The 42820-nt window shown below is 50.4% G+C and carries 37 protein-coding genes; 20 read left to right on the plus strand and 17 right to left on the minus strand.

The features are described 5' to 3' along the window. The first annotated feature begins 162 nt into the window (after nt 1-162). Entirely contained in the window at nt 163-1452 is a 1290-nt protein-coding gene (locus tag EA392_02480; GenBank protein TVR41006.1) for an OmpA family protein, read from the plus strand. 3 nt (nt 1453-1455) lie between these two features. Here EA392_02480 and EA392_02485 read toward each other — a convergent pair whose 3' ends face one another. From EA392_02485 to EA392_02505, 5 genes are read right to left on the minus strand one after another with little or no spacing between them, the layout of a single operon-like run. Further along, nucleotides 1456-2910, minus strand: a complete 1455-nt coding sequence (locus tag EA392_02485) for a TlpA family protein disulfide reductase (protein TVR41007.1) — start codon at nt 2908-2910, stop codon at nt 1456-1458. Continuing rightward, nucleotides 2861-3331: a pantetheine-phosphate adenylyltransferase gene (locus tag EA392_02490; protein TVR41008.1), complete on the minus strand. Its 471-nt coding sequence runs from the start codon at nt 3329-3331 to the stop codon at nt 2861-2863. Before EA392_02490 ends, EA392_02485 begins: the two co-directional genes overlap by 50 nt. Beyond that, nucleotides 3324-3872, minus strand: a complete 549-nt coding sequence (gene rsmD / locus EA392_02495; GenBank protein ID TVR41009.1) for a 16S rRNA (guanine(966)-N(2))-methyltransferase RsmD — start codon at nt 3870-3872, stop codon at nt 3324-3326. Before rsmD ends, EA392_02490 begins: the two co-directional genes overlap by 8 nt. After that, nucleotides 3860-4663, minus strand: a complete 804-nt coding sequence (locus EA392_02500; protein TVR41010.1) for a DUF3822 family protein — start codon at nt 4661-4663, stop codon at nt 3860-3862. The genes rsmD and EA392_02500 overlap by 13 nt, the downstream gene beginning before the upstream one ends. A gap of 21 nt (nt 4664-4684) precedes the next feature. After that, nucleotides 4685-5443 carry a hypothetical protein gene (locus tag EA392_02505; protein TVR41011.1) on the minus strand — a complete coding sequence of 253 codons (759 nt, stop codon included), beginning with the start codon at nt 5441-5443 and terminating at the stop codon, nt 4685-4687. A gap of 115 nt (nt 5444-5558) precedes the next feature. Between EA392_02505 and EA392_02510 the strand changes: the two genes are divergently transcribed. The 6 genes from EA392_02510 to arsB all read left to right on the plus strand — a co-directional run bounded on the left by EA392_02510 (nt 5559) and on the right by arsB (nt 12191). Beyond that, nucleotides 5559-6998: an ATP-dependent endonuclease gene (locus EA392_02510; GenBank protein TVR41012.1), complete on the plus strand. Its 1440-nt coding sequence runs from the start codon at nt 5559-5561 to the stop codon at nt 6996-6998. A 48-nt stretch (nt 6999-7046) separates the two neighbouring features. After that, on the plus strand, nt 7047-8081 hold the full coding sequence (gene hemE / locus EA392_02515) for a uroporphyrinogen decarboxylase (protein TVR41013.1): 1035 nt from the start codon (nt 7047-7049) through the stop codon (nt 8079-8081). Then, nucleotides 8078-9244: an OmpA family protein gene (locus EA392_02520; GenBank protein ID TVR41014.1), complete on the plus strand. Its 1167-nt coding sequence runs from the start codon at nt 8078-8080 to the stop codon at nt 9242-9244. Before hemE ends, EA392_02520 begins: the two co-directional genes overlap by 4 nt. Nucleotides 9245-9287: 43 nt before the next feature. Beyond that, complete coding sequence (locus EA392_02525; GenBank protein TVR41015.1) at nt 9288-10445, plus strand: OmpA family protein; 1158 nt, start codon at nt 9288-9290, stop codon at nt 10443-10445. A gap of 68 nt (nt 10446-10513) precedes the next feature. Continuing rightward, nucleotides 10514-11149 carry a protein-tyrosine-phosphatase gene (locus tag EA392_02530; protein ID TVR41016.1) on the plus strand — a complete coding sequence of 212 codons (636 nt, stop codon included), beginning with the start codon at nt 10514-10516 and terminating at the stop codon, nt 11147-11149. Next, on the plus strand, nt 11139-12191 hold the full coding sequence (arsB, locus tag EA392_02535) for an arsenical-resistance protein (GenBank protein ID TVR41040.1): 1053 nt from the start codon (nt 11139-11141) through the stop codon (nt 12189-12191). The genes EA392_02530 and arsB overlap by 11 nt, the downstream gene beginning before the upstream one ends. 1 nt (nt 12192) lies before the next feature. Here the strand turns inward: arsB and EA392_02540 are convergent, their stop codons facing one another. Continuing rightward, nucleotides 12193-14643, minus strand: a complete 2451-nt coding sequence (locus EA392_02540; protein ID TVR41017.1) for a T9SS C-terminal target domain-containing protein — start codon at nt 14641-14643, stop codon at nt 12193-12195. A 194-nt stretch (nt 14644-14837) separates the two neighbouring features. Here EA392_02540 and EA392_02545 point away from each other — a divergent pair, with 194 nt between their 5' ends. Both EA392_02545 and EA392_02550 read left to right on the plus strand, forming a co-directional pair. Next, nucleotides 14838-16385, plus strand: a complete 1548-nt coding sequence (locus EA392_02545; protein ID TVR41018.1) for a hypothetical protein — start codon at nt 14838-14840, stop codon at nt 16383-16385. Between the two features lie 51 nt (nt 16386-16436). Beyond that, nucleotides 16437-16763 carry a hypothetical protein gene (locus EA392_02550; GenBank protein ID TVR41019.1) on the plus strand — a complete coding sequence of 109 codons (327 nt, stop codon included), beginning with the start codon at nt 16437-16439 and terminating at the stop codon, nt 16761-16763. Here the strand turns inward: EA392_02550 and EA392_02555 are convergent. Both EA392_02555 and EA392_02560 read right to left on the minus strand, forming a co-directional pair. Next, nucleotides 16760-19552 (minus strand): sodium-translocating pyrophosphatase, encoded by a 2793-nt coding sequence (locus tag EA392_02555; GenBank protein TVR41020.1) that lies wholly within the window; start codon nt 19550-19552, stop codon nt 16760-16762. The two genes, EA392_02550 and EA392_02555, sit on opposite strands and share 4 nt — an antisense overlap. A gap of 454 nt (nt 19553-20006) precedes the next feature. Further along, on the minus strand, nt 20007-20984 hold the full coding sequence (locus EA392_02560; protein ID TVR41041.1) for a pyruvate dehydrogenase complex E1 component subunit beta: 978 nt from the start codon (nt 20982-20984) through the stop codon (nt 20007-20009). A gap of 209 nt (nt 20985-21193) precedes the next feature. Here EA392_02560 and EA392_02565 point away from each other — a divergent pair, with 209 nt between their 5' ends. From EA392_02565 to EA392_02580, 4 genes are all read left to right on the plus strand, one after another. Continuing rightward, nucleotides 21194-21934, plus strand: coding sequence for an electron transfer flavoprotein beta subunit/FixA family protein (locus EA392_02565; GenBank protein ID TVR41021.1), 741 nt, complete (start codon nt 21194-21196; stop codon nt 21932-21934). A 22-nt stretch (nt 21935-21956) separates the two neighbouring features. After that, nucleotides 21957-22898, plus strand: a complete 942-nt coding sequence (locus tag EA392_02570) for an electron transfer flavoprotein subunit alpha/FixB family protein (GenBank protein TVR41022.1) — start codon at nt 21957-21959, stop codon at nt 22896-22898. Between the two features lie 52 nt (nt 22899-22950). Then, the gene (locus tag EA392_02575) at nt 22951-23550 is read left to right on the plus strand and encodes a hypothetical protein (protein ID TVR41023.1); all 600 of its coding nucleotides are present in this window, start codon (nt 22951-22953) and stop codon (nt 23548-23550) included. A 134-nt stretch (nt 23551-23684) separates the two neighbouring features. Next, entirely contained in the window at nt 23685-24968 is a 1284-nt protein-coding gene (locus tag EA392_02580) for a Na+ dependent nucleoside transporter (protein ID TVR41024.1), read from the plus strand. Nucleotides 24969-25041: 73 nt separating this feature from the next. On the opposite strand, the gene ssb is transcribed toward EA392_02580, so the two are convergent. Then, nucleotides 25042-25377, minus strand: a complete 336-nt coding sequence (ssb, locus tag EA392_02585; GenBank protein ID TVR41042.1) for a single-stranded DNA-binding protein — start codon at nt 25375-25377, stop codon at nt 25042-25044. Between the two features lie 292 nt (nt 25378-25669). Further along, on the minus strand, nt 25670-28012 hold the full coding sequence (katG, locus tag EA392_02590) for a catalase/peroxidase HPI (protein ID TVR41025.1): 2343 nt from the start codon (nt 28010-28012) through the stop codon (nt 25670-25672). A gap of 119 nt (nt 28013-28131) precedes the next feature. On the opposite strand from katG, the gene EA392_02595 reads away from it, so the two are divergent. Beyond that, a complete protein-coding gene (locus EA392_02595; protein ID TVR41026.1) occupies nt 28132-28995 on the plus strand; it encodes a 5'-nucleotidase, lipoprotein e(P4) family in 864 nt (287 codons plus the stop codon). Between the two features lie 9 nt (nt 28996-29004). On the opposite strand, the gene EA392_02600 is transcribed toward EA392_02595, so the two are convergent. Further along, complete coding sequence (locus tag EA392_02600; protein TVR41027.1) at nt 29005-30483, minus strand: hypothetical protein; 1479 nt, start codon at nt 30481-30483, stop codon at nt 29005-29007. Nucleotides 30484-30862: 379 nt separating this feature from the next. Between EA392_02600 and EA392_02605 the strand changes: the two genes are divergently transcribed. Then, nucleotides 30863-31258, plus strand: coding sequence for a hypothetical protein (locus EA392_02605; GenBank protein TVR41028.1), 396 nt, complete (start codon nt 30863-30865; stop codon nt 31256-31258). Here the strand turns inward: EA392_02605 and EA392_02610 are convergent. Next, nucleotides 31255-33867 carry an alanine--tRNA ligase gene (locus EA392_02610; GenBank protein TVR41029.1) on the minus strand — a complete coding sequence of 871 codons (2613 nt, stop codon included), beginning with the start codon at nt 33865-33867 and terminating at the stop codon, nt 31255-31257. The genes EA392_02605 and EA392_02610 overlap by 4 nt on opposite strands. 125 nt (nt 33868-33992) lie before the next feature. Here EA392_02610 and EA392_02615 point away from each other — a divergent pair, with 125 nt between their 5' ends. Beyond that, entirely contained in the window at nt 33993-34967 is a 975-nt protein-coding gene (locus tag EA392_02615; protein TVR41030.1) for a M23 family metallopeptidase, read from the plus strand. Between the two features lie 3 nt (nt 34968-34970). After that, nucleotides 34971-35321 (plus strand): MerR family transcriptional regulator, encoded by a 351-nt coding sequence (locus tag EA392_02620; protein TVR41031.1) that lies wholly within the window; start codon nt 34971-34973, stop codon nt 35319-35321. Between the two features lie 260 nt (nt 35322-35581). Here EA392_02620 and crtI read toward each other — a convergent pair whose 3' ends face one another. Next, nucleotides 35582-37066, minus strand: coding sequence for a phytoene desaturase (gene crtI, locus EA392_02625; protein TVR41032.1), 1485 nt, complete (start codon nt 37064-37066; stop codon nt 35582-35584). 110 nt (nt 37067-37176) lie between these two features. Between crtI and EA392_02630 the strand changes: the two genes are divergently transcribed. Then, nucleotides 37177-37698, plus strand: coding sequence for a hypothetical protein (locus tag EA392_02630; GenBank protein TVR41033.1), 522 nt, complete (start codon nt 37177-37179; stop codon nt 37696-37698). A 5-nt stretch (nt 37699-37703) separates the two neighbouring features. Here EA392_02630 and EA392_02635 read toward each other — a convergent pair whose 3' ends face one another. Together EA392_02635 and EA392_02640 are read right to left on the minus strand one after the other, a co-directional pair. Beyond that, nucleotides 37704-38150, minus strand: a complete 447-nt coding sequence (locus EA392_02635; GenBank protein ID TVR41034.1) for a cold shock domain-containing protein — start codon at nt 38148-38150, stop codon at nt 37704-37706. Nucleotides 38151-38291: 141 nt separating this feature from the next. Further along, complete coding sequence (locus EA392_02640; GenBank protein TVR41035.1) at nt 38292-38675, minus strand: hypothetical protein; 384 nt, start codon at nt 38673-38675, stop codon at nt 38292-38294. Nucleotides 38676-38897: 222 nt separating this feature from the next. Between EA392_02640 and EA392_02645 the strand changes: the two genes are divergently transcribed. Further along, a complete protein-coding gene (locus EA392_02645; GenBank protein ID TVR41036.1) occupies nt 38898-39584 on the plus strand; it encodes a DNA-binding response regulator in 687 nt (228 codons plus the stop codon). A gap of 3 nt (nt 39585-39587) precedes the next feature. After that, nucleotides 39588-40631, plus strand: a complete 1044-nt coding sequence (locus tag EA392_02650; protein ID TVR41037.1) for a sensor histidine kinase — start codon at nt 39588-39590, stop codon at nt 40629-40631. On the opposite strand, the gene EA392_02655 is transcribed toward EA392_02650, so the two are convergent. Together EA392_02655 and EA392_02660 are read right to left on the minus strand one after the other, a co-directional pair. Then, nucleotides 40628-41698 (minus strand): hypothetical protein, encoded by a 1071-nt coding sequence (locus EA392_02655; protein ID TVR41038.1) that lies wholly within the window; start codon nt 41696-41698, stop codon nt 40628-40630. The genes EA392_02650 and EA392_02655 overlap by 4 nt on opposite strands. Nucleotides 41699-41725: 27 nt before the next feature. Beyond that, complete coding sequence (locus tag EA392_02660) at nt 41726-42781, minus strand: quinone-dependent dihydroorotate dehydrogenase (protein TVR41039.1); 1056 nt, start codon at nt 42779-42781, stop codon at nt 41726-41728. Between the last annotated feature and the right edge of the window lie 39 nt (nt 42782-42820).

The raw sequence follows: 42820 nt of genomic DNA on the forward strand, positions 1-42820 counted from the left end.
ACATGAAGTTGCTGGGCTGTGAGTATGTTCGTTGTAATCATCATCAGGAGTGATGCAAGAAGTCCGGCGAGGGTGTAATTACATGTGTGTGTGTGTGTGTGTTGCGTGGGTCATGGCGGTTGGTTTATTGGTTCTGAGCACAATATCTGTAAAAAAGTTGGGATGGGCAAGATTTTTTTTAGGATAGATGAGGCACCATCTCCCTATACTTCGTGCTTCACCTGCAACCCCTATCTTCGCACCATGCGTGTTTTGCTGCAAAAGCTAATGTTGTTGTGTGCTGTACTGGCGGGTGGCGCAGTGCAGTCTCAAAACCTGTTACTCAACGGGGATTTTGAGCGACCCTTTCTTGATCACGAGTATCAATGGCGGCAGCCCCACGGGGCGTATTACCACTACTACATGGATGGCCGTCAAGACGGCTCGGCCTACGAGGGCAACTTCTACAATGGGCTCTGCATGTACAACCACCAGGAAAATGAGTTTATGCAGACCAAATTGGCCCAACCGCTCGTGGCCGGACAAAGCTATTGCCTCAAGGTCATGGCTCGCCTTATGTCGATAAAAGCATTCAACCATGAACTGCACGACAAAATCGGCATCTTGTTTACTTCATACCCTTTTGATGTGGAAGAGCCTTTTTACCCCGGTGGCAAGCCCGATACCTACTGGTTGATTCCCGATACTGTAGATCGCTTTTCGTGGCTGCCCCTCGAAACAGAGTACCTGGCCCGTGGTGATGAGCAGTATTTTACCATAGGTTATTGGCGAAGCCTGGCCTTTTCCGAACAAGCAAAAGACGATGTTTTTGAGGCATTTATGGGGCCTGAACCCGCCAATTCCAAGACGGATATCCCTCCTCCTGATTTCAGCGCCAAGGCTAAAAAGAAACGGAAACGTGGAAAGCAGCACGACGCGTGGTCAGACTTTCGGAAGCAGGTGATGGAGCAGGCACGAAGTCAGGGTGAGGTGATTCCGACCACGTCTCCGGGCGAAGGGCTTTTTACCCTCCGCTACTACCTCGACAATCTCTGTGTGGCTCCGGTCCTGGCCGACGGAAGTTGTGATTGCGCCATCCCCAAACCTCCGCTCACGCTCAATGTGGGTGATGTGGTGCGCATGGACAACCTGCTTTTCAACACCGGTGAATCCACACTGCAGCCAGGCTCCGATTACGCGCTGGAACTACTTGCGCTCATTCTTGAGGAACAACCCCACATGCGCATTGCCATAGAAGGTCATACCGATAACGTGGGCAACGACGCTGCCAACCTAAAGCTGTCGGAAGACAGGGCCTACACCGTTCGCAAGCACCTGATTGAGATGGGTGTTGACGAAGAGCGAATGAGTGCACGGGGTTTCGGCAGTACCCGGCCCGTGGCCGACAATCGCACTGAAGAGGGCAGAAGCCTCAATCGCAGGGTGGCCTTTGTGATTGAGGCAAACCAGTGAAATTTATTTGCTGCCCACGCCAATGCGCCGGCTTTCTTTGGCGCGCTGCAATATAGGGTAGAGGTCTTCGGCGATACCGGCGGAAGGAGATTTGGCAGGTGATCTGTAAAAATTCCCTTCGGGGTCTATAAGAAAGTAGGCGGGAAGAGCACGCAAACCAAAGCGGTCGCGACTTTCAAAGCCGGTGTCGTCAAACAAAACTGGCCATTTGAGCTGCGGGTACTTGGAGAGATGCCGTTGAAATGCCTCACGGGGCGAATCCACCACCACGCTCACCACCTCAACCACTTCGCTGTACTCTGCAATCAATGCCGGCAGTAAACTCTGATCCTTGGGGCAGTCCGAACACCACGTGGCAAAAAATTCAAGATAGACGTATTTTCCCCTGAAATCTTCGAGCGACACTTGCTCGTTGTGCTGATCGTAAAACTTCAGCTCTGGTGCCGGAAAACCTTTTGAGGCCCGGGTAAGTGCTGTAATTACATTGTGGGAGGCTTTTTGAAGATATTCGGTAGAGGCATTTTCGCCAAGGTGCTCAAGAACGCGCAATACATTTCGGCCGTCAGCCTGCAGGTAGTAGGCTTCAATCAACGCTTGAACAGCCACCATTTCCCGAAGTACATCGCGCTCCAGAAATTCATCTTTTTGAATGAGTTCCAGCAATGCCGGCCCGGGGTCCCGGGAAGCCAGCGCTTTGGGAATCAAGTCCGGGCCATGATTCGCCCCGAAGCGCGCAAAATACTTTTGGAAAAAACTGCCCAAAAAAGCGAAAAACATGGGGTGCGGCTCAAACGAAGAAGATTTCAGGTATTTGTCGAACAAATCGCGACGTGTGTACACCTGCGTTTGAAAGGCTGTGGAAGCCAGGATGTAATGTAATTCGGTAGCAGTGTAAGCATCCACATGATTAAATCGCTGCTGCATCGATGTTTCAAATGACTCGAATTTCGGCTTAAACGCACGTGAGCCCACAAGGGCAACATTGGCCACCAGAAATGAATCTACCGCTACGTGCAACTGGCTGATTAATGCGTTGGGGTCATTGTCCGGCAGATTGAGAAACACAAGATCCACATGGGTATTGCCGCCAAAAGAGCGCACTTGTTCTTTGTGCAGAGGCGGAAAAAACACTTCGTAGCGGCGATTGGGTTGCACAATCATGGTGCCCCGTATGTGCCGGATATAGATATCGATTTCTCCGGTTTCATCCCACGGAAAAGTTGCTTCAAAACGGCCTTGTGCATCAGACTCTGCCACGTGAATTACGCGTTGTAACTGACTCAATCCGTCTTCAGTTGCATAGAACAGCACCTGTGTGTTGACGTAATCGGGTGCCTCGCCGCGTATGTGCACCTGACTGGCAAAAAGGGGTAAAGCGCTGAAAAACAGCAGCAGGATAAGCCCTCGCCTAAAAATCTCCATTGATTTCAATCGCATTCGGAATAAACTTGCTGACATCACCCCCGTTTCGGATTATGTCACGCACAATGGTGCTGTTTATTGCGGAAAGTTCGGGTGTTGACATCAAAAAAATCGTTTCAATGCCGCTCACCATCTCGCGGTTCATTTGAGCGATGCCCTTTTCAAACTGAAAGTCACCGGCATTGCGGAGCCCGCGTATAATGTAGCGCGCATCTTTCTCCAGGCAGAATCGCACGGTAAGGCCTTCGTAGGTTTCTACCGTTACTTTCTGCTCAAAATTAAAGGTGTTCTTGATCCATGTAAGTCGCTGATCAAGCGGAAAAAGATATTTTTTCTGGGAATTCACTCCCACGGCAATGATGATTTTGTCGAAAAGAGGCAGCGCCCGCTTCACAATGTTTTCGTGCCCTTTGGTGATGGGGTCGAAGGACCCCGGAAATACTGCTATGTTAGCCATGCTGTAAAGTTGGATGTTGAAAAAAACTAAAGTGAACCGCTCCGCATGCGCGATGAGATTCAAACCAGGGGTGCTTACTGAAATCCATAGCTGCCGGATGTTCTACCACCAGCCAGCCGCCGGGTTTCAAAAGGTCACCACTTACCACGAAGTTAGGAATATCTTCGTGATGCTTTACCTGGTAGGGTGGGTCTGCAAAAATCAGGTCAAACTTTTCCTGTGGTTTTTTGAGCCATCTGAAAACGTCGGCTCTTACAGTTCGAATGGGTAATTGAAGCTGAACGGATTGCTCGCGCAAAAACCCCAGCACGCGCGGGTTCATATCAACGGAGACCACCGAGGGAGCTCCTCGGGATGCAAGTTCAAAGCTGATGGCGCCCGTACCCGAAAACAAATCGAGGCAGTGGCATGTGCTGATATCCACCCTGTTTTCGATGAGGTTAAACAGGCTTTCGCGAGCAAAGTCAGTGGTGGGGCGCACACCCGAAACGCGCGGTGGGTTGAGCCGGCGCCCCTTGAGTCTGCCGCCTATGATGCGCAAAGCACCTGGTGTAAAAGGGTGAAACCGGAAAGCGCCTGCTGCTCATTCTTCCCTTTCCATGTCGTATCAGCGAGGGTGCTGTTGCTGAGCAGCGAAACCGCGCCAATGTACTCCCGTAGCAGGGTTAGAATGGCGCCTGCAGGGTCAATGTTGCCGGTGGCGAAGGTGCGAAACTGTTTCGGGTCAATGTGCATTTGGTCAAACACGTAGAGCACGTAGTAGGCCACATCCATTTCGGATGCAAAACGGAAGGTATTGGCCAGTTGCAATTGTCCGTCCTGAATAAGTATCAATCTGAAAAACCCGTTGCCAAAAAACAGCCATGCACCGTTTTGATTGGCTTGCCGTGCAAGCCGCAAGGCCAACTCAAGCTCTACCGTCGATTCGTGCAGGATGTGGCAAGTGGGAAATACCCTGGTTACAAGCTCACATCCGTCCGGAAGCGCATACACATTGTACGCTGGCAGCATGATTAGCTTGTCAGACGCAATATTTGCATTCCGGGGAGCGTCCAGGTGAAAGTGGTGGTAGTGCGCGAGGTTCTCTTCGTGGTATATGGCTTCCGGCACCAAGGTGTTTCCGGGTTCGGTAATGCTGCACGAAACAGAGTAAGCACTGCCCCATTCGCGAATGGTGTGCAGTTGTTGGTTCAGTTCCTCGGTACTTTGCGCAGAAAGGTCGAGGTCCACCTTTCGGTGATGGAAGTTGAGCCGGTCTTGCAGTGCCACAGACAAACGCCCGTTGCCCAGTTGCAAAGACAAATGGCAATCGTTATGTGAAATCCCGGCGATAACCGTGGTTTGGAGATGGTGCTATTCAGTCCAGTTACCCGAAAGGGTAGCCTTTTCCATATCGCCAAAGCGAAGAGCCGGTTCTGCAAATGGTTTTGGATCTTCAACAAGCAGCACAGTTTGGCGTCTGCCGGATGCATCCAGAATGGTACCCGCGTTCATGTAAAACTCAACGCCATCGCTGAATGGAACATAACGCAATGAGTCAACCTTAAACGGATAGTTGCGGCGCTTGCGGGCAGATTCTGACAGAAACTCGCGCTCCAGCACCGATTCGTACACCGTATCGCGGACAATCAGACCCAATTCCAAAGCTTCCCCTTCGGTGAGGGTGTCAGGAACTTCACCAAAAGCTTTTAGCATGGGGATTTTTCCGGTGAGGATGAAATTCTCCAATGTGTCCCAATGTGAGGTATATCGCTGGTTTGCATCGTGAAAAGCGACCTGGGCTGTTCGGATATCCTTCAATCGCTGAATCACATGAGAAGCAATTTTGTCTTTCTTGTTGAGGTAGCGCAGTTCAGAATCAATAGAGTAATAATTCATGTAGGCCATTCCTGCCGAGCCACCGATGGTAATGATTGTAACGACTACCGCTACCATTTTGTTGATGATGCCGGCGATATGCAGAATCGAGATAATTCCAACCAGAGCAATCACGGCCCCGCCGGTTTTAAACATTGCATTCTGCTGAGCACCGGTAATGAGAATCAGCAAACCGATGATGGTCAACGCTCCCGGAAAAAAGAATCGGGCAAATTTATCTTTCAGATCTTCCATAACTTGCTACAATACATTGGCAATTGTGTCGGGCAAATCTACCATTTTTTTCATTCAGAGCCGCACCGTTCCACGATTGGTAACACTTTTGAAACCTGCGTACTTTTGAGCGCGCATGAAAGACAAATGGCAACATTGGCAGCAGGTTCTGCAAAACGGACTCGGACATACCCCCACTCAGGGCCAGCGCGAGTTAAGCCGAAAACTAATTCGCTTTCTGCTCAGCGAAAAGCCCCGTTGCGCGTTTCTCATGAAGGGCTATGCCGGTACTGGAAAAACCACCATGGTAAGGGCATTGCTCAGTTTACTTCCTGAAATCAAGCAAAAAGCGGTGCTGATGGCTCCAACCGGGAGGGCGGCCAAGGTGCTGGGGCATTACGCAGGACAACCCGCCTACACCATTCACAAAACCATTTATAGGCGCAGCATGGGAGCCGACGGCTCGGTGCGTTTTGGCTTGGCTCCCAACAACCGAAAAGACGTGGTGTTCGTGGTAGATGAGGCATCCATGATTGCGGGCAGGCAAATAACCGACGACGGGTTGGGCACTTCGCACCTGCTCGAAGACCTGCTCACTTTTGTTTTTCGGGGTGAGAACTGCCGCGTGCTGTTGATTGGCGACGAAGCCCAGTTGCCCCCTGTGGGCTTGGAGAAAAGCCCGGCGCTAAACCTGGAGCTCATGCGTGATCACTACAATCTGATTATTGCCGAACACACCCTCACGGAGGTAATCCGTCAGGAGGCCGATTCAGGGATACTGGCCAATGCCACACAGGTGAGGCATCTCATCAACGGAAATGCAGGTGAGCTCAAACTCAACATTCAATTTCCCGACGTGGAATATGTCACCGGGCGGGATTTGCCCGAAAAACTGGAGTGGGCCTATCAGCATTTTGGGGTTGAGGACACCTTGGTGATTACCCGCTCCAACTGGATGGCCAACGAGTACAACCAGTTAATCAGAAGGCGGGTGCGGTGGCTCGACAACGAGCTGGAAGCCGGTGAGCTGATGATGGTGGTAAAAAACAACTATTTCTGGGTGAAGGAATTGCCGGCCGCGGCCTTTATTGCCAACGGCGACATTCTTGAAATTCAAAAGGTGAAGCAATACGCCGAGCGCTACGATTTTCGCTTTGCGGATGCAGAAGTGCGCATGCTCGATTACGATGTGCCGCCCTTTTTAGTGAAAATGCTGCTCGATACCATCACCGAAAAAGGACCCTCACTGAGCCGCGATAAAGCCAAACTTCTATTTCACTCGGTGGCCGAAGACTATCAGGAAGAGTCGAGCGCCAAAAAACGAAACGAAATGGTGTTTAAGGAAGACCCTTTTTTCAATGCCTTGCAGGTGAAGTTTGCCTACGCGGTTACCTGCCATAAGTCGCAGGGAGGTCAATGGCCGGTAGTGTTCATTGATATTGGCCGAATGAAGGAGCCGGCCGATTTGGAGTTCTATCGCTGGCTATACACAGCACTAACCCGCGCCACACAATATGTTTTTTTGGTTCAATTTCCACCCGAAATGGTGCAGGGAGAAATTCCGGATGCCGGCTAGCGCATTCGGCTGACTTGTTGCGTTGCGGCAAACCGTATTTTTGCGCCTATGCATTTACAAAACGACTTATTGTTGCGCGCTGCCCGTGGCGAGCAGTGCGAGCGACCACCCGTTTGGGTGATGAGGCAGGCCGGACGTATTTTACCCGAGTACCGCGAAGTAAGGGCGTCGGTTGCCGGATTTAAAGAGCTTGTTACCAATCCTGAACTTTGTTGCGAGGTAACCCTGCAGCCTGTTGATCTATTGGGGGTGGATGCGGCTATTATTTTCTCCGACATCCTCGTTATTCCGGAAGCCATGGGTTTGCCCTACGAGATGATTGAGAAACGCGGACCGCTGTTTCCTTCCACCGTTCAAAACGCCGCCGACCTCAAGCGTTTAACCATGGATGTTGAAGAACCTCTCGAATACGTGCGCAGGGCTTTGGAAATTACAAGCCGCGAACTCGCCGGACGTGTACCCCTGATTGGTTTTGCCGGGGCTCCCTGGACCATTTTTGCATACATGACAGAAGGCAGTGGATCAAAGACTTTCAGCAAAGCGCGCAAGTTGCTTTATACCGATCCATCATTTTCGGAACAGTTGTTGAATATGATCACCACAGCAACCATTCGTTACTTGAAAATGCAGATTAAAGCGGGTGCACAATTGGTGCAGATTTTTGATTCCTGGGCGGGAATTTTACCCCCCGATCAGTATCGCGCACACAGCCTAAAGTATATTTCGCGCATTTGCGACGAAATCAACGAGGTTCCCGTAACGGTGTTTGCCAAAGGTGCCTGGTTTGCACTTTCCGAAATGAAGGATTTGAATTGCGAAACCGTTGGTCTCGACTGGCATACCGACCCCCGATGGGCGCGCGCCCAGGTGGGTGATGCCAAAACCCTACAGGGAAATATGGATCCCTGCGCGCTCTATGCCGAAGATGAAACCATTGTCAGTAAAACGCACGAAATGTTGCAAAGCTTTGGTAGCCGCAGGCATATTGTTAACTTAGGCCACGGAGTGTATCCCGATACTGAAGCCCGCAAAGTGAAATTATTCATCGAAACTGTAAAAAATTACCAATACCCCAAATCATGAAAAAAGTATTACTCGCCTTACTGTCAGTGTTGATGGTGCCCGTTCTTGTGGCTCAAGACGCCCCTGAGGAGGATCCCAACAACATGGTTCCCAACTGGAATTTTGCCAACTATACCGGCAAGCCCAAGAAGCCGGGGCAGTTTGATCTTGTTACCGACTGGAGTGCCGGCACCGAAGTCATCCCCGATTTTTTTCTGCGGGATGTAAAGGGTGATCAGATTGCTGTGCCCCGCAATATTCACGGCGAACAGGAGCCGGCGAGCGGTGACTCCTACGCGGGAATTGTGGCATACAGCTACCGCGGCAAAGAGCCCAGAACGTATATCACGACCCGCATGAAAACGGATATGGCGAAAGATCAGATGTATTGTATTAAGTTTAGGGTGAGTCTTTCGGAACTGTCAAAATATGCTGTCAACAATATGGGGATTCACTTCACCAAGCACGCCATGAATGTGAAAACGGACGGTAGCCTGCTTTTTGATGATTTTATTACCGCTGACGCCAATCAAGTTATTGATCAGCAGGACGGCTGGCATCTCTTCTGCAAAATAGTTCGCGCCAAGGGCTTTGAGCGATACCTCACCATCGGAAACTTTGCTCCCGACGATAAAACCACAGCCCAAAAGGTAAAACGACCTTCAGGCTACACCGAAATGCAGAAAAACCATGCCTACTACTATATCGATGATGTGTCAGTAAAGCACATCAACTACCCGGGAGAGTGTGATTGTAGTGAGGGCAAAATTCCTGAGTCTAAAATTATCTACAGCAAATCGGCTGCATCTGTCGAAGGTCAAACACTTAGCGAAAAAGTAGAAAGCAGCACTATTTACTTTTATCAGTTTAAGCCGGAGGTGACATCAACCTTTGAGCGGGACCTCGATAACCTTGTGAAAGTTCTGAACGAGAATAAGTTGGTGAAGTTGAAGATTCACGCCCATATCGATAACGAAGAGGCGGCCATGGCAGAAGAAAACCCACGGATCAAATCACTCTGCAACGACAGGGCACTCGAAGTGGTACGATACTTTCAAAAAGCCGGTATAGAGCGCAATCGCCTCATTACCGAATTACACGAAAACAACGACCCTGTTTCGGAAATGAACACACCGCTCTCGCTCGCCAAAAACCGGAGGGTTGAATTTACCATCACCAAATAAAACCATTACCGCAATAAAGCGTAGAAAGGGGCATTCTGAAAGGGTGCCCTTTTTTGCGACAATAGCTGCCTTTACCGGGCTTTTCCTCATTGCAGTGGTTTTTCCGTTGCACGGACAGAACTTTGTACCCAACCCACAGTTCGACGAATTCGTGTATTGCCCCGTGGGCATCAATCAAAGCGAACTTGAAATTCTTCATCACTGGAAACAAACCACCCGGGGCACCCCTGACTATTACCATACATGCGGAAATGAAATGGGTGTGCCGAACAACGTCTTTGGTTATCGGGAGCCCGCTGCCGGAGAGGGGTATATAGGAGTGGTGGCCTTTTCACCCTCGCGCCGAAACTACCGCGAGTACCTGCACGCACAACTTACCTCTCCGCTTCGCAAGGGGGAGTGGTATTGCGTGAGCATGAAAGTGGCGCTGGCACAGAATGCTACTTATGTCAGCGACGGAATTGGTGCCGCCCTCACGCCATTGCCCTTTTCGCGTACGCGCAATATGGACATTCAGTACCCGGCCGAGTTAAATAATCCACCCGGCAACTTGCTGTACTACCAGAAAGAGTGGGTTACCATCAGCGCCCCTTATCTGGCCACAGGAGGTGAGCAATACATTACAATTGGTAATTTTCGTCCGGATGATGACCTCCTGGTTAAAAGCCGATTGGTGGATGTGAAAAAGGGAAAACTGGTTCATCATGCTTACTATTTCATTGATGATGTGCAGGTTGTGCCAGTATCGGGCCCGACGGAATGCCACGACACAGTATATGAAATGGCAGCAGCCGTAGAAGCTGAAGCCGCTGCCGACCCACCTGAAGACAGGAACTACCGAACTGTTCGCCTTCAAAGCGTGTTGTTCGATTTTGACGAAGATATCATCACGGCCGAATCGCGCGAACAACTCAACGAAGTAGTTCGCGTGCTGAAACGCAATCCCTACTACGAGATTGAAGTAGTTGGACACGCCGATATCATCGGAACCGAAGAGTACAACATCGGTCTTTCACGTCGTCGCTCAGAGCAGGTTATCGCATTTCTGCACGACAGAGGCATTGCAAAAAACCGTTTGAGGATTCGCTACTTTGGAAGTGCACAGCCGGTTACAACGAACGAAACAGAAGAGGGCCGTCAGCAAAACCGCCGTGTGGAATTTCTGATTCTCGAAAAACAGTACGAGGAATATAGCCGGTGACTATTTTCTTCACACCGTCTTAACATTAGATGCGTATCACTTTCGCAATGATTTAATAACATTGTATCGTGACGCAGCCTACTCTTTACCCGGACTTACAGCATTCCATTCAGCGCATTCAGGCCACAACCCTCGCAATTGAACGTGAAGAGAAAACAACAGGTTTGGCTAAATTGATACACCACGCGCGCTCCTCAGGTGATGTGAGCTTGCTGTTTGTTTGCACCCATAACAGTAGACGAAGTCAGATGGCACAAGCCTGGGCCCAGGCTTTGTCGTGGTACTTCGGGCTGAATATACCTTGTTATTCAGGCGGAATGGAAGTCACAACTTTTCACACGGCTGCGCGGGCCGCTCTGGTATATGCCGGTTTTCGGATTACAAAAGACCAAGGTAATTTCAACCTATGGCAACTTCGGTATTCCGGCAATGCGGAGCCTGTTCAGTTGTATTCAAAACTGGTAGATGATCCGCATAATCCGAAACAGCATTTTATTGCCGTGATGACCTGCTCCGACGCCGATGAAAACTGCCCTGTGGTACCGGGGTCGCTTCACCGTTTCGCGCTCAATTACAATGATCCGCGTGTTGCTGACAATACTCCTCAGCAGGAAGAGGCCTACCGCAGATGTTCGGAGCAAATAGCGGGAGAAATGTTTACTTTGTTCGGCAAAGTAAGTTCATATGGAGAGTCTGAAACCTGAAAAAAGAAAAATGGATTTTTTTGAGCGCTACCTCACGCTTTGGGTGGCGCTGTGCATTGTGGGGGGTACCTTGCTCGGCTACGTGTCGGGCGATGCCATGCATGTGCTGAGCGGAATGGAGCTATATCAGGTAAATATACCCATTGCCATCCTGATATGGTTGATGATTTACCCCATGATGCTCCAGGTGGACTTCAGTACATTGCGGGATGTTGGCCGACGACCCAAAGGTATTGTGCTTACCGTAATTGTGAACTGGCTTATCAAACCCTTCACAATGGCCTTTTTTGCCTGGCTTTTCTTCTCCAACCTATACAGCGCGTGGATTCATCCGGAAGAAGCGGGTCAGTACATAGCCGGTGCGATTATCCTGGGGGCCGCACCCTGTACGGCAATGGTGTTTGTTTGGTCTTATCTCACCAATGGAAACCCCAACTATACCCTGATGCAGGTTTCGGTAAACGATCTGATTATTCTTGTGGCTTTTGTTCCCATTGTGGGGCTTTTGCTGGGTATTACAGACGTAACAGTTCCTTACGAAACATTGGTAATCAGCGTAGTTGTGTATGTGGTGGTGCCGCTTGTAGCGGGTTATTTTACGAGCAGATTTCTCATTGGAAGGCATGGTGAAACATGGTTTAGAACGGTGTTTCTACCCCGTTTCAAGCCTGTGAGTATCGTAGCCCTGCTGCTCACCTTGCTCTTTATTTTCGCTTTTCAGGGGGTAAATATCCTCAGCAAGCCGCTTATTATTTTGCTTATTGCGGTACCGCTCATCATTCAAACCTACTTCATCTTTTTTGTGGCGTGGTACGCGGGCCGGTTTATCAAGTTACCTCACCCGATATGCGCTCCGGCATCATTAATAGGTGCGAGTAATTTTTTTGAACTTGCGGTTGCCGTTGCCATTGCACTGTTTGGTCTGGATAGTCCTGCGGCTCTGGTTTGTGTGGTGGGCGTACTGGTTGAGGTTCCGGTGATGTTGTCACTGGTGGCTTTTGCCAATCGTTACCGCCCTTCCGAGCAAGAGCTCAATGTATGAATCAGCGTAGCACTACCTGTGATGAGTGCAGTACGTGATCCCCGTCGGTAACTTCCAATACGTAGGTGCCCCGTGCAATGTGCTGAGGAATCCACAGTGTAGTTTCTCCTCCCGTGATGTTGTTTTGAAATACCCGACGGCCGTTCATATCGGTGAGAACAGCGCTCAGGTTTCCGCTGTCATTCCATTCACCCATGTCAATCACCAGCCGGTCGTTGGTTGGGTTGGGAAACACCTTGATGGTGTTGCGCTCTTTGAAACCTGCGCTTACATTGGGGTTCGGTAAGCCAAAAGCGTATTCTCCGGTTGCAATGCTGTTGATGGTGATGCGGGCGTGCCCATTGGTTGCCGAGCCCAGCGTGTTCAGGGTCATGTCATCCCAGAGCGTCCATGGGTCGGTAGGTTGTGAGCGATAGAGCATCACAATATCATTCTCGTCGAAATCACTTCCGGGAAGTGCAAAGAGTTCCACATCAAGAAGACTGTTGGCTCCGTTGCGACCGTCAAAATCCATGCGCATGTTCGTGACGAAGCCGGGGTCTGGGATTCCTCCCACGCGCCAGTATCGGTCAGGCGAAACGATGTAAGCGTTGTTCTCAACCGATCCGCCCGGACCTGCCCAGTTGTGCTCTACCCGCAGCGTACTGTTACCCGGAGCTTCCTGTACCAACAGATTTGCAAAGGCATCGTTCATCACAATCATACCAGTAGCGGAAATATCACCTTCCCAAGCAGTAACACCGTAATTCAGTTTCAGGTCGCGGTTCAGGGTGGCGTAAATTGGCGCAAATGGACAACCAACGCTGAGGGTAGTGGTTTCTCCGCTTACAACCACCATTTGTTCGTGAATATTCCAATTCTCGTCCATCAGGCTGAGTGTAATGGGTACCTCCTGGTAGAAATTGTTGGCGGCTCGCAGTCGTTGTTGTATGGTAACTTCTACCGTGTACAGTCCTCCACCTCCTGATACCTCCATCTCATCCACCGAGAACTGCGCCCACCCGGGTTGAAAAATCCAGTCGTCGAAGAAATTGGTGACGTTGATACCCGGAAGGCTGTTCAGGAAATCACGAAGGTCTTCGCTGCTTGCATTCTTAAACGCAAATTCGTCGAGGTAGCCGCGCATGGCATCGAAAAAGAGCGAGTCGCCCAAATATCCGCGCAGCGAATGAGCCATGGCTGCACCTTTGTAGTAAGCGTGTTCGCCATAGGTATGCTCCGGTGGAATTTGGTTCATCGTAAGAAAACCGCCGTCATGAAAATGAGCGCTTTGAAGAATTCTTCGCAGATTTCCTCGAATTCGACTGATGTACGATTCCTCACCTTCAATTATTTCGTATGCCAAAATGGAGAGGAACTCCGCCCAGCCTTCGTTGAGCCACATATCTGCCGGTGTTTTGCAGGTAACAAGGTTTCCGAACCACTCGTGAGCCAGCTCATGGGCCATTACTGATTGAGCAAGGTCGCCCCCTGTAAGTGATTGTGGAAAGGAGATATTGGTTGAATGCTCCATGGCTCCTACGGGAGTGTAGTTGTAACCAATGCGCGGCCAGCGGTAATGGCCAAAGCGCTCCTCAAAACCGTCGAACACGGTTTGCAGATTCTCAAATGCATTCACCATGCTGTTTACATTGTTGGAACCGCCCACAAGGTGCACCGGAATGGTATCGCCGGTGATGGAAGGAAATGCAAAAGTTGCCTGCTCGTATTCGGCCACGGCCACCGAGGCGAGGTAACTCGGAATGGGGTAGTCCATCACCCAGTGAAAGAGTAGGTTTCCGTCGTCGGTTGTTTCGGTTTGTTGAAGGTAGCCGTTGCAATACGCCGCCCGATTAGAGGGAGTGAGAATTTGAAATTCAAAAATGGATTTCTCCACAAAGTTGTCGAAGCACGGAAACCAAACCCGGCCGTAACTCGCCGGCCAATCGGTAAAAGCCACGCCGATGTTGTAGGCAATGTTGCTGTTAAAGTAAAATCCACCGAACCCGGAAGGATCCACCACGTTTCCACCGCGATAGTAAACGATTACCATATCGGAACTACCGCTGTTTATGGGTTCCGGTAACTGGATGTTGAGCAATTCATCCACGTGCGTAAAATTGAGCTGCCCGCTGCTGTGCACCACCGAATCTACCTGCTGACCTTTGAGGTCCAACGGAAGGTTAGCAATACCATCTACCAGGGCCTCAAACTCAATGCTGCACTCCGAGCGAGACTGAAAACTTGAAAAATCAGTGAGGTCAATAAACAGGGTGTGCTTTAGCAGGTTGATGCTATCGCTGATACCCGCATTGGCGGCTGACCGCGCATCGGGCTGGCCCATGCGCCACAGTGGAGCATACTGCTTGTGGTCTTTGCACGTGTGTGAATCCTGGGCCTTGACGAACATAGGTGTCAGTAGGGCAATGCTGATAATCAGGAAGTGAGTGGTGGTTGCTTTGTTGTTCTTCATTGCTTATATGCGAGGCGATCAAGATACCAATAAAATTGGTTGGCAAAAAAATCGCTTGACATTCCAAGAGTTCATGCAACATTTTTCAATTTGGTCGTCTTATTATTGGAAACCCAACAAAAGATCATCCTTGTAAAGGCAAAAGCATCAACCCGGATAACGGGTTCAAACCAAATCTTTGAAAACCTAAACGCATGAAACCATCCCGAGAGCTCTTTGAGTTGGTTAAGTCACTAACCAAGTCAGAAAAGCGATTTTTCAAGCTGACTTCTTCCCTTCAAAGTGGCGACAAGAACTACCTCAAGATTTTTGACGCTATCGATAAGCAAACTGAATACGACGAAGAAAGTATCAAGGAGCAATACCACGGCGAAACCTTTGTAAAGCACTTCCCTTCGGAAAAGAACCACCTGTACAAGCTGATTCTTAAGAGTCTGCGTGCTTATCACTCTGATAATACGGTGAGCTCAGTGCTCAAGCAGGAGATCAAGAACATTGAAATCCTTTACAAGAAAGCCCTTTTTAAGGAATGTAATAAATTTTTATCCCGGGCCAAAAAGACCGCCATTGCTCATGAGAAGTTTTATTATTGGTTTGAACTGCTCAACTGGGAAAAGCTCTTGTTGGAGGAGGCCTATGAGGCCGGAGAGTTTACCCGCGATATTGATGAGCTGATTCAGGAAGAGCAGGAAGTGATTGAAAAGCTGAGAAACCTGGCGGCTTACCACGTGCTTTACAGCAAGATTAATTTCGTGTTTCGAAGTGGAGGTTTTGTGCGAAGTGATGAGGACAGGGCAGTGGTGGAAGAGATTTCCAATCATCCGTTAATCAAAGGAAAAAACACGGCTCTCAGCCACAGGGCGGCAACCATTTGCTACTACATACAGGGGTTTTGCGCCATGGCCAACCGCGATACCCAGCTCAGCTATGAAAAGTTCAGCCGTGTGCGCGAAATTCTTGATCAGAACCCATTGGTGAAGAAAGACGTAGCCCGGAGATATGTGCGCACCCTTAACCAGATCCTTCTCAATCTCATTGACTTGCGGAAAATGGACGAAGCGCGCAAGTTGATTCAAACCATGCGGTCGCTTCCGGCCAACGCGGCCTTTGCCAGTACCGATATTCAGGTGCTGATTTTCAGAGCAACTTATCAGGCCGAGTTGAAGTGGTACCATCAAAAAGGCGATTTTGAAGGAGCCTTGCCGCTCATTGACGAAATCCTGAAAGGTTTTGCTGATTTTGATGATAAGATCAGCAAGGAGCAGCAAATTGTATTTAACTACAGCATTGCGTACACCTATTTTGGCGCTGGAGAGTACTCCAAGGCATTGTACTGGAATAATAAGGTGCTCAATGACAACGAGCCCAACCTGAGGCAGGATATCTACAGCTATGCCCGTCTGTTTAATCTGGCCATCCACTACGAGCTGGGCAATCAGGATTTGATGGAATACATCATTAAATCAACTGCGCGATACCTCAACCGCCGCCAGCGCGATTACCAGATTGAAGTGCTCATTTTGGGATACATGAAAAAAATAGCGAGAAGCCATTTCGAAAAGGACATCAAGCCGCTTTTTGAGAAGTTTTATCTAAACCTGAAAGAAAACATCAACCTGAAAACCGACCGTGTGCTTTTGGAGTACTTCGATTACTTTGCGTGGGCAAAAAGCAAAATAGAGGGCTCGTCATTCGCCGAGTCTGTAAAAGAACGACATGAAAAGGGGCAATTGGTCGGGTGAGATATGAAGTACTGTTAAAGCTGCTGGCTCGACTTTAAATATGGATGGGAAATGGATTTGACAAAAATCAATGCCGGAGAAAATTTGTTCAAGGATGCTGATTTCGGCCTGGCCATGCAGTGGCTGCAAACCCTTGTAGAGGATTTGACGGAAGAGGAAGGCTGGCACTTGCTGATGAAGATTTACAACGAGGGCTTTACAGAAGACCAAAAGGACTCACTCAGAGAACGGAAAAGCAAAAACCCCCTGCTCGTTCCTGCAAACTTCATTACCATCATTAGTATGACCTTTACCGAAATCATTGCCCACAACCAAGGCACGCTCATGTCGTTTGGATATGAGCGAATAAAGGTAAGGTACTACATCGGAGCAGACTAGATAATCTCCTGAGCGAACTGCAGCTCCATTTTGAGGGTTACCTCATCGTGAATGAGGTTGTTTCCCAGATCATCAAAAAAGCGGCCTGAGCCGTAACGAACGTTGAACAGGCTTCGGTCAAACTGCAGCTTTACACTGAATCGCAAGGATTCCTGGCCGTCATGGTGCGAGTGCACCTCTGCTGTTACAGGATGCGAAATGCCCCTGATATTCAAAGTGCCATCCAGTGAAAAGGAGTCGTCAAAAATGTTGCCTGACGTGCCGGTAGGACGAAAAACCGCCACAGGAAATTCTGTAACGTTAAAGAAATCGTCGGATACCAGGTGAGAGCGGAGTTTTTCATTGCGTCCGGCATCATCAATATCATCAACGGCAATACTATTCATGTCGATACGTACCACCCCGTCGGTAATCACTCCGTCTGTAACAGCTAAACGCCCATCCAGAACTTTCACGGTGCCATTGTGGTTACCGCCAACTTTGCTTGCATACCAGGCCACTTCTCCGCGGGTATAGTTGTAAGCTGAGGCCTCCCCCACCACTTTCACATCGGCGGGAACCATGTTTGAGGTTTTCTTGTCCATTTTGAAAGAGGTTCCTGTACTGCCGGTTCTGTCGCTTGCAGGACTGTGATCACCATGACCGTAAAACTGGCCGAGTAAGGGAGCAATCACCAGACCTACCAGGCAGGTAAGCTTGATGAGGATGTTCATTGAAGGGCCTGAAGTGTCTTTGAAGGGGTCTCCAACCGTATCACCGGTTACAGCGGCTTTATGTGCATCCGAGCCTTTGTAGGTCATTTCACCGTCAATCATCACACCGGCTTCAAACGATTTTTTGGCGTTATCCCAGGCGCCTCCGGCGTTGTTCTGGAAGATGGCCCAGAGCACACCCGATACGGTTACACCTGCCATGTAAGCACCCAGTGCTTCAGGGCCCATGATGAATCCTACCAATACGGGGGTAATAATGGTAATGGCACCCGGAAGCATCATTTCCTTGATGGCTGCATTGGTTGAGATCTCCACACATTTGGCGTACTCGGGTTTGCCGGTACCTTCCATAATGCCAGGTATTTCTTTGAACTGTCGACGTACTTCTTTCACCATTTCCATGGCAGCTTTACCCACCGAATTCATGGCGAGAGCCGAGAATACCACGGGAATCATACCGCCGATAAACAGCGCCGCAAGCACATGTGCTTTAAAAATGTTGATACCGTCAATGCCTGTAAACACGACATAAGCAGCGAAAAGCGCCAAGGCGGTAAGTGCTGCTGATGCGATGGCAAATCCTTTTCCGATGGCTGCGGTGGTGTTTCCTACCGAGTCCAGAATGTCAGTTTTTTCACGAACCTCTTTGGGAAGGCCGCTCATCTCGGCAATACCTCCGGCGTTGTCGGCAATGGGTCCAAATGCATCAATGGCGAGTTGCATAGCGGTAGTGGCCATCATGGCCGAAGCGGCGATAGCTACACCGTAAAACCCTGCCAGTGCGTAGGCACCCCAGATTGCACCGGCAAAGAGCAGGATGGGAGCAAAGGTTGAGAGCATGCCTGTAGCAAGTCCTGCGATTACGTTTGTCGCGTGGCCGGTACTTGATTTTTGAACAATATCCATCACAGGCTTTTTACCCATTCCGGTGTAGTATTCCGTAAAATAGGAAATGGCACCACCCACGGTGAGCCCTACGAGTACGGCACCAAACACGCGAATGGTATCAATGTCCTTCACGCCTTCACCGAAGTAGTAGATGCTGATGCTATCGGGCAGAATCAGGTCAATGGCAAAGTAAGCAGCTACAGCGGTGAGAATAATTGATCCCCAGTTTCCGCGGTTCAACGCACTTTGAACTTCTGCTTCTTTGGCGTTGTCGTCCTTGATTTTGATAACCAGGGTTCCGATAATACTGAAAATGATTCCTAACCCAGCAATGATAAGTGGCAAAAGAATGGGGCTGATACCTCCAAAACCGTCGTCGGTAATTGAGCCACCCATGTCGCTAATCACATAGTTGCCGAGCACCATGGCCGCGAGTACGGTAGCTACATAAGAACCGAAAAGGTCGGCACCCATACCGGCCACGTCTCCCACGTTGTCTCCCACGTTGTCTGCAATGGTAGCTGGGTTTCTGGGGTCATCCTCCGGAATACCGGCCTCTACCTTACCTACAAGGTCAGCGCCTACGTCGGCAGCTTTGGTGTAAATACCACCACCTACACGGGCAAACAGGGCAATAGATTCAGCACCGAGTGAGAATCCGGCGAGCGCCTCCAGAACGATGGTCATGTCGTTGGTGTTGGTCCATTCGCCCCCCATAAGCCACGCAAAAAGCACGATAAAAAGCACGCTCAGTCCAAATACAGCCAAACCTGCCACACCAAGTCCCATTACGGTACCTCCGTTGAAAGAAACAGCCAGTGCCTTCTTGAGGCTGGTTCTGGCTGCCTGCGTGGTACGCACATTGGCCGCAGTTGCGATTCGCATACCTATATTACCTGCAATGGCGCTAAAGGATGCGCCAATCACAAAAGCAACTACAATAAACCAGTGCGAGTGGGGTACGAGAAAAGAAATCACCCCGAGCAAAATACCTGCAATCACCACAAAAATCGAGAGCACGCGGTACTCCGCAGCAAGAAACGCCATGGCTCCCTCGCGTATGTGCTTGGCCAGCCCCTTCATGTTATCGTCACCGGCATCCTGGGCGTTTACCCATTTTGCTTTTACAGCCATTACAATAAGTCCGATGATGGCCATAAGCGGCACCAGGTACAAAAAGCTTGTCATATCAATTGGATTTAGGTTCGTTCAATTTTCGGTCGGCAAAAATAGACTTTTTCACCTATGTAAAGGATAACAGGCAAAGAACGCCAGGGCAAACGCATTTAGAATATCAATCCAGAAGCTGTCAATAAAGATACTTGCCGACGGCTTTACCTCTTGAGAGGTATCAGGTTGGTGTCAACTTTTTTTTGGAACTTCACTTTAGTGTTGATATTCAATTTCTTTGCGCTCGTTGCGCCAGCCTGCCGCTGGCAGGCCTCCTATTGCGTTCCTTGCGGTTAAGAATTTTTACCGCCTGCCATGCCGCAGGCAGGCGCGAAGTACGCAAGGGAGACTTCTCATTCAAAATCACTTTTTGTTGTTATTAAATCTAAACAGTTTTAAGTGCGTTTGCCCTGCAAAGAACGCGCTCAGGCGCTTTGAAACTTAACTGTGGGGTAACAGGGAAAATTCCCGCTTACCGGTAGCTCACGTCTTTTGCTGCGCGTACCACGTCGCCCACATTGGGCATGGCTTCATCTATAAGCGAAGTAGAGAATGCAAAGGGCGTATCCGCCATGGTTACTCTGCGGATGGGAGCGTCCAGATAATCGAATGCGTGACGTTGCACCCGGTAAGAAATTTCAGACGACACGGAAGATACCGGCCAGCTTTCTTCCAGAATTACAAGACGATTGGTCTTTTGTACTGATTTCACAATGGTCTTAATGTCCAGCGGGCGGATGGTGCGCAGGTCAATCAATTCGGCAGAGATACCCTCTTTCTGGAGTTCATCCACCGCCTGATGCGCGGTTTTCATGATTTTTCCGAACGAAACAATGGTCACATCACTCCCCTCGCGAACCACATCAGCCACGCCAATCGGAATCAGGTATTCGCCTTCCGGAATTTCACCTTTGTCGCCGTACATTTTTTCGGATTCCATCACCAAAACCGGGTCGTTGTCGCGAATGGCAGACTTTAGCAGCCCCTTGGCGTCGCGTGGGTTGGAAGGAGTTACCACTTTAAGCCCCGGAAAGTGCGAGTACATAGCCTCAAAGCTCTGCGAGTGGGTGGCTGCGAGCTGGCCGGCCTGTCCGTTGGGGCCTCTAAACACTATGGGTACCCCAATCTGTCCGCCCGACATTTGCAGCATCTTGGCTGCACAGTTGATAATCTGGTCAGCGGCAAGCACGGCAAAGTTCCACGTCATGTACTCCACAATGGGGCGCAGGCCATTCATTGCAGCTCCCACGGCAATTCCGGTAAAGCCCAGCTCAGCGATGGGAGTGTCAATAACGCGCCTGGGGCCGAATTCATCGAGCATTCCCTTACTGGCTTTGTAGGCACCGTTGTATTCGGCTACCTCTTCGCCCAAAAGAAAAACATTGGGATCTCTTCTCATTTCCTCGCTCATGGCCTCAGCCACAGCTTCTCTGAACTGTACCGTTCTCATGGTTTCTTGAATTGAACCGCAAAAGTAGAAAATATGCCTTGTAATAAGGTTGCAATGGTGATATTTCAATTGCCAAACAAAGCAAAGTTTCGGATGTTTTAAAGTGAAAACAACGAAGTGCGTCGCCCGACACATAAGACCAAAACCGAGGTTTCAGTTGCTGAAATTTGGTTACTTTTGACGCGATTTTTTAGAACCCTGAAAACGTTATGAAAATACTCGTATGCATCAGTAAAGCACCGGATACCACATCCAAAATTGCTTTCACCGATAACAACACCCGCTTTGATGAAAACGGTGTTCAGTTTATTGTTAATCCCTACGATGAGTGGTATGCTCTTGTGCGCGGATTGGAACTGAAGGAAGCCAATGGCGGCTCCGTGACCATTGTCACCGTTGGAAAAGCCGACGCTGAGCCCATCATGCGCAAGGCGCTGGCCATTGGAGCCGATGAAGCGGTGCGCATTGACTCCGACCCGACCGATGCACTTTTTGTAGCCAAGCAAATCGCAGCACATGCCAAAGAAGTAGGCTACGATATGATTCTCACGGGAAAAGAAACTATTGACTACAATGGTTCACAGGTGGGTGGCATGATTGCAGAGCTGCTCGACTGGCCTTATCTGTCGCTGGCCATTAAACTGGAGATGAACGGCAGCACGGCATCCATTACCCGCGAGGTGCAAGGAGGCACCGAAGACGTGGAGGTAAACGGCTCGTTTGTGCTCAGCGCCGCAAAAGGAATGGCAGAGCAGCGAATCCCGAACATGCGCGGTATCATGGCTGCCCGCACCAAGCCGCTCCAGGTAAAGCCGGCAGCGGATACAACTATTCATACCCAGATTGCGTCTTACACCCTTCCACCGGCCAAAGGCGATTGTAAATACGTGGACGCTGAAAATGCAGCACAGCTCATCGAAATGCTCCACAAAGAAGCCAAGGTTATTTAATCCATTCAAAAGACTTGTTAAGATGAAAGCGATTGTTTTTGCAGATCATAAATCAGGAAAAATTACCAAGGCCGGTTTGGAGGCCATCAGCTACGCCAAAGGCATGGGTGCCGAGCCGATAGTGGTGTCTTACGGAAGCCTCGAAGGTGATGGCGGTGCCGGTAGTGCGGGTGCAGCCGAAGTTGTGGTTGCCACGGCTATTCAGCAATTCGACGGCCAGAAACTTACCCGTTTGGTGGTCAAGATGGCCGAAGAAAAAGGCGCTAACGTGATGATTACCTCTCACGACCACGCCGGAAAAATGGTAGCTCCCCGCGTAGCTGCGCGTTTGGACGTGGCCATGATTTCAGGAGCAACAGCACTGCCGTCCAATAGCAACGTGCGCAAGAATGTTTTCAGTGGAAAGGCCATGGCCGACGTGAACCTGAAAACCGACAAGCAGGTCATTACGGTGATGCCCAACTCAGTGGGAATCACACAGACCGATGCAACAGCCAATGTTTCTACTACCGATTTCGACGGCGGAAACAGCGCTGTTACCGTAAAAGCATTTCACCCGCTGAGCACCGATGGCTCGGTTCCTTTGCCTGAGGCAGAACTGGTAGTGTCAGCAGGCCGCGGGTTGAAAGGTCCCGAAAACTGGGACATGATTGAAGAACTTGCCAAAGAACTGGGTGCAACTACTGCCTGCTCGCGCCCTGTTGCAGATTCAGGCTGGCGACCGCACCACGAGCACGTTGGGCAAACCGGTGTAGCCATTCGCCCGAACCTCTACATCGCCGTTGGAATATCAGGAGCAATTCAGCACCTGGCTGGTGTAAACGCATCGAAAACCATAGTGGTGGTGAACACCGACCCCGAAGCTCCTTTCTTTAAATCAGCTGATTATGGCATTGTAGGCGATGCTTTTGACGTGGTGCCCAAACTTATTGAGGCAGTAAAAGAGTTCAACGCGAACAAATAAGTTCTTATCTTAGAGCCTTCGCCCCGAAATGCACTTGGGGGAGACCTGCCTTATGGAGAAAATTGCGCTTGACATTATCGGACTGAGCTACAGCCAAACACAAAATGGCGCTTACGCCTTGTTGTTGGCCGAGCGAAACGGTGCCCGCAGATTGCCCGTTATTATCGGTGGATTTGAGGCGCAGGCCATCGCTGTGGAAATCGAAAAAATGACTCCAAGCCGCCCGCTTACCCACGACTTGTTTAAGCGCCTGGCCGAAACTTTCAGAATTGAAGTGCTGGAAGTGATTATCTACAACCTGGTGGAAGGAATCTTTTTTGCCAAAGTGGTTTGCCGCGAAGAAGGCTCAGACGAAATCCAGGAAATTGATGCCCGTACCTCCGACGCTGTGGCCATTGCCGTGCGCTTCAAGGCTCCTATTTTTACTTACGAGTTTATTCTTGATTCAGCAGGAGTGATTCCCGATGAATCAGAGGAAGAAGCGGAAGAGAAAGCAATGCAACAGGATGAGGTGCTTGCATCCTCCACTTCCTCGTCAGATATGTCTGTTGAAGAACTCGAAGAGCAGCTTGCGGCAGCCATTGAACGCGAGGATTACGAAGCGGCTTCGCGCCTGAGGGATGAGATTTCCCGAAAAAAGGGCGAAAACTGAGCACAAACCTGCGGCTTGTTTGCCGACTTCGTCCTGAACAGAGTCTGTCCACACTGGTGATTGCAACGCCTAGAATGGACTTTTAGGACAAACACTAATTACTATCTTGCCCCCAATTTGATGCACCTATCCCAATGGAGATATTGAGGGGAGTTACTGGGCTGCTTTTTCTGGTAGCCTTGGCGTGGGTTTTTTCTGCGAAGCGAAAAGCCGTGTCGTGGCCGCTGGTGGCCAAGGGTATGATTTTTCAAATTGTACTGGCCCTGTTGATTATTAAGGTGGATGCTGTTCAGGTGGGCTTTGAATACGTGGCGCGCGCCTTCGTAAAGGTAATTTCCTTTACCGATTTCGGTTCTGACTTTCTCTTCACCAGTTTTGTGGATGGTAAAGTGGCCGCAGGCCTGATGAATTTTGCCTTTCGCGTGCTGCCCACTATTGTGTTTTTCTCGGCGCTATCATCCTTGCTTTACTACCTGGGAGTGCTGCAATGGGTGGTGTATGCCTTTGCCTGGCTGATGAAGCGAACACTGAAACTTTCCGGTGCGGAAAGCCTGGCCGCCGCCGGAAACATTTTTCTCGGCCAAACTGAATCACCCCTGCTTGTAAAGCCCTATCTCAACAACATGTCGCGCTCCGAAATTATGTGTCTCATGACCGGGGGAATGGCCACCATTGCCGGCGGAGTGCTCGCTTCTTACATCAACTTTTTGGGTGGCGATGATCCGGTGCAGAAAACTCTTTTTGCCAAACACCTGCTTACGGCGTCCATTATGTCGGCACCGGCGGCTGTGGTCATGGCCAAAATCCTCATCCCCGAAAGAGATATTGTGGATGACTCTATGGCCATCTCTCGCGAAAAAATGGGCACCAACGTACTGGAGGCTGTTGCAAACGGAACCACTGATGGACTAAAACTGGCTGTGAATGTAGCTGCCATGCTGCTCGTGTTTACCGCGTTCATCTACCTCGGAAACTACATTCTCGGAGACATCATCGGACATTTTACCGGCCTCAACGACATCATCGCTGCCAACAGCCGCTACGACCAGCTTTCGTTTCAGTTTATACTGGGTTACATTGGCGCACCGGTGGCATGGCTTATTGGTGTGCCTCCGGCCGATATGGTGCTGGTAGGGCAGTTGCTGGGTGAAAAGACCATCCTCAATGAGTTCTACGCCTACGTAACACTTGGGCAGATGAAAGATGGCATGGTGTTCAGCAACGACCGCTCCATCATTATGGCAACCTACGTGCTGTGTGGCTTTGCGAATTTCGCCTCCATCGGAATCCAGATTGGTGGTATCGGTACCTTAATCCCCAACCGAAAAGACCTCCTTGCACAACTGGGTGTACGTGCCCTTATTGGTGGTACCCTGGCCTGCCTCTCTACCGCTGCCATTGTAGGGATGATGATCTGACCTGCGCTTTGAGGCAAAAAAAAACCGCCTCCCCCGATATGCCGGGAGAGACGGTTTTTTCAAATGGCCTTTATCAGGCGTCTTTCTTGCCGAGCATCAGCAACTCGTCGCATACCACCTGGGTGCTGTAGCGGGTGTTGCCTTCCTTGTCGGTGTACTGGCGGGTTTCCAGCTTTCCGGTGATGGCCACTTCCTGACCTTTGCGCAGGTACTTGCCCGCAATCTCTGCGGTCTTTCCCCAGGCAATTACGTTGTGCCACTGAGTGTCTTCCACCTGCTCGCCCTTGTTGTTGCGGTAGCGCTCGCTGGTTGCGATTGACATACGCGCCATCTGGCCGTTGTCAAAGGTTTTTACTTCGGGCTCTGCGCCCAATCGTCCGATCAATTGTACTTTGTTACGCATGTTCATAACATCAGGTATTAAGGGTTTAACATTTTTGATTTGCTGTCCGGTTTTGTTGTTTGGACGATGCAAAGAGCGGCAATCGGGCTAACCCAAGTCGTATATCAAGTGTATGTAGTCGTATGTAAGCGTTTCAATACGGCTTTTGCCCCGTAGAATAATGGTTTTTGCAAAAACGGAAAATGTGTGAAAAAAGAGCTTGTTCCTTATTTGGCTCTTTATTTCTGCCCTCGAAACAAAAAAAAGCGCCCTCATGCGGAGGGCGCTTCCTGATATTATTGAAAATTAAACCGGGGGCTCATTGATACTTCAGATCAAATCGGTCCAGGTCCATCACTTTGGTCCATGCGGCTACAAAGTCGCGCACAAACTTTTCTTTTGCGTCGTGGCTACCGTAAACTTCTGCAAGCGCCCGCAGTTCTGAATTGGATCCAAACACGAGGTCTGCGCGGGTAGCTGTCCAGACAAGTTCACCACTTTTTCGGTCGCGACCTTCAAACAACTCATTGGTTTCGTTGGTGGGTTTCCACTCGGTGCGCATATCGAGCAGGTTCACAAAGAAATCGTTGGTGAGATGATCTTTTTTATCGGTAAACACTCCGTGCTTTGAGCCGTCATAGTTGGTGTTCAGCACGCGCATTCCACCTACAAGCACGGTCATTTCGGGTGCGGTAAGGGTAAGCAGCTGGGCCTTGTCAATCAGCAGGGCCTCTGTTGAAACGGTGTAGCGGGTTTTCAGGTAGTTTCTAAAACCATCGGCAATGGGTTCCAGCAATTCAAACGAAGCCACATCGGTTTGATTCTGCGTGGCATCCGTACGTCCGGGCGTAAAAGGCACCGCAATGTTGTAACCCGCATTTTTGGCGGCTTGCTCAACACCTGTATTTCCGGCAAGTACAATGAGGTCGGCCATCGACACTTTGCGGTCTTTGGATTTCCCGTTAAAGTCCTTCTGCACTTTTTCGAGTTCGCGAATCACCTTGTTGAGCTGCTCGGGGTTGTTTACCTGCCAGTTGCGCTGAGGAAGCAAGCGAACACGCGCGCCGTTGGCACCTCCGCGGCGGTCAGAATCGCGATAGGTAGAGGCCGAAGCCCATGCTGCACCAACCATTTCGCTGATGTTCAGGTTGGTTTTCAGGATGGCGTCTTTCAGTTGACGAATATCGCCATCGTTAATAAGTCCGTAATCGCGTGCCGGAATGGGGTCTTGCCATATCAGGTCTTCACCCGGAGCCTCAGGGCCGAGGTATGCGCTGCGCGGGCCCATGTCGCGGTGAGTAAGTTTGAACCACGCCTTGGCAAAGGCTTCGGTAAACTCGTCGTGGTTTTCGTAAAAACGGCGCGAAATCTTTTCGTACTCGGGGTCAAAGCGCAATGAGAGGTCGGTGGTGAGCATGGTGGGCTTGTGCTTTTTGTCGGGGTCAAAGGCGTCGGGGTAATCGGCCTCCGCGTCTTTGGCCACCCACTGGTGCGCACCGGCCGGGCTTTTGGTAAGCTCCCATTCGTGCTCAAAAAGCGACTTAAAAAATCCGCGGCTCCATTCGGTTGGGGTCTTTACCCAGGTTACTTCCAGTCCTGAAGTAATGGCATCGCCTGCTTTTCCGCTGCCGTGGGTGCTGGTCCAGCCAAATCCTTGTTCTTCAATCCCGGCTGCTTCCGGCTCCGGACCAACATGTGAAGGGTCGCCGGCACCGTGAGACTTACCAAAGCTATGACCTCCGGCAATGAGCGCAACGGTTTCCTCATCGTTCATTCCCATTCTGCCGAATGTTTCGCGAATGTCGTGTGCAGCGGCCACTGGGTCGGGATTGCCGTTAGGGCCTTCGGGGTTCACATAAATAAGCCCCATTTGTACTGCCGCAAGCGGGTTTTGGAGTTCACGGTCGCCTGAGTAGCGCTTGTCGCCGAGCCACTCTCCCTCCGGCCCCCAGTACACGTGCTCTTCGGGCTCCCATACATCTTCGCGGCCTCCTGCAAATCCGTAGGTCTCAAATCCCATGGATTCCAATGCCACGTTTCCGGTGAGAATCATCAAATCGGCCCATGAAATGGCATTGCCGTACTTCTGTTTGATGGGCCAGAGCAACCGGCGGGCTTTGTCGAGGTTGGCGTTGTCGGGCCAGCTGTTGATGGGTGCAAAACGCTGCTGTCCGGCACGTGATCCCCCGCGGCCATCGCCTGTTCGATACGTACCGGCGCTGTGCCACGCCATGCGGATAAACAGTCCGCCGTAGTGGCCAAAGTCGGCTGGCCACCAATCTTCTGACTGGGTCATCAATTCCTCAAGGTCTTTTTTCAGCGCCGCGTAGTCGAGTTTTTGAAAAGCATCGGCGTAGTTGAAGGCATCGTCCATCGGGTTCGACATGGATGAGTTCTGACGAAGAATGTGAAGGTTCAGCTGGTTGGGCCACCAGTCGCTATTGCTCCGCCCCATGCCAATTACTCCGTGCGTAGGGACTTCTTTGACTGCTTTGCCTGCGTCAGCGGGGCGTGATGCGTCATGTGCTTTGGAACCACGTGCGCTGGCTTCTTCGGATGTTGGGGCGCCCGCGGTTTTTCCTGTAACCGGGCATACTGCGCCGTCCTGCGCATAAACGGAAAAGGAAAGCAGCAATCCCGAAAGTAAGACGAGTTTTTTCATTGCTATGTAGTTTTTTGGTTGTGAATACTTTTTTGTTGAAGGCAAAGCTACTGGTTGGGCATGACCCTGCCCAATGGCTGAGCTGATGGTAAGATAGAGAAAATGTATGAAGCCACGGCATGTTATTGAGTCCTTTCTGCAATGTCTATTTTTACGGGCAAAGAACTGTCATGAAATACATCTGTTTGTCTGTTGTTTTGGCCTTTTTAGTCAGCGCTTGCGAGTCCCTGCAACAGGAAGTTTCAAAACAACAGGATCCGCAAATACCGTCGCAGGAATACCTTGTTGCAGCAACATTATGGGTGCAGCACTCAGCGGAGTACCGCGCTCTATGCTACCAGGCTTACGAATGGGCCGGGTGGCGACTGCAGAATATTTTACAGGATGAGCCTTCTCAACCCGCGGTGATTCTCGACCTGGATGAAACGGTGCTCGACAACAGTGCTTTTACCGGATGGCAGATTGAGAACGACGAGCCTTTCAGCTATGAAAGCTGGGCGCAATGGACGGCCCTTGCCGAAGCACTTGAGGTTCCGGGTGCGGGTGATTTTCTTAGGATGGCCGATTCTCTTGGCGTAACATTGTTCTACGTTTCAAACCGCGATACGTCTGCGTTGCAGGAAACCATCCGAAACATGGAGCAATTCAATATGCCCCAACTTAAACCTGAGCATTTCCTGCTCAAAACCCACACCTCGGGCAAGGAAGACCGCAGGGCCGAAATTGAAAGCCGGGGCTACGATGTGGTACTTTTAATCGGCGATAACCTGGGTGATTTTCACGAGCAGTGGGATAAAGCAGATACAGCCACCCGCCAGAGACATACCGATGAATCGCGAAGCAGGTTTGGCTATGACTACATTGTGTTGCCCAACCCCATTTACGGTACATGGGAGGGAGCGCTGTACAACTACGATCGCAGTTTGAATGACGCCCAGCGCGATGCTATCCGCAAAAAAGTACTGCGCGTGGCGCCGTTATGAGGGGAATATCTAACGATTCGTGGTTGAATCTGCAGCCGTGAAATCAATCAGAAACTCGATTTCCACTTTGCGGTCGAGTGGATTGGGCTCCTGAGATTTATTGTCGCCGAGGTAATTCAATACCATGCGCGAGTTGTCAATGCCCGAGAGGGCGATGTAATCGCGTACGCGCTGCGCCCGCATTCGGCTCAGAAGAATGTTGTGCTCGGGGTTACCAGTGCGATCGGCAAAACCGGTAATCATGACCTTGTAGTTGCGGTTGCGCATGAGTCCGGCAACGATTTCATTCATAATAACCTGATGCTGAAGGGTGAGCTCGGCGCTGTTTCGTTCAAAAATCAGGGCAACAGGCTGCAGTTTGCGCGCAGAGGAGCTTCCGGATTCTGCGCCGGTTTTCAACTCGCTGATCATCTGGTGAATTTCGTCAATCTGCTGTTGGAGCCGCGCTTCTGATTCGCGCTGTGCTGCAGGTTGGGTGCGCAGTTCGTTAATCTGGCTTTGCATATCCTCAAATCGGTCATTATACTTCTCCATCAACCGGTTGTTTTGCTCAAGAAGGGTGAGGATACGTTCGTTGAAGTCGCGCTGTGCGGGCTCAACGGCAGCGGTGGCGGCGGGTTGTTTGAGGTCGAGTTTCAGGGGAGGAGGCTCCGGCACATATTCGGGCTCAACACCAAACTCCATAGGAGGAATTTGCTGGTTTTTTCGGAATACGGGTTCTGGCGGAGAATCGAGTTTGGCAATACGCTGGTTGATGGCGGCAATCAAGTGGTGGGGAGCTTCGGGCAGCTCAAAAAGGGAGTCAATGAGCATCATCACCTCTTGCTTGTTGGAGCGTTCCACGCGTGCCATCAGCTGTTCGCTGCGGTCTTTTGGCTCGGGCTCCGCAGTAGTGAGCAGCCTTCCGTGCATGTCGATGGGAGCGGGGTGGTCCTCGAGCACTTCCTCAAGCTCCCGATAGGCCAGACCTTTAAAGTCAATCAGCTGCCTTTGCAAGGTGTAGTGACCAACCCGAGTGCCTGTGGCCGGTGAGGTGGGTTGCTGGTAGTCTATGTCTCGGCCGCTCAGCGAGTGAAGGGCGTGCAATTGCTTTTCGAGCCGGCCCGAAAACCCCCAGAAGGCCTCCGATGCCGGGTGCTGGTAAAACCCCAGAACGTGTTGCACCAACTCATTAATCCTCGCAAAATCCTCATCGCGGCTTCGCTTGAATTGCACCTTTCCGGTACTCCAGTCCAGCATTTCGTCGAGGTAAAACGAAAGGGAGTAATCCACGAGATCCATCACGCGCTCTTCGGGCTTTACGGCCCGCACAGTGTAATGGTTTACAATGTATCGGTGCTCTGTACTTCCCGCAAGTATAAAATCTTGTGCGCCCACACCGGCAGTATCGCCGTGGTAGTGATTTACCACGGTAACCTGCTGCGATTGCCCTGGCTGTGCCATGTACAGCATTAGCAAAGCGGTTGATATGTAGGGCGCTATCCTCATGGGAGGGCGGTCATTGTCAAGTCTGCAAAGTACAAATGTGCTCGGTGCCTACGACAGTAACAACCTACAAATTTTCAAACAGTTGATGTTGATTTGTTCACAATCCAAAAACCTCCCCTGTTCAGATTTTCGGAATCGGGTGCATACCGCATGTGTTCGGCGCATTGAGCCAAGGAACGGTTTGTTTACAGCTGTTTGCAGTTGGCGGGGTGCAAGATGCAAGGCAACCATTTTAGGTGCCTCCCGTCTATACCAAAGAAGCCGACACATAAACAACGGTTGAGGCGGCTTGTAAACAAACAGAAAAATTAAAGCTATGGAAACGATGAACGGATTAGTTGAATTCTTTGCCGGACTTTACCAGTCGCTCTACGCATTTATGGGTGACGGACTGTTTATCACGCTGGCTGTTTTTGCCTTTATTGCGATTGTTGCTCAATGGAGACTCTATGAAAAAGCCGACCTCCCAGGATATGCTTGTCTGGTTCCTGTCTGGAACGTGGCCATCTTCCTGAAGTTGTTGGGCCGTCCCTGGCAGCACATGTTTTACCTGCTTATTCCGGTGTACAACATGTACTTTATGGTGAAACTGTACATTGAACTCTGCCACTGCTTCGGCAAGCGCAACATTGTGGATTACGTATTGGTAATCCTGTTCAATGGCTTTTATATCCTGAACCTGGGTCTATCGTACGAAGAGAAGTACTACGGCCCCGTTTACGGCAAGTCAGCCGCCGAAGGCAACAAAGAGGTTGCTTCGGCGCAATTGGCCTAGGCGCTCTCAACGATTTGTCGAGCGGCACGAAGCGCAGCTTCGATGCCGCTCGTGTTTTTTCCACCCGCTGTGGCAAAGAAGGCTTGCCCGCCGCCTCCGCCCTGAATGTGCGTGGCGATTTCGCGAATGATTTTGCCAGCGTTGAACCCCGCGTTTACCGCTTCATCGCCCAGTACCAGGGTCAGCACTGCTTTGTCATCACTCTCAGAGGCGAGCACCAGAAAAAGTTGAGGCAGCTCATTGCGAAGCTGAAAACACAAATCCTTGGCGGCACCTGCATCCAAATCGGCTTTTTGCGCAGCGAATAGCACGCTGCCTACACTTTCAAGCTTTTGCTTTAACTCGTCTTTGAGGTTGGCCGCACCGGCTTTGCGCGCTTTATCCACTTCCTTTTGAAGTTTCGCATTTTGCTCTTGCAGACCGGCAATGCCTTTGAGTGGGTCGTTGTGATTTTTCAGCGTTTCGCGCACTTTGTTCAGCAGCTCCATTTCCTGCTTTAAGTAGTTGCGCGCAGCCGCTCCGGTCAGCGCTTCTATCCTGCGTATTCCGGCGGCAATACCCGACTCACCCACAATCTTAAACAGGCCGATGTTTCCCGTTCCGGGCACGTGACAGCCTCCGCACAACTCGCGCGACTCGCCAAATTCAATCATTCTTACGGTATCGCCGTACTTTTCGCCAAAAAGTGCCATTGCCCCCCGCCTCAGCGCTTCTTCCTGCGGAATGTCGCGGTACTCCTGAAGCGGCAGGTTGCTTTCAACAGCGTTGTTCACCATGTCTTCAATACGCTCCAGCTCCTCAGTGCTCACTTTGCTGAAATGTGAAAAGTCGAACCGCAGATAGTCGGGATGAACCAACGAACCTTTTTGCTGCACGTGCGTGCCCAATACCTCGCGCAATGCGTGGTGCAACAAGTGTGTGGCACTGTGATTGGCTGCAGTAGTACCGCGTTTTTGCGCGTCAACATAAGCGGTAAATACTGCCGATGGGTCCTTGGGTAGTTTATCGGCAAAGTGAACAATGAGGTTGTTTTCACGACGGGTGTCGAGAATTTCAACACGCTCGTTGGCGTTTTCAATACGGCCCGTGTCGCCTACCTGCCCGCCGCCTTCAGGGTAAAACGGAGTGCGGTTCAGCACAAGCTGGTACTGCTTCTTTTTCTTCACCGTCACCTCGCGGTAGCGCGTGATATGTACTTCGGAGGAAAGGTGGTCGTAGCCCACAAACTCCACGTCGGGGTTGTTGGAAACTAACACCCAGTCTGCGGTTTCAATAGCCGTTGCGGCTCTTGAGCGCTCTTTCTGGCGGTTCAGTGCAGCCTCAAATCCCTGCATGTTCACCGTCCAACCTGCTTCCGACAGAATCAGGGCAGTGAGGTCAATGGGGAAGCCATAGGTATCGTAAAGCTCAAAAGCGGTCTCACCATCCAGTTCTTTGGTGTTTCCTTTTTGTAGCAGTTCCTCAATGCGTGAGATTCCTTTTTCGAGGGTGCGCAAAAAGGTTTCTTCCTCCTCACGAATCACGTTTTCAATGAGATTTCTCTGTGCTTTGAGCTCGGGAAAAGCATCGCCCATTTGGCCTTCAAGCACTGCTACAAGCTTATGCAAAAAGGGCTCGCGCAGGTTGAGGAATGAGAAGGCATAGCGCACCGCCCTGCGCAGAATCCTTCGGATAACGTAGCCTGCCCCCGTGTTGGATGGAAGTTGACCGTCGGCGATGGCAAAGGCAATGGCCCGGATGTGGTCGCTTACCACTCTGAATGCCACGTCCTGCTTGCTGTTTGAGGCCCCGTAGCCCATTTCGCATTGTTTTTCGATGGCCTCAATCAGGGGTTGAAAAACGTCGGTATCGTAGTTGCTTGTTTTACCTTGCAGAGCCATGGCGAGGCGCTCAAGCCCCATACCCGTATCAATGTGCCTTTTGGGCAACGGATGCAACGAACCATCAGCTTTTCGGTTCATCTCCATAAACACCAGGTTCCAGACTTCCACCACCTGTGGGTGATCACGGTTTACCAGTTCGGCCCCGGGGGTGTTTTTTCGCTCCTCTTCGAGGCGCAGGTCAATGTGGATTTCTGAGCACGGTCCGCAGGGTCCTGTTTCGCCCATTTCCCAGAAATTGTCTTTTTTGTTTCCCGGAAGAATACGCGAAGGCTCTACAAAGCGCTCCCATAATTGGCGCGCTTCATCGTCGGCGGGTAGTTTTTCGGCTTCATCACCTTCAAATACTGTAACATAGAGTAGATTCGGGTCAATGCCGTACACGTCAGTGAGCAGTTCCCAGGCCCAGGCAATGGCTTCGTCTTTGTAATAGTCTCCAAATGACCAGTTTCCGAGCATCTCAAACATGGTGTGGTGGTAGGTGTCCACACCCACCTCTTCCAGGTCGTTGTGTTTTCCCGATACGCGCAGGCATTTTTGGGTATCCGCGATGCGCGGGTACCTGGCCGGCTCATTGCCTAAAAAGATGTCTTTAAAGGGGTTCATGCCTGCATTGGTGAACATCAACGTCGGGTCATTTTGAATGACCATCGGAGCGGAAGGCACAATGGTGTGGCCTTTTGAAGCGAAAAAATCGAGGAATTTCTGGCGGATAGCGCGAACTTTCATCTGTTGCAGAGCGGGTTATTTCTAAAGAATCGTTAAGGCCGTCTAAAAGGAGGGGGAGCAAAATTAGATTATTTTTACTTTTGCGGCCACAAGCCGCATAGCGTTAGTGCCACTAATCTCCCTGAATGTCCAAAGTTCGTTACAAGTATAACCCCAGCACCTTAAACTACGAAAAGGTTGAGGTAACCACGCGAGACCGACTTCGCACCCTTGCTTCCTACATGGTTCTGGGTCTCTTTTTTGCTGCCTTAATCCTGCTTGTGTCGTACACCTTTTTTGATTCACCCAAGGAAAAGATGCTGCGCAGGGAAAATGCTTTTCTGCGCAGCCAGTACGAATTGCTGAACAAAGATCTGAGCAGGGTAGAGCGCGTGCTTGCCGATATTGAGAATCGCGACGACAACATCTACCGAACCATATTTGAAGCTGAGCCCATCTCTCAAAACGTGAGAAACATGGGTGTGGGAGGTATCAATCGCTACCAGCACCTTGAGGGCTACAGCATGAGTGATTTGGTGATTGACACCCGCTACCAGTTAGATCGTCTCGAAAAGCGTTTGTACATCCAGTCAAAGTCGTTTGATGAGGTGATTGACCTCGCCAAAAACAAGGAATTGCTGCTTGCATCCATTCCCGCGATTCAGCCTGTGAACAACAAGGAGCTGAAGCGAATGGCCTCCGGCTTTGGGAACCGTATTCACCCGTTGTATAAAGTGTGGAAAATGCACTGGGGAATGGATTTTTCCGCTCCGATTGGTACCGAAATATACGCAACCGGCGATGGCGTTGTGAAAGAGGCGAATATTCGAAACTCCCGCGGTTACGGACGTTATGTGGTGATTGATCACGGTTTTGGTTACGAAACGCTGTACGCGCACATGAGCAAGTTGAATGTTCGCAAAGGTCAAAAGGTGAAAAGGGGAGAGGTTATCGGGCTGGTTGGAAACACCGGAACCTCAAGTGCCCCTCACCTGCATTACGAAGTAATCAAGGATGGTAAGAAAATCAACCCGATTAACTTCTTCTTTAACGACCTGTCACCGGAAGAGTACGACCGGATGATTGAGATGTCTGCCCATGCCAACCAGTCATTCGACTAATTCATGTCTATCCCGGAGTTTTCTGATACCAAGCTCTATTACTCTATTGGCGAAGTGGCCGAGAAGATGGGTGTAAATGCATCGCTTATCAGGTTCTGGGAGAAGGAGTTTGGGCTACAGCCCTCCAAAAGTAAAAAAGGCAACCGGCTTTTTACTTCCAAAGACATTGCCGAGCTGGAGTTGATTTACCATCTCGTGAAAGAGCGTGGTTTTACACTCGACGGCGCCCGACAGAAAATGCGATCTGACCGGGAAGGCACCGAACGTGAAAAGGAAGTGGTTGAACGGCTTACAAAGGTGCGCTCTTTTCTGCTTGAGCTGAAAGCCGGGCTGGATAGAACGGGCGGTAGCTAAATCCGGGTTTTACGGGTACTTGCGTGATGCAAGTTTGATTGTAAACAAATCGGGTGGTCAATCACAACCTCAATCACACCCTTTTGTCATTTCGACCGGAGTGCTGAGGAACGAAGCACGCAGTAGCCTGCCCCGAAGAATTTCGAGGCGCAACTCCTGGTGTCGTTACTTCGGTCGAAATGACAAAAACTAGTAATGAAGTGCAAAACTCGGACACACATCAATCAGACTCTCTGTTGGGAGCCTCTGAAGGAAAAGCTTCAAGCGCTGTGCGCCATCGCAAAATCTTTGCCTATGCGCTCTGCGGCAATCTTTGCCGACAGCAAACAAAGCGGCGTTCCTCCTCCCGGATGTACACTTCCACCGGCAAAATACAAACCTTTGATTTTGTTGCTGAAATTGGCGTGCCGCAGAAATGCCGCAAACATATTGTTGCTGCTTGCTCCGTAAATAGAGCCCATGTACGATGAAGTCTGGGCTTCAACCACACGTGGCTCCAGTATGCGCTCACAGGCGATGAGCGGCTTGATATCCCGACCCAGTATATTGCTCAGTTTGCGCTGAACATTTTCGCGGGTGCGCTCAATGAGTGCGTCCCAATCCTGGCCGTAATTGGCCGGTACGTTAACCATCACAAACCAGTTTTCGCAACCGGGAGGTGCATCAGAAGGCTGGTCTTTTACCGTGTTGTTGATGTATATGGTGGGGTCGTCAGTGATGGTTTTGGTGTTGAACAGGCAGTCAAACTCGTGCTTGTAATCGGCAGAGAAAAAGGCGTTGTGTAAATCCAGTTCCGGAAAGACATCCTTCACGCCCCAATAAAACACCATCATGCTGGTTGAGCGCTCCTGGCGCAAGATTTTCTCGGGGGCTTTTTCTTCGGCCAGGAGTTTTCGATAGGTGGGTACAACGTCCATGTTGCTCAATACAATATCGGCGTCATAATTTCCATTGGTCGTTTCAATTCCGGTGGTTTCTTTACGCTCAACCCTGATGCGTTCAACCTTTTCGTTGAAGTGAAACGTAACCCCGCACTCTGTGGCCAGTTCGTAAAGGGCTTTGGTCATGCCGTAAAACCCCCCTTCAATAAAGTATGTACCCAGGTTGTACTCAAGGTGTGCAATGGTGTTGAGGATGCCCGGTGCTACATATGGCGACGAACCATTGAAGGTTGCGTAGCGATTAAAAAGCTGCACCAACTTGGGATGCTTTAGTCGCTTGCTGTTTACCTTGTTCAGCGTGTTGGTGATGTCGAGCTGCGGAAATCGCGCAATGGCCTTCAGCGCGTCGCGGGTCATAAAAGTGCCCGCTTTGTGAATGGATTCCTGCAGGAAAATTCTACCGGCTAGTTCATGGTTTTTTTTACTGTGATCCAGGTATTTTCGAATCACATCGCCCGATACGCCAGTCTTTTCTTCAACTTCGCTGCAAAACTTGTCGCGATTGGCATAGCCGGAAATATGGGTGCCGTCGGGGTAGAAGTACCGGCAGATTAGTTCTTTGCGTTTGTAGTTGAAATGGTCGCGCGGATTTTTCCCCGCCAGTTCATAAAGCTCATCCACCAGCCATGTCATGGTGCTTACCGATGGGCCGGCGTCAAAGCGGTAGCCGTCCATCCAGAACTCGTGGAGTTTGCCGCCGGGATACGAACTTGCTTCAAATACGTGTACTTCCAACCCCATCAGCGCAAGGCGGATACTGCTCGCCATGCCGGCCACACCGGAACCAATAACTACTGCTTTCATGGGAGCGAAGGTACCCAACTTTACACATGTCAAATGTGATATTTGTCAGTCTTCGGGTTTTTCATGCATTTTGGTATATTTGTTCCAGTCTTGTGTAAAACCAAATTGCGATGAAAAACCAAAAGATAAAGTGGCTGGCGGCGAGTGGGCTCGCTTTTTTGTTTTTGTGCGGAGTTTCCGGGCCGTTGTTCGCCCAGGGCGGAGAACGGTTAAACCACCCCGATCGCATTGAAATGGAGCAAACATTTTTCGGAATGCGATTTTTGCACCAGGGATACTCAAAAAACGGACGTGAAATCCGAGCAGTATTGCAGGAAAACCCGGAGGCCTTTGCCCTGTACAGGGCCGGACGTACTGAAATGACCCTGGGCGAGATAACCGGTTACATCGGCGGTTTTGGCCTGGGTTGGCTACTGGTGGATTTGCTCTACCAGCAACCCAGTCCATGGTTTATTTACGGAATGTCTGCGGTGATAATTCCGTCCATCGTGTTATCGGCCACAGGAACCAACAAGGTAAAGCGTTCAATTGCCTTGTATAACGACGGTCTTACCAACTTTGGGGCGCGGAAAGGCACAACATGGACATTGGGAGGCCAGCAGTACGGGATTGGTCTGGGAATTCGCTGGTAACAGGCTTACTTGAGCACCTTTACATTGATGGCAACGGGGCCTTTTTCACCCGGAGCTACTTCAAAACTTACACGGTTTCCTTCGCGAATTTCATCGAGGTGCGATTTTACGTGCGTGAACAAACTCTCATTCGACCCCTTTACAGCAATGAACCCATAGCCTTTTGATTCGTCAAAAAACTTAACCGTTCCTTCCTTCACCGGGTCTTCTTCCTCTTTGGGCGGAACACCGATAACAATGTCCTCGGCGTTAATTTCTTCGCGATCCTGTTCTTCGGGCGGAGTATCAACAATATTTCCGTACTCATCAACGTACGCAATCATATCGTCAAAACTGGGCTTGTCCGGATTATCTTCTTTCCGGGCTTCTTTGCGCTTCAGCTTGTCTTCCTTCTTTTTTTGTTTCTTTTTTTCTTTTTCCCGTTTGTTCCAGGATTCGTGTGATCTGCCCATAAATGGATTTTGGTGCTTAAATGATGCGGGTAGCGACGTTCACCACCCGAGCCAACAAGATACAACAATTTTCCCGAACTGCCATGCGTCCTTTCAGAGTCATGTAATTGTTCGAGGTTGTTCCGGTTGTGTATTTCACTCTCAGTAAAACTCTTCGTAATAGCCCAGAAGATGGAGCTGTACCTTGCTCATGGACTCCATTGAGGCAGGGTTTCCCATTTCTTTCAACATCCCGTCGAGGGGTGCGATAAACCGATGTAAACCAGCGTTTCGTTCTTCAGAATCCGGACAGTTTTTTTTCAGTTCTTTCAGTTCCATGGCAAGCAACTCCTGCAATCCTTCAGCTTCAGGTATTTTCTTCCATTTGTCAATCAGGGCAATCATCGTTTCAAGCCCCCGCTCAGCTTCAGGGCATGGTGGCTGAAGTATTCCGTTGTTGTGGTTTTTGGCACTGGCGTAGCCTTCTCCAGGTCCTGCAGCACAGCCCAGGGTTAATAAAATTGCAAGAAAAAATGGTTTAACCATGGTTCACAGATGTCGGTTAATGCTCCTTCAAAGTGAAGCTTTGCAAAGATAATCAACTAAACGGATGTAGATGTCTTGTGTGCAAAAGTGCCTCCCAAAAGGCAAAGTTCTGATTGATTTCCCACCAGAACGGAACTGAAGTTAAAATATCGTTAACTTCGCATTAACGTAAGCCGCTGAAGCATGGAGGTACCTTTGCATGAGAATTCGATATCGAACGATATGCAAAACCAGACAAAAGGAAAAATTCTGATCGTTGACGACGATACAGATATTCAGGATATGCTCAGTTATAACCTGCGAAAAGAAGGCTACCAGGTGCGAACAGCAGGCGACGGCAAAAAAGCCGTAGCTGTTGCCGCAGATTTTAGCCCTGACCTGATTATTCTCGATGTGATGATGCCCGAAATGGACGGTATTGAAACCTGTCGTGAACTCCGTATGAACAGTGACCTTGATCACACCCTCATTGCATTCCTAACAGCCCGCGGCGAAGATTATTCGCAAATTGCCGGATTTGAGGCAGGTGCCGATGACTACATCTCCAAGCCGGTAAAGCCAAGGGTTTTGGTGAGCAGGGTGCAGGCCCTTATGCGTCGTAAGGGCGGACAGGAAGAATCGCCCGCTTCCAACCAGCACGGCGATGTGGTGATTGACCACGAAAAATACCGTGTTACCCGCTCGGGCGAGGAAATTCCCATGCCAAAAAAGGAATTTGAATTGCTTTCACTCCTGATGTCGAAGCCCGGAAGGGTCTTTACCCGCGAAATTATCCTGAGCCAGATTTGGGGCAACGACGTGGTGGTAGGCGACCGAACCATAGACGTTCACATTCGCAAACTTCGCGAAAAAATTGGAGATCAGTTCATTAAAACCGTAAAGGGCGTGGGCTACAAGATTGACGCCTAGCCCGTGAAATCCATTACCCCTATACAAGTAGCAGGGGGTGCGGCAGCCGCACTGGCAGCCGTGGTTTTCGCGATTCTGCTCTCAGTGCACATTTTCGTCTCGCCCATTCAGTGGTGGGCCATTTGGGCCGGCAGCGCTGCGGCCGGGTTGGCGGCTTTCGGAGTGTTTTATTTCGCTATAGAGTCGTTTATTAACCATAGGATTAAGGTAATTTACAAAACCATTCACGCGCTTAAAAGCCCCAAATCAACCCAGGTGCCAAGGGTTGAAATGACTGGAGACATGCTCGGGAAAATCAACCGCGAGGTGCAGGATTGGGCAGCAGGAAAAATCAGTGAGGTGCGCGAATTACGCCAGCGCGACGATTTCCGAAAGGAGTTTATTGGCAACCTGGCCCACGAACTTAAAACGCCCATCTTCAACATTCAGGGCTACATTCTTACACTGCTCGAAGGTGCCCTGGACGACCCCGAAATAAACCAGAAATTTCTTGAACGCGCCTCCAAAAGTGTTGACAGGATGATCTTAATCATCAATGATCTGGATACCATCAGCCGATTTGAAGCCGGGAGAATGGAACTAAAACTCGCCAAAACAGACCTTGTAGAACTCTGCAAGGAGCTTATAGATGGCATGGAAATGAGCGCCAGAAAGCGTAAAATGAAACTTGCCGTTGATCACCCCGAAGGCCTGCCTGTGTGGGTCAAAATTGACCGTTTCAGAATGAGTCAGGTGCTCACCAACCTGTTTTCAAATGCCCTTAACTACGGCAACCCGGGAGGCAGTTGTACCGTGTCGTTCGACGATATGGACCAGCACGTATTGGTAGAAGTGAGCGACGATGGCCCCGGTATTGAACCCGAACATTTACCCCGATTGTTTGAACGCTTTTACCGGGTGGACAAAAGCCGTGCGCGCAATTCGGGCGGTACCGGCCTCGGATTGGCCATAACCAAACACATTCTTGAGGCCCACGGGCAGTCCATCAACGTGCGCAGTAAGGTGGGCGAGGGGACCACGCTCTCATTTACTCTGCCAAAAGCCTAAAGTCCGAATGCTTTAAATGCTGATTTCAATAACGCATCTGTGTGCTCAGAAGCCTCCGCTGGCCAAGTGGAGTCGGCGTTTTCTGCCCGGCACAGGGCGTTGGCGAGTGAGTAATATTCCTGCTTACAGGTAAGAAAACCAAACTGTTGCGCAAACCAAGTTGCCAGATACTCCTGTTCACCTTGACCGGGTGTGGGTATGAGTACGGCTTTGCGTTGCAAGGCCAGCAAATCGCACAGGCTGGAGTATCCCGACCGGCAGAGAATGGTTCGGCTTTGCGCAACGAGCTTTTCAATTTCACGCGGTTGCGCAAGATGCATGATGCTCATATCTTCAGGGGTTTGCGTGCTCAAAGGCTTTGTTGTTCCGCGAATCAAAGCCAGCTTTTTGCCGCTTTCCAATCCGTATTGAATCACCAGCTGCTCCAGTTTGCTACGTTCAGGTTCGGGGCCTGATAAAATCGCGAGTAAGTCATAAACGGTCTCATTCATTGGAGCATCGTGCAGTCTTGACAGAGCGCCGATATAGCGCACGTTTAAGCCTTTTGGAGGTGGGTGTCCCAATGCGCCCGATAGCTGGGGTGTTTGTTGGAAATCGGGCACCCATACTTCCGCAAAGCGCTTGAGCAGAGAGCGGTGCAAGGCATTCCCCGGCCCGCTCAGCCCACCGGTTTTCAGGTTGAGTTGATGGCAAAGTATCACCGACGGCACCTTGCTGCTCCAAAAACCGTAGCGATTGTCCGAAATAATGAGGTCCGGCTGGAATTCTGCAACCACCCCCCTGATGGTCTTGCGTTCATTGCTGAGAATGCGCAGAAAGGCAGGAATTTGAAGCAACATGGAGACACCGAATGAAAAGCGGTAATGAATCACCGGATGCCTAAGTATCCTGTATGCAACCCGGTCTTCGAAAAGGGGTTGCAAGAGGGTGTGTTGCGAAGGGGTGATGACAAGCAGCACACGGTATCGGCACTCCAGCAAACAGCGAATCACAGGCACACAGCGCGTTGCATGACCGAGCCCCCATTCAAGGGGCGACACCACAACCAGCGGATTCTTTTTTTCCACGGAGCTAAAGGTAGCAAAGCGATGGGGTTATTTTTTGCGCTTTGCAAGGGCGCGGCAAATATCGCGCATCAGGTGAGGGCCTTCAAAGATCATCCCTGTAATGAGTTGCACGGCATCGGCTCCGGCATCCAGTTTGTCCAGCGCGTCACGGGTGCTCAATACTCCGCCACAGCCAAAAATGGTAAAGCGCTTGCCCCATTTTTCGCGGGTTTTTCGGATCAGTTCATTGGAGCGAAGCTGGCAGGTTTTTCCGCTCAATCCGCCGCGATAACTTTCCGGAGCTTCTTCGGGATGGTCTGCCTCGTTGTAGTTTTTGTTGAGGTTGCCAATGACCACACCGTGCGCTCCACAGGTGTCCAGCACTTCCAGCATCTGGTTGAATTCTTCCCAGGTGCTGTTGATGGGCATTTTGGCGTACACGGGCTTGTTGTGTTTAATTTGCATCAGGCGCTCCATCAGCGGACGCAAATGGGCGGCATCGGCAAAACTCTCGCCGCCGTGCACGTTGGGACATGAAATGTTGATGGTGTAGAAGTCGCCGATGTTTTCTTCAACCAACCTGCGCAGAGAGTAAGCATAGTCTTCGATGGCTGCTTCGTTTCCCGCAGATTGGGCGTCATTGGTTTTGGCAATGCTGATGCCCCACACAAAGCCGGGCGGTTTGCGGGTTTTTTTCAGGCGCTCAATCACGGCATCCACGCCTTCATTTTTCAGTCCTTTATACACCACGAGCGATTGTGACCGAATCATCCGCTTTAACCTCGGTGGCTCATTTCCCTTGCATGGGCGCGCCGTTACCGACCCTATTTCATCGCCGCCAAAAGAGAGGCAATCCAGCACTCCCGCCAATCTGCCGTTGTAATCAAAACCGGCAGCCAGCACAATGGGCGCCGGGTAGGTAATGCCATCCAGGGTGGTGCTCACATCCGGTCCGCGGTATTGGTACATCCACGCGAGCAATACCCGGGTAATGCGGTATTTACCCATGCGCTCGCCCATGGAAACAAACACGTGGTGAATCCAGTCCGGGTCGGTCAGGAAAAGCAGAGGTTTTAATATGCGCTTGTAGAGAAAACGAATCATTGGGTGAAGGTAATTACGGATAACGACAGAGGCGGGAAG

This window comes from Cryomorphaceae bacterium, from assembly GCA_007695365.1.
Taxonomy (GTDB): domain Bacteria; phylum Bacteroidota; class Bacteroidia; order Flavobacteriales_D; family SKUL01; genus SKUL01.

Excerpts from the sequence above, each read along its gene's own strand:
- EA392_02480 (TVR41006.1), top strand. The coding sequence starts at position 163 with ATGGGCAAGATTTTTTTTAGGATAGATGAGGCACCATCTCCCTATACT.
- EA392_02485 (TVR41007.1), bottom strand. The coding sequence starts at position 2,910 with ATGTCAGCAAGTTTATTCCGAATGCGATTGAAATCAATGGAGATTTTT.
- EA392_02490 (TVR41008.1), bottom strand. The coding sequence starts at position 3,331 with ATGGCTAACATAGCAGTATTTCCGGGGTCCTTCGACCCCATCACCAAA.
- EA392_02505 (TVR41011.1), bottom strand. The coding sequence starts at position 5,443 with ATGGAAGATCTGAAAGATAAATTTGCCCGATTCTTTTTTCCGGGAGCG.
- EA392_02510 (TVR41012.1), top strand. The coding sequence starts at position 5,559 with ATGAAAGACAAATGGCAACATTGGCAGCAGGTTCTGCAAAACGGACTC.
- hemE (TVR41013.1), top strand. The coding sequence starts at position 7,047 with ATGCATTTACAAAACGACTTATTGTTGCGCGCTGCCCGTGGCGAGCAG.
- EA392_02520 (TVR41014.1), top strand. The coding sequence starts at position 8,078 with ATGAAAAAAGTATTACTCGCCTTACTGTCAGTGTTGATGGTGCCCGTT.
- EA392_02540 (TVR41017.1), bottom strand. The coding sequence starts at position 14,643 with ATGAAGAACAACAAAGCAACCACCACTCACTTCCTGATTATCAGCATT.
- EA392_02545 (TVR41018.1), top strand. The coding sequence starts at position 14,838 with ATGAAACCATCCCGAGAGCTCTTTGAGTTGGTTAAGTCACTAACCAAG.
- EA392_02550 (TVR41019.1), top strand. The coding sequence starts at position 16,437 with ATGGATTTGACAAAAATCAATGCCGGAGAAAATTTGTTCAAGGATGCT.
- EA392_02555 (TVR41020.1), bottom strand. The coding sequence starts at position 19,552 with ATGACAAGCTTTTTGTACCTGGTGCCGCTTATGGCCATCATCGGACTT.
- EA392_02560 (TVR41041.1), bottom strand. The coding sequence starts at position 20,984 with ATGAGAACGGTACAGTTCAGAGAAGCTGTGGCTGAGGCCATGAGCGAG.
- EA392_02565 (TVR41021.1), top strand. The coding sequence starts at position 21,194 with ATGAAAATACTCGTATGCATCAGTAAAGCACCGGATACCACATCCAAA.
- EA392_02570 (TVR41022.1), top strand. The coding sequence starts at position 21,957 with ATGAAAGCGATTGTTTTTGCAGATCATAAATCAGGAAAAATTACCAAG.
- EA392_02575 (TVR41023.1), top strand. The coding sequence starts at position 22,951 with ATGGAGAAAATTGCGCTTGACATTATCGGACTGAGCTACAGCCAAACA.
- EA392_02580 (TVR41024.1), top strand. The coding sequence starts at position 23,685 with ATGGAGATATTGAGGGGAGTTACTGGGCTGCTTTTTCTGGTAGCCTTG.
- ssb (TVR41042.1), bottom strand. The coding sequence starts at position 25,377 with ATGAACATGCGTAACAAAGTACAATTGATCGGACGATTGGGCGCAGAG.
- katG (TVR41025.1), bottom strand. The coding sequence starts at position 28,012 with ATGAAAAAACTCGTCTTACTTTCGGGATTGCTGCTTTCCTTTTCCGTT.
- EA392_02595 (TVR41026.1), top strand. The coding sequence starts at position 28,132 with ATGTTATTGAGTCCTTTCTGCAATGTCTATTTTTACGGGCAAAGAACT.
- EA392_02600 (TVR41027.1), bottom strand. The coding sequence starts at position 30,483 with ATGAGGATAGCGCCCTACATATCAACCGCTTTGCTAATGCTGTACATG.
- EA392_02605 (TVR41028.1), top strand. The coding sequence starts at position 30,863 with ATGGGTGACGGACTGTTTATCACGCTGGCTGTTTTTGCCTTTATTGCG.
- EA392_02610 (TVR41029.1), bottom strand. The coding sequence starts at position 33,867 with ATGAAAGTTCGCGCTATCCGCCAGAAATTCCTCGATTTTTTCGCTTCA.
- EA392_02615 (TVR41030.1), top strand. The coding sequence starts at position 33,993 with ATGTCCAAAGTTCGTTACAAGTATAACCCCAGCACCTTAAACTACGAA.
- EA392_02620 (TVR41031.1), top strand. The coding sequence starts at position 34,971 with ATGTCTATCCCGGAGTTTTCTGATACCAAGCTCTATTACTCTATTGGC.
- crtI (TVR41032.1), bottom strand. The coding sequence starts at position 37,066 with ATGAAAGCAGTAGTTATTGGTTCCGGTGTGGCCGGCATGGCGAGCAGT.
- EA392_02630 (TVR41033.1), top strand. The coding sequence starts at position 37,177 with ATGAAAAACCAAAAGATAAAGTGGCTGGCGGCGAGTGGGCTCGCTTTT.
- EA392_02635 (TVR41034.1), bottom strand. The coding sequence starts at position 38,150 with ATGGGCAGATCACACGAATCCTGGAACAAACGGGAAAAAGAAAAAAAG.
- EA392_02640 (TVR41035.1), bottom strand. The coding sequence starts at position 38,675 with ATGGTTAAACCATTTTTTCTTGCAATTTTATTAACCCTGGGCTGTGCT.
- EA392_02645 (TVR41036.1), top strand. The coding sequence starts at position 38,898 with ATGCAAAACCAGACAAAAGGAAAAATTCTGATCGTTGACGACGATACA.
- EA392_02660 (TVR41039.1), bottom strand. The coding sequence starts at position 42,781 with ATGATTCGTTTTCTCTACAAGCGCATATTAAAACCTCTGCTTTTCCTG.